The sequence below is a fragment of the Kitasatospora sp. MAP5-34 genome (assembly GCF_029894335.1).
GTDB lineage: Bacteria > Actinomycetota > Actinomycetes > Streptomycetales > Streptomycetaceae > Kitasatospora.
In genome coordinates this window covers 1-57671 of the sequence record NZ_JARXZC010000008.1, presented here as the reverse complement: position 1 = coordinate 57671, position 57671 = coordinate 1, and the positions used below count along the sequence as shown (strand labels likewise).

Genomic DNA, 57671 nt, shown 5'->3' with positions numbered 1-57671 from the left:
ACGACGATGTCCTCCTCCGCGATCAGGTCCTCGACGGACATGTCGCCGTCGAAGGGGATCAGCGTGGAGCGCCGCTCGTCGCCGTACTTCTCGACGATCGCGGTCAACTCCTCGGAGATGATCTCGCGCTGGCGCGGCGGCGAGGCCAGGATCGCGGTGTACTCGTTGATCTTGGACTGCAGCTCGTCGTGCTCGCTCTGGATCCGTGCGCTCTCCAGCGCGGCCAGCCGACGCAGCTGCATCTCGAGGATCGCGTTGGCCTGGATCTCGTCGATCCGGAGCAGGTTCATCAGGCCGCTGCGGGCCGCGTCCGCGCTCTCCGAGGCCCGGATCAGCGCGATCACCGCGTCGATCTGGTCCAGCGCCTTGAGCAGCGCGCGCAGGATGTGCGCCCGCTCCTCGGCCTTGCGCAGCCGGAAGGTCGTCCGGCGGACGATGACCTCGACCTGGTGGGCCACCCAGTGCCGGATGAACGCGTCGAGCGACAGCGTGCGCGGCACGCCGTCCACCAGCGCCAGCATGTTGGCACCGAAGTTGGTCTGCAGGTCGGTGTGCTTGTACAGGTTGTTCAGCACGACCTTGGCGACGGCGTCGCGCTTGAGCACCACGACCAGGCGCTGACCCGTCCGGGACGAGGACTCGTCGCGGACGTCGGCGATGCCGGCGACCTTGCCGTCCTTGACCAGGTCGGCGATCTTCAGCGCCAGGTTGTCCGGGTTGACCTGGTACGGCAGCTCGGTGATCACCAGGCACTGCCGGCCCTGGATCTCCTCGACCTCCACCACGGCCCGCATGGTGATCGAGCCACGGCCCGTGCGGTACGCGTCCTCGATGCCACGGCGGCCGACGATCAGCGCACCGGTCGGGAAGTCCGGCGCCTTGATCCGCTCGATCAGGGCCTCGAGCAGCTCCTCGTTGGACGCCTCCGGGTGCTCCAGCGCCCAGAGCGCGCCCGACGCGACCTCGCGCAGGTTGTGCGGCGGGATGTTGGTCGCCATGCCGACCGCGATACCGGTGGCACCGTTGATCAACAGGTTGGGGATCCGGGCCGGGAGGACGGTCGGCTCCTGCGAGCGGCCGTCGTAGTTGGCGGCGAAGTCGACGGTCTCCTCGTCGATGTCCCGCATCATCTCCATGGCGAGCGGCATCATCTTGCACTCGGTGTACCGCATGGCGGCGGCCGGGTCGTTGCCCGGGGAACCGAAGTTGCCGTTGCCGTCCACCAGCGGCATCCGCAGCGACCACGGCTGCGCCAGGCGCACCACGGTGTCGTAGATCGAGGTGTCACCGTGCGGGTGGTAGTTGCCCATCACGTCGCCCACGACGCGGGCGCACTTGTAGTAGCCCTTCTCGGGCCGGTAGCCGCCGTCGTACATCGCGTACAGCACGCGGCGGTGGACGGGCTTCAGGCCGTCGCGGACCTCGGGCAGCGCTCGGCTGACGATCACGCTCATCGCGTAGTCGAGGTAGGAGCGCTGCATCTCGGTCTCGAGCTCGATCGGCTCGACCCGGGACACGAATACGTCGGTGGCGGTACTGTCCGGCTGCTCGCCGTCGGGACGGTTCTCGTCGACCACTGGTGGTCAGTTTCCTTTCACGCGTGACTGGTTACGTTTGAGCGGGACGGGCCCGGTCACACGTCCAGGAAGCGGACGTCCTTGGCGTTGCGCTGGATGAAGGAGCGGCGGGCCTCGACGTCCTCGCCCATCAGCACGGAGAACAGGTCGTCCGCACGGGCCGCGTCCTCCAGGGTGATCTGCTGGAGCAGGCGGTGCGCCTGGTCCATGGTGGTGATCCGGAGCTCCTCGGCGTTCATCTCGCCGAGACCCTTGAAGCGCTGGATCGCGTCGTCCTTGGGCAGCCGGCGACCGGCCGCCGCACCGGCGGCGATCACGGAGTCCTTCTCGCGGTCCGAGTAGACGTAGTCGAACTCGTCCCGGCCCCACTTGATCTTGTACAGCGGCGGCATCGCCAGGTACACGTACCCGGACTCGACCAGCGGGCGCATGAAGCGGAACAGCAGGGTGAGCAGCAGGGTACGGATGTGCTGCCCGTCGACGTCGGCGTCCGCCATCAGAACGATCTTGTGATAGCGGAGCTTGGACTCGTCGTAGTCCTCCTGGATACCGCAGCCGAAGGCCGAGATCAGCGCCTGGACCTCGGTGTTCTGCAGCACCTTGTCGATCCGGGCCTTCTCGACGTTCAGGATCTTGCCGCGGATCGGGAGGATCGCCTGGGTGCGCGGGTCCCGGCCCTGCTTGGCCGAGCCACCGGCGGAGTCACCCTCGACGATGAAGATCTCGCACTCGGCCGGGTCCTTGGACTGGCAGTCGCTCAGCTTGCCGGGCAGCGAGGCGCTCTCCAGCAGGCCCTTACGGCGCGTCAGGTCACGGGCCTTGCGGGCCGCCATCCGGGCGCTGGCCGAGTTGATCGACTTGCGGATGATGTCGGAAGCCTCGTTGGGGTTCCGGTCCAGCCAGTCGTTCAGGTGCTCGTGGACGACCTTCTGGACGAAGGTCTTCGCCTCGGTGTTGCCGAGCTTGTCCTTGGTCTGGCCCTCGAACTGCGGCTCGCCCAGCTTGAGCGAGATGATCGCGGTCAGACCCTCGCGGATGTCCTCGCCGGAGAGGTTCTCGTCCTTCTCGCGGAGCAGCTTCTTCTCGCGCGCGTAGCGGTTGACCAGGCCGGTCAGCGCCGCGCGGAAGCCCTCCTCGTGGGTGCCGCCACCGTGCGTGTGGATGGTGTTGGCGAAGCTGTAGACCCCCTCGGTGTACGAGGAGTTCCACTGCATGGCGATCTCCACCGAGATCGCCTTGGTCTTGTCCTCGGCCTCGAAGTCGATCACCGTGGGGTGGATCATCTCGCCCTTGCGGGAGTTGAGGTGAGCCACGAAGTCGGCGATGCCGCCGTCGTACTTGTACGTGACGGTGAGCGGCTTGCCCTCGTCGTCGACGTGCTCCTCGCGCTCGTCCGTCAGCGAGATGGTCAGGCCCTTGTTCAGGAACGCCATCTCCTGGAAGCGCCGCGAGAGCGTCTCGAAGGAGTAGACCGTGGTCTCGAAGATCTCCGGGTCGGCCCAGAAGGTGACGCTGGTGCCGTTCAGGCCGGTCGCCTCGTGCTGCGCCAGCGGGGCGGTCGGGGCGCCCTGCTTGTACTCCTGGCTCCAGCGGAAGCCGTCCGTGTGGATCTCCACCGCAAGCCGGGTGGACAGCGCGTTCACGACCGAGACACCGACGCCGTGCAGGCCGCCGGAGACGGAGTAGCCGCCGCCGCCGAACTTGCCGCCGGCGTGCAGGACCGTCAGCACGACCTCGACGGCCGGCTTGCCCTGGCTCTCGATCATGCCCACCGGGATACCGCGGCCGTTGTCGACCACCCGCACCGCGCCGTCGGCCAGGATCGTCACGGCGATGGAGTCGGCGTGCCCCGCGAGCGCCTCGTCGACGGAGTTGTCCACGACCTCGTACACCAGGTGGTGCAGGCCGCGCTCGCCCGTCGAACCGATGTACATGCCGGGGCGCTTGCGGACGGCGTCGAGGCCCTCCAGCACCTGGATCGCGCTGGCGTCGTAAGCCTGGCCCGTCGCCGGGTCGGTCGGGACAACGGTGTCGGACATGTCTGGGTTCTGGCTGGAGTTGCCGGAATCGGCCACGAAGCGCCCTCTCTGGCACAGCGCGCGGCCGCACTCCCACCCGCCGGACGGGGGGCCTGCGACCACGGCGTTTCGACTCGGTTGCTGCAAGCAACTGTGTTTGGCTCTTAGTCTACCGGTAGGACTGACAGAGATGGGCGTTTGGCAGCCCCTGAGGGCAGATGTGCCGCCCTGAATCCCCTCTGCACATGTCCCGATACTCGCCAGGGGGGCTTAGCGGCCGCAAAAGGGCCGTCAGGGGTTCCGGAGCTTCCCCCTCCACTAGCCCCAGGTGTCGCCGGGCCCCTTGCTTCCCGGCGCGCGCAGCCGGCCGTAGCTCCGGGCCGGTGCGTCCGGCCCCTGCACCTTGATCACCCGGACCGTGCCGTGGCCCAGCTCGTGATTCAGGCGGGCCACCAACTGGCGTGCCAAAAGCCGGAGTTGGGTCGCCCAGGCGGTGGAGTCGCACTGCACGGTGAGCACCGCCTCGGCCTCGGCGAAGTGCTTCGGCTCACAGTGCGCCGCGATGTCCGGACCGACGATCTGCGACCAACGCCCCATCACCCCGCCCACCGCCGCCGGCGCCTCCCAGCCCCGCTCGGTGATCAACCGGTTCAGCGCCGCCCCCAACGGCACCGGATCACGGCCGTCCGCCCGCGCTCCGCTGCGCAGCCCGTGCCGCTTCGCCTCACGCTTCTCCCGCACCTGCTCGCCCCGCTGCCGCGCCTGCTCCTTCGCCGCACGCAGCGCCACCCTGGCCAGATCCACACCCGACAGCTCCGGGGTCCGCGCATCCGGATCGCTCACGGCGATCTCCTTTCCCCAGGCTGTGGACAGTCCAGTTTACGGCTCGGGGCGGGCACTTCAGGGGCGCGGGACTCTGTTTGATCAACTGCGTGCGCGCGCAACCGTGCACCTTCGTAGAGCCCTCGTCGCACACGCGGTTCATCAAGCAGGGCCCCGCGCCCCCGAGGGCCGTCAAACGAGCCGCGTCACGTCCCCGTCCGCGACCGCGAACCGCGCGCCCGCCAGGGCCTTCGGCACGTCCTCCGGCACCGCCGCCGTCACCAGGACCTGCTCCGCCCCCGCGACCAGCTCCGCCAGCCGGTCCCGCCGCCGGGCGTCGAGCTCGGCGAAGACGTCGTCCAGGATCAGCACCGGCTCACCGCCGTCGGAGCGCAGCAGCTCGTACGAGGCCAGCCGCAGCGCCAGCGCGTACGACCAGGACTCACCGTGGCTCGCGTACCCCTTCGCGGGCAGCGGGCCGAGCCGCAGCCCCAGCTCGTCGCGGTGCGGGCCGACCAGCGTCAGGCCACGGGCGATCTCCTGGGCCCGGACGTCCTCCAGGGCCGCCAGCAGCTGCTGCTCGGCCTCCTCGCGGCTGCCCGGCCGCTCACCCTCGAAGGAGCTGCGGTACTCCAGCACCGTCTCCCCGCCGCCCGGGGCCAGCTGCTCGTACGCCTGCGCCACCAGCGGCTGGAGCGCGGCCACCAGCTGCAGCCGGAAGGCCGTCAGTTCGGCGCCGGCCCGGGCGAGATGGCCGTCCCAGACCTCCAGCGTGGAGAGGTCGGCGCCGCGGCCGCCACCCGCCCGGCGCGCGGCGGCCGCGGTCTTCAGCAGGGCGTTGCGCTGCTTCAGCACCCGCTCGTAGTCCTGCCGGACACCGGCCAGCCGGGGGGTGCGGGCGGTGAGCAGCTCGTCCAGGAAGCGGCGGCGCTCACCCGGGTCGCCCTTGACCAGGCTGAGGTCCTCGGGGGCGAAGAGCACCGTCCGCAGCAGCCCGAGGACATCGCGCGGCCGGACGTTGTCCGAGCGGTTGATCCGGGCCCGGTTGGCCTTGCCGGGGGTGATCTCCAGCTCGACCAGGGTGGTGCGTGCGTCACCGGACGAGCTGGTACGCAGGATGCTGGTGCGGACCACCGCGCGCTCGGCACCGAGCCGGATCAGCGGGGCGTCGGTGGCCACCCGGTGGCTGCCCAGGGTGGCGACGTAGCCGATCGCCTCGACCAGGTTGGTCTTCCCCTGCCCGTTGGGGCCGACGAAGGCCGTCACGCCCGGGTCGAGGGGCACCTCGGCCCGGGCGTAGGAGCGGAAGTCGGCGAGCGACAGATGCGCGACGTGCATGGCTGTGGACTGCGCTCGCCTTCTCCGGTGTGACTACTTCTGTGACTACTTCGACTCGACCGCGTGGCCGCCGAACTGGTTGCGCAGCGCGGCGATCATCTTCATCTGCGGGGAGTCGTCCTGGCGGGACGCGAACCGCGCGAACAGCGAGGCGGTGATGGCCGGCAGCGGGACGGCGTGGTCGATGGCGGCCTCGACCGTCCAGCGGCCCTCGCCGGAGTCGGCGGCCCAGCCCTTGAGCTTGGCGAGGTGCTCGTCGTCGTCCAGGGCGTTGACGGCCAGGTCGAGCAGCCAGGAGCGGATGACCGTGCCCTCCTGCCAGCTGCGGAAGACCTCGCGCACGTCGGTGACCTCGGGGGCCGCCTCCAGCAGCTCCCAGCCCTCGGCGAAGGCCTGCATCATGGCGTACTCGATGCCGTTGTGGACCATCTTCGCGAAGTGGCCGGCGCCGACCGCACCCGCGTGGACGGAACCGAAGGCACCCTCGGGCTTCAGCGCCTCGAAGATCGGCTGGACCAGCGCGACGTGCTCGGCGTCGCCGCCGTACATCAGCGCGTAGCCGTTCTCCAGGCCCCAGACCCCGCCCGAGACACCGCAGTCGACGAAGCCGATGCCCTTGGCGGCGAGCGTCTCGGCGTGCTTGATGTCGTCCGTCCAGCGCGAGTTCCCGCCGTCCACCACCACGTCGCCGGGGGCGAGCAGCTCGGCGAGCTGGTCCACGGTGTCCTGGGTCGGGCCGCCGGCCGGGACCATCACCCAGAGCACGCGGGGGGCCTGCAGCTTGCTGACGAGCTCCTCGAGGCTGTCGGCGTCGGCGAGGTCCGGGTTGCGGTCGTAGCCGATGACGGTGTGACCTGCGCGGCGGATGCGCTCGCGCATGTTGCCGCCCATCTTGCCGAGACCGATGAGGCCGAGCTCCATGACAAGTCCTTCACTGTGGTGACGTTGCCTGACTGCGGCGCCGTTGCCGCGCAGCCCTGAGCCTACGCCGGGGGCGTCACCACTCGGAGCAGCCACAGCCGGGGTGCGGGACCCCGGCTGTGGCTGCCACAAGCCGTCGGGCCTCAGCCGGAGAGGCGGACCGGCATGATCAGGTACTGGTACGCCTCGTCCGCCTCGGCGTCCACCGAGGGCTTGCCGCTGAGCAGGGCGGGCTTGGTCGAGGTGGTGAAGCTGAGCTGGGCGTAGGCCGCGTCGATGGCCTTGAGGCCCTCTTCGAGGTAGCCCGGGTTGAAGGCGATCGAGATGTCGTCACCCTCCAGGTCCGCGTCGATCCGCTCGACGGCCTGGGCGTCGTCGCCCGAACCGGCCTCCAGCGTGAGCACGCCCTGCTCGAAGCTGAGCCGCACCGGGGTGTTCCGCTCGGCGACCAGCGAGACGCGCTTGAGCGCCTCCAGGAAGGGCTGGGTCTGGATCGCCGCGACCGCGTTGAACTCGGTCGGGAAGAGACTGCGGAACTTCGGGAACTCGCCCTCCAGCAGCCGGGTGGTGGTCCGGCGGCCGGCGCCCTCGAAGCCGATCAGGCCCTCACCCGCGCCGCCCGAGGCAAGCGCGATGGAGACCGTGTCGCCGCTGCCCAGGGACTTGGCGATGTCCTGCAGGGTCTTCGCGGGGACCAGCGCGACGGCGGAGATGTCCGACTGCTCGGGCTTCCACATCAGGTCGCGGACGGCGAAGCGGTACCGGTCGGTGGCGGCCAGGGTGATCCGGTCGCCCTCGATCTCGACCCGCACACCGGTGAGCACCGGCAGGGTGTCGTCCCGGCCGGCCGCGACGGCGGCCTGGCTGACGGCGGCGGCGAAGACCTCGCCGGAGACCGTGCCGGTCGCGGTCGGCATCTGCGGGAGGGCCGGGTACTCGTCCACAGGCAGCGTGGGGAGTGTGAATCGCGAACTGCCGCAGACCACGCTGACCCGCATGCCGTCGGTGGAGATCTCCACAGGCCTGTTGGGAAGGTTCCGCGAAATGTCGTTCAGCAGCCGTCCGGGGACCAGGACCGTGCCGGCCTCCTCGACGTCCGCATCCAGCTCGACCCGGGCCGAGACCTCGTAGTCGAACCCGGAGAGGGCCAGGCTGCCCTCCTGCGCCGTCAGCAGCAGGCCGGCCAGCACCGGCACCGGCGGCCGCGCCGGGAGGCTGCGGGCAGCCCAGGCCACCGCCTCCGCGAGGACGTCACGCTCCACCCGGAACTTCACCGGTAACCGCCTCCTGCATCCTGCTGTCGCATCGCTCTTGATCATCTAGTGGTTCGTGGTGGTCTCCCACCGGCACCTGACCGCCGGGCTGTCGCCAGCCTGCTTCCAGTTGCCGAAGGACAGTCTGACCTACTCCACCGACAGACGGGGCAGACGGGCGGTAGCAACCCGAACAGTTGTCGGGATCCGGTTGTCCACAGTTTTCGGCCCACCCCGCTGTTAACCGAGTCCAAGTGTCTATAGGTGTAGTGGTAGTAGTAGGGCCTGTGGATACCGTGGATAACCCCGTTTCCGCAGGTCAGACGCCCTTTTTTGTCCACAGCTCCTGTGGACGGCGGATGTGGACAAGTAGGGCCTACTGTGGACAACTCTGAGTTACCCACAGGGCACTCTGAGTATCCACAGGTTATCCCCAGCTCCGTCCCCAGATCATGGACCGGTTATCCACCGGCCGTCGTCAACGACACGTGACGCCTTTCACACCGGAGGATGAACACTCTCCCAATGTTGTCGAACTGTGGACGCAGCTGTGGAGAACCTGGGGATAACCACCGCTTTCCTGGGGACAAGCGGTGGATAACCCGTTTGGCGGTCTGACGGCCCATCGACTGTCCACAGCCTGTGGATAACGGTTGTGCACAAGTCCACAGGCACCTGACCTGCGTCGGAGAGCGTAGCGGCGGCGGGCCTGTGGAGGAATTCTGGATAACTTGGGGCTCCCCAAGCTGTGGACGGGGAAAAACCACCCGATCCTGTGGATTACTGCCCTGCGGCCCTGACCTGTTCGAATTGGTGGTCAGATGTTCGGCGCGGCAGTCGGCTTGGTGGAGCACCGACTCTGTCGATATGCCCGCCGTCGGCGGCCGCTACACCTCCTTTCTCCGCCCTGCACCCGGCCGGAGGCGGCTGCCGGACGCACCCGGGTCGCTCCGGGTGCAGGACGAGGCGCCGGCGCGGCAGGGGGGCCGACACGGCCCCACGGGGAGGCCCGGGGAGGGCGACGTCCGGGTACGCCGAAGGGGAGCCAGGTGCCCTGACTCCCCTTCAGTACCGCCCGGCCGACGCCCGTCCGGGCACCGGCGTCGGGGCTCAGCTCTTGATGCGGTTGGTCAGCTCGGTGACCTGGTTGTAGATGGACCGACGCTCGGCCATCAGCGAGCGGATCTTGCGGTCCGCGTGCATCACCGTCGTGTGGTCCCGCCCGCCGAACTGGGCGCCGATCTTCGGCAGCGAGAGGTCGGTCAGCTCCCGGCACAGGTACATTGCGATCTGACGAGCCGTCACAAGTACCCGGCTGCGCGAGGATCCGCAGAGATCGTCCACACCAAGCCCGAAGTACGCCGCCGTCTGCTGCATGATGACCTGCGCGGTGATCTCCGGACCGGCGTCCTCGTCGCCGCCCGGGATCAGGTCCTTGAGGACGATCCCGGCCAACTCCAGGTCCACCGGCGCCCGGTTGAGGTTGGCGAAGGCGGTGACCCGGATCAGGGCGCCCTCCAACTCCCGGATGTTGCGGGTGATCCGGGACGCGATGAACTCCAACACGTCGGCAGGAGCGTTGAGTTGCTCCTGGATCGCCTTCTTCCGCAGGATCGCGATCCGGGTTTCCAGCTCCGGCGGGGTGACGTCGGTGATCAGCCCCCACTCGAAGCGGTTGCGGAGCCGGTCCTCCAGCGTGATCAGCTGCTTGGGCGGCCGGTCCGAGGAGAGCACGATCTGCTTGTTGGCGTTGTGCAGGGTGTTGAAGGTGTGGAAGAACTCCTCCTGCGTCGACTCCTTGCTCGCCAGGAACTGGATGTCGTCCACGAGCAGGATGTCCATGTCCCGGTAGCGCTTGCGGAACGCGTCCGCCTTGCCGTCCCGGATCGAGTTGATGAACTCGTTGGTGAACTCCTCCGAGCTCACGTACCGCACCCGGGTACCCGGGTACAGGCTGCGCGAGTAGTGCCCGATGGCGTGCAGCAGGTGGGTCTTGCCGAGCCCGGACTCGCCGTAGATGAAGAGCGGGTTGTACGCCTTGGCCGGTGCCTCGGCGACGGCCACCGCCGCCGCGTGCGCGAATCGGTTGCTCGCGCCGATGACGAAGGTGTCGAACAGGTACTTGGGGTTGAGCCGGGCGGCCGGCTCGTCCTTGCGGGAGCCGCCGGCCGGCGGAGCGCCGGGCGGCGCGGGCACCCCCGGGCTCGGGCTGCGCTCCGGCAGGCCGCCGCCGGTGCGGGCGGGCGGACCGGACTGCGGACGGGTGTCGGGCAGCAGCGAGCCGGGCCCGGACTGACCCGACTGCGGTCGCGGCCCGCCGGCCGGCGGCCGACGGCCGGGACCGGGGCGCGGGCGGTCCGCCGGCGCCCCGTACGCGCCGCCGAACAGCTCGCCCTGCCCGCCGTCCTCCCGGCCGGTGGCCTCGCCTCGGTGCTCGGACTCGGCGCGGCGGTAATCCGGGGAGCGCTGTTCCCAGCTGCGGCCCTGCTCGGCGCCCTGGTCGCTGTCCTGGCCGGACCAGCTGCTGGGCTGTGCGGCACCGTACGGATCGGGCCGCTGGTCGTAGCCGGCCGCGTCGTACCGGCCGCGCTCGTAGCCCTGCTCGGTCGCCTGCTCGGCCGGCTGCTCGTAGGAGCGGCCGTAGTCCCGGGCCGGGTAGTCCTCGGGGGTGGGCCAGCGGCCGGGCTCGGCCGGGCGGACGCCGTAGTCCGGCTCCTCGCGGTACGGCTGCTGGGACCACTCCTCGGCCTGCGGCGCCTCGGCCACCGGCTGCTCGGCCGGGGCCGGCGCGGCGGCGGGCGGTACCGCGTTGGCGTCCACCATCACGGCGATCCGGACCGGGCGGCCGAACTCACGGCTGAGCGTCTCGCTCAGCTGCGGCATCAGCCGGCCCTCCAGGACCTGCTTGGCGAACTCGTTGGGCGCCGCCAACAGCGCCGTGTCGTGCATCATCCACATCGGCTGGGTGCGCCGCACCCACGCCTTGTCCTTGTCACCGACGCTCGTGTCGTTGACCAGCCGCTCGACGACCCGCGCCCAGACGACGACGAGATCGCTGTTGACATCAGCCACTGGTGCACGCTTTCTCGTTCCCCGGAAGGGGGGTGTCAAAGGACTTCGGGTACCGACCCGGATGAGCCTGGTGGACGAGCCGGTTGGACGGCCCGCGTGAGGAACCTGCTGGACGAACCTGAGGGGACCTGCTGGACGGGACCCGCAGGATGAACAAACCCGACAAGTCCTGCAACGGTAGTCAGGGCGCTGGGCTGATTCAAGTTGTTGTCCACAGGCTGTGGGTGAACAGCTCCAAGGCCAGGGTACGGGTGTTCGCACCGGGTGCGGGCCTTGCGGGGACTGGCCTCTATCATGATCGGGAGGGCTCCCGGGCGGCATCGGTGGACTCCCGGCCGTTTGCCGGTTTGACCCCTCGCCCCCGTCCCGCGTACCGTAACCAGGTCGAGTTGTCGATGGCCGCTGCCGCATGTCCGCGGGTCCACCCGCTTCCATAAGGCGCGCAGCACGGGCGCCGTGGATTGTCTCAAACCCCAGCCGACCTGGGGTGTTGGGGCCGGCCGCCTCTCACTGGGAAGCCAGCGGGAGGGGATCACGCGGACGCACGGTGACGGCCAAGCGATTTCCCGTCATCCTTCGATTCACCCCAGGAGCCCCCGAGTGAGCAAGCGCACTTTCCAGCCGAACAACCGTCGTCGCGCGAAGACCCACGGCTTCCGGCTGCGGATGCGTACCCGCGCCGGCCGCGCCATCCTGGCGACTCGCCGTGCCAAGGGCCGCGTCAACATCTCCGCCTGATCCGCGTCAAGGGTCTGCAGTGCTGCCCTCCGAGAATCGGCTGCGGCGGCGCCAGGACTTTGCGACCGCGGTGAAACGCGGTCGCCGAGCCGGTCGGCCCCTTCTGGTCGTCCATCTCAACAGAGATGGCGAGGCCAAGGGGCAGACCGACCGGAAGAGCGACTCCAGCCCGCACGTCGCCGAGGGGCTTCCTTCGGCGCGTGCGGGTTTCGTCGTGAGCAAGGCCGTCGGTCCGGCGGTCGTGCGCAACCTGGTGAAGCGTCGTCTGCGTCACCTGGTCCGAGAGCTTCTGCCCAGGTTGCCCGCAGGTAGCCTGATAGTGGTACGCGCGCTGCCTCCGGCAGGAACGGCCTCGTACCTTGAACTGGAGCACGACCTGGACGCGGCGCTACGGCGGCTGCTCCGGGCTGAGCCGACCGGCAGTGCGCCGACGGGAGCAGGGCGATGAAGTACCTGCTGATGGGGCTGATCAAGCTCTACCAGTGGACCATCAGTCCACTGCTCGGCCCGGTGTGCCGCTACTACCCCTCGTGTTCGCACTACGGGTACGACGCGGTGCGAGTGCACGGCGCGGTTAAGGGCTCCGGCCTGACCGCGTGGCGCATTCTGCGTTGCAACCCGTGGTCACCCGGTGGGGTCGATCATGTTCCGCCGCGCAAGCATCCGGTCTGGCACCGTCGGCTGCGCGATCTGCTGAGCCCGAAGAGCGGGATCGCCGGGCCTGAGCCGGTGTCCAAGCCCGATGTCCAAGGAGTCTGACCGGTGATCATCGGTTTTCTGAGTCCCCTCTACACTGCGGTGTCCTGGATCATTGTCCAGTTCCACTCGCTGTACAGCCACGTCTTCGACCCGAACGGCGGTTGGGCCTGGGGCCTCGCGATCGCCTCCATGGTGGTCGTCATCCGAATCTGCCTGATCCCGCTCTTCGTGAAGCAGATCAAGTCGACCCGGGCCATGCAGGCTATCCAGCCGAAGATGAAGGCCATCCAGGAGCGCTACAAGAACGACAAGCAGCGCCAGTCCGAAGAGATGATGAAGCTCTACAAGGAGGCGGGTACCAACCCCTTCTCGAGCTGCCTTCCGATCCTGGTGCAGATGCCGTTCTTCACGGCTCTCTACGGCGTGCTCTCCTCGGTCGCCAAGGGCCACCCGATCGGCGTGATCAAGGGCGACCTGCTGCACAGCGCCGGTCTGGCGCACATCTTCGGTGCCCCGCTGTCGGCGACGTTCGTGAGCAGCACGCAGACCAACGTGAAGATCGTCACCGCAGTGATGATCATCATGATGTCGGCCTCGCAGTTCATCACCCAGCGCCAGCTGATGACGAAGAACATGGACCTCACGGTCAAGACGCCGTTCATGCAGCAGCAGAAGATGCTGATGTACGTCTTCCCCGTCATGTTCGCCGTCATGGGCATCAACTTCCCGGTCGGTGTGCTCGTCTACTGGCTGACCACCAACATCTGGTCCATGGGCCAGCAGCTGATCGTGATCCACAACAACCCGACGCCCGGCAGTCACGCGTTCCAGGAGCGGCAGGCCCGCCTCAAGAAGGCAGGGCGGCTCAACCCGGACGGTTCCGAGATCAAGATCGGGCTGCTCGCGAAGATCTCCGGCGGTGGCGGCGGCAAGAGCGCCACGGCCACGGCGGCGGAGACGGTCGAGGGGGCCGTTCAGGTCCGTCGTCAGCAGCCGCGCAAGCAGACCAAGGCGCAGCGTCAGCAGGCCGCCGTCCACCCGCACGGCGGTGCCGGCCAGACCAGTCTGACCAAGGCACCGGAGTCGGAGTCGGAGCCGGAGACCGAGTCGGTACCCAAGGACACGGTGCCGAAGAGCGCGCAGCCCAAGGAGCCGGTGGCCAAGGGCACGGCGTCGGCCAAGCCGGGCACGCGGCAGCAGCCGAAGCGTGGCGGGCAGCAGGGCGGCCAGCGGCCGAAGAAGAAGTCCTGACCCGGCTTCTCCTGATCTTCGTTCTCGGCCCCACCCACGGGCCTATCCCTGAAGGAGTCCAGCAGTGACGGAAGGCACCACCTCCGCTCTCGAGGCCGAGCCCGAGACCGTGGCCGGCCCGGGCGCCGATGACAGTCTCGTCTCCCGCCTGGAGCAGGAGGGTGACATCGCGGCCGACTACCTGGAGGGTCTGCTCGACATCGCCGACCTCGACGGTGACATCGACATGGATGTGGAGGGCGACCGCGCTCTGGTCTCCATCGTCAGTGATGGCAACGACCGGTCCCTGCAGCGTCTGGTCGGCCAGGACGGCGAGGTGCTGGAGGCGCTCCAGGAGCTGACCCGGCTGGCCGTGCACCGGGAGACCGGTGAGCGCAGCCGCCTGATGCTGGACATCGCGGGCTTCCGGGCGCGCAAGCGGTCCGAGCTGGCGGAGCTGGGCAGCAAGGCGGCCGAGCAGGCGAAGAGCTCGGGGGAGCAGGTCAAGCTGCGCCCGATGACGCCGTTCGAGCGCAAGGTCGTTCATGACGCGGTGGCGGCGGCCGGTCTGCGCAGTGAGTCGGAGGGCGAGGAGCCCCAGCGCTGCGTGGTCGTACTGCCGGTCTGACACCGGAGGCGGTTCTTTCGGCCGACCCCGTCCGCTTCGCGCGGGCGGGGTCGGCTTTTCATGTCCCGCGTTTCACGTCCCGCGTTTGCGTCGGACAGTCTGTGCCTCACACTCCGTGCCTGATGTGCTGGTGTCACGTGCGGTGTGTCACGGGCTGAGTTTCACGTGCTGTGTTTCACGTGAAACCGGCGCACGTGAAACAGTGGTCGAGTGCGGTGGGCGGAGACGGTGAGCGGAGAAGCTGAGATGGACACGGACGGCGTGGCGACCGAGGGCACCCCGGGAGAGGACGCGGAGGCCGACCGGCCCGGTCTGCCCGAAGCGCCGGCCGTGGCGCGGGAGATCTTCGGGGAGCGCTTCCCGATGGCTCTGCGCTACACGGAGCTGCTGGCGACGGCAGGTGTGCAGCGCGGGTTGATCGGTCCGCGTGAGGTGCCCCGGCTCTGGGGCCGGCACGTGCTCAACTGCGCGGTGCTGGCGGAGCTGCTCCCGGCCAACGCCTCGCTCTGCGACGTCGGCTCGGGAGCCGGGCTGCCCGGCATCCCGGTGGCGATGGCCCGGCCGGACGTCTCCGTGACACTGCTGGAGCCGCTGCTGCGACGGACCACCTTCCTGGAGGAGGTCGTCCGCGAACTCGGGCTCGACAACGTGACCGTGGTCCGCGGGCGGGCGGAGGAGATGATCGGCAAGCTCGCGGTGGACGTCGTGACCGCCCGGGCGGTGGCGCCGATGGAGCGGCTGGCCGGTTGGGGGCTGCCGCTGCTGCGCCCGTACGGGCAGATGCTCGCGCTCAAGGGGGACACCGCCGAGCAGGAGCTGGCCGAGTCGCGCTCCGCGCTGACCAAGCTGGGAGCGGTGAAGTGGTCCGTGATCTCGGTCGGCGAGGGCACCCTGGAGACCTCGACCCGGGTGGTCCGGGTGGAGGCGGGGGAGAGCCCGGGCGGCGTCAAGGCGGCGACCCGGCGGGCCAAGGCCGCTCGCGCGGGCCGGGCGGCCAGGAGCGGTGAGACCGGACGCGTCGCGGGGCGCCGGAGGCGCTGACCCTTGGAGCGTCCGCCAGTAGGGGGCTGGCGTCGGTGGCTGTCGGAGTCCTACCGGCCTTGATCCGGCGGGCCGCGATGGTCGGAGTGTCGCACCGTCAGATTTCCGACATTGCGGGCATGGTGTTTCTTGTGAAACGTCGCTCCCTGCTTTCTGGAAGTTTTGACCAGCGGCTTCGCCGCGGGCTCGGCCGCATCCGGGCGGTGACTGTTGCCGCTCCGGTTTCACGTGAAACACTGACCCCCATGCAGGACTCGGAGACCGTCGACCAGATCGATGACACCCCCATGGAGCGCGCTGCGCAGGCTGCGGTGCGGGCTGTTGGGGTGGCCGGTGAGGCACTGCCCCGGCCGGCCGCAACGCGGGTGATCGTGGTGGCCAACCAGAAGGGCGGGGTGGGGAAGACCACCACCACCGTCAACATGGCGGCCGCGTTGGCCATGCACGGGCTGCGCGTCCTGGTGGTGGACCTCGATCCGCAGGGCAACGCCTCCACCGCCCTCGGCATCGACCACCACGCGGAGGTGCCGTCGATCTACGACGTGCTGGTGGAGGGCAAGCCCCTCGCCGACGTGGTGCAGCCGGTGGTGGACGTCGAGGGGTTGTTCTGCGTCCCCGCGACGATCGACCTGGCGGGCGCCGAGATCGAGTTGGTCTCCATGGTGGCCAGGGAGACCCGGTTGCAGCGGGCGATCACCGCGTACGAGCAGCCCCTCGACTACATCCTGATCGACTGCCCGCCCTCGCTCGGGCTGCTGACGGTCAACGCGCTCGTCGCGGGCCAGGAGGTGTTGATCCCGATCCAGTGCGAGTACTACGCGCTGGAGGGGCTCGGCCAGCTGCTGCGCAACGTCGAGCTGGTCCGGGCGCACCTCAACCAGACGCTGCACGTCTCCACCATCCTGCTCACCATGTTCGACGCCCGTACCCGGTTGGCGGCTCAGGTGGCGGACGAGGTCAGGACGCACTTCTCGGAGGAGGTGCTCGCGACGGCGATCCCGCGTTCGGTGCGGATCTCCGAGGCACCGAGCTACGGGCAGACGGTGCTCACCTACGACCCGGGTTCCACCGGAGCACTCTCCTACCTGGAGGCCGCGCGTGAGCTGGCTCTCCGGGCGGTGGTGGCTCCGGACGCGGCAGTGGGCCACGGCTCGGTGGGGCAGCAGCGGAGCGCGACCGGCGCACCGGATGCCCCGATGGCACAGCACGGCACGATGGAGGACAACCGGTGAGTGGTGGGCGCAGAGGTCTGGGACGCGGGCTGGGAGCACTGATCCCGGCGGCTCCGTCCGCCGCTCCGAGCGGGGCTCCGGGTGGGGCCGTCGTGGCACCGGCCCGGTCGGGCGGGGCACCCGCCGTGGTGGGCGTCGGCGCGGTGTCGCCCGCTGCGTTGCCGCTGCTGCCGACCGACCGTGGCACGGTGGCGGCCAAGGCCGCAGCCGAGAGCGCGCGGGAGCAGTCCGTGCTGCCGGAGCGGAGTGTGCTGGAGGCGGCACTCAGCCCGGTCGAGGGTGCCCGCTTCGCCGAACTGCCGCTGGACTCGATCACGCCGAACCCGCGCCAGCCGCGCGAGGTATTCGACGAGGACAAGCTCGCCGAGCTGGTCGCCTCCATCAAGGAGGTGGGTCTGCTCCAGCCGGTGGTGGTCCGTCAGGTCGGTGCGGACCGTTTCGAGCTGATCATGGGCGAGCGGCGCTGGCGGGCCTCCCGGGAGGCGGGTCTGGAGCTGATCCCCGCCATCGTCCGGGCCACCGACGACGACAAGCTGCTGCTGGACGCGCTGCTGGAGAACCTCCACCGGGCGGAGCTCAATCCGCTCGAGGAGGCGGCCGCGTACGACCAGCTGCTGCGCGACTTCTCCTGCACGCACGACGAGCTGGCCGACCGGATCGGGCGGTCGCGGTCGCACGTCTCCAACACGCTCCGGCTGCTGAGGCTCTCCCCGGCCGTGCAGCGCCGGGTGGCGGCCGGCGTACTGACGGCCGGGCACGCCCGCGCCCTGCTGGGGGTGCCGGACAGCGAGCGGCAGGACCAGCTGGCCCGGCGGATCATCGCGGAAGGGCTCTCGGTGCGGACCACCGAGGAGATCGTCGCGGTGCTGGACCAGGACGACAAGCCGCAGCGCGGGGCCGGCCCGAAGGCGGGCAAGCTGCTCTCGCCGGCCTTCAACGATCTGGCCGGGCGGCTTTCCGACCGCTTCGACACCCGGGTCAAGGTCGAGGTGTCGCAGCGGAACGGGCGGCTCGGCAAGGGCAAGGTGGTCCTGGAGTTCGCCTCGGTCGAGGATCTCAACCGGATTCTGGACAGCCTGGCTCCGGGCGAAGAGGGTCTGCGTCTCTCGCAGAGTTGAGCGGCTCGGCCGAGTGGCTCAGCTGAGCGGTAGCGCTGAGCGGTCGGGGTTGTAGGTGGGTGCATGTCTCACGTGGGTTCCGTTTCACGTGAAACGTGCACCCACTCTGTTTTGGGAGGAAGCTCGGTGGTGTGACGGCCCGTCGGGCTGAGGAGGAGGTGTGGGTGTGGGACGCAGGATCGCTCCGCTGACGTTGGACAACCTGGCGGATCTCCCGACGACCTGCCGGTCCTGTGTGTTCTGGGAGCTCGATCCGGTCAGGGCGAAGACGGCGGTCGAGTCGGGAAAGTCGGAGCTGGAGAAGGAGAGCTGGATCTCGGCGGTGCTGCTGGAGTGGGGTTCCTGCGGCCGGGTCGCCTACGTCGACGAGATCCCGGCTGGCTACGTGCTGTACGCGCCGCCCGCGTACGTGCCGAGGTCCCAGGCGTTCCCGACCAGTCCGGTCTCCTCGGACGCGGTCCAGCTGATGGTCAGCCGGGTGCTGCCCGGGTATCAACGGCAGGGGTTGGGACGGGTGCTGGTCCAGACGGTGGTCAAGGACGTGGTCAGCCGGGGGTTCAAGGCGATCGAGGCCTTCGGCGCGGTCGGGCGGGAGATTCCCAGTTGCGTGCTGCCCGCCGACCACCTGCTGGCGGTGGGCTTCAAGACCGTGCGGCCGCACCACCGGTATCCGAGGCTGAGGCTGGAGGCGCGGACCGCGCTGTCCTGGAAGGGCGACGTGGAGGTCGCGCTCGAGCGTCTGCTCGGCGGGGCGCGCAAGGAGCCGGCGCTCCGGCCGTTCTGAGCCGGCTGTTCCGAGCGGGCCGTCCTGGGCGGGCCGTCCTGAGCGCATCCGAGCCGGGCGTGTCCGAGCTGACGGGATCTGCGCCCGAGACGACGGAGGCGGGCCCCTGGATCACCCAGGGGCCCGCCTCCGTGGCAGTTCTCGTTCCGAACGGTGTGCTCGGCCCGACCCGTGCGCTCAGCTGAGGTCGGCTCAGATGAAGTCGGCGAGCTCGCGCAGCAGCGCGGCCTTCGGACGGGCGCCGGTGATGGTCTTCACCAGCTGGCCGCCCTGGTACACGTTCAGCGTCGGGATGGAGATCACGTTGTACGCGGCAGCGGTCGCCTGGTTGTTGTCGACGTCCAGCTTGGCGATCGTGAGCTTGTCGCCGTGCTCACCGGCGATCTCCTCCAGGATCGGAGCGACCTGGCGGCACGGGCCGCACCAGGTGGCCCAGAAGTCGACCAGGACGGGCTTCTCGCTCTTGAGAACCTCTGCGTCGAAGGTCGCGTCGGTCACGGTGATGGTCGCGGTGTCGCCGGCCACGGGAACTCCTAAAGGTTGCGAACAAGATGGTGCTCGGGCATTGGACTCTCCGTGCTGCACCTGTAGCTGAACAACAACGGAGGCGGGTGTTCTGTTTCGGCCCGGCGCCGCTCTTTCGAGTGCTGTCGCACACAGGTGCTGTGTTTCACGTGAAACACAGCACCTGTGTGCGAGGTGGTGCTGGGCCGGGGGAGTGCTAGGTCAGACGGCGACGGTGACGGCCGCGGCCTGGGCCTCGAGGTCGGCCAGCGAGGCGAGGTAGCGCTCGGCGTCCAGGGCGGCCGAGCAGCCGGTGCCCGAAGCCGTGATCGCCTGGCGGTAGGTGTGGTCGACGACATCGCCGGCACCGAAGACGCCGGGGATGTTGGTCCGGGTGGAGGGGGCCTCGACCTTGAGGTAGCCCTCGGCGTCCAGGTCCAGCTGGCCGGCGAACAGGTCAGTGCGCGGGTCGTGGCCGATCGCGATGAAGAGGCCGGTGACCGCCAGCTCGCGCTTCTCACCGGTGGTGGTGTCGCGCAGGGTGAGACCGGTCAGCTTCGGGTCGCCGTGGATCTCCTCGACCGCACTGTCCCAGGCGAAGCTGATCTTCGGGTCGGCGAAGGCACGCTCCTGCATGGCCTTGGAGGCGCGCAGGCTGTCACGGCGGTGGATGACGGTGACGCTGCGGGCGAAGCGGGAGAGGAAGGTCGCCTCCTCCAGCGCGGTGTCGCCGCCGCCGACCACGGCGATGTCCTGGTCGCGGAAGAAGAAGCCGTCGCAGGTCGCGCACCAGGAGACCCCCCGGCCCGAGAGCACGTCCTCACGCGGCAGGCCGAGCTTGCGGTGCTGGGAGCCGGTGGTGACGATCACGGCGTGGGCCCGGTGCACGGTGCCCTCGGAGTCGGTGACGGTCTTGATGTCGCCCGTCAGGTCGACCGAGACGATGTCGTCCGGGATCAGCTCGGCGCCGAAGCGCTCGGCCTGGGCCCGCATGTTGTCCATCAGCTCGGGGCCCATGATGCCGTCCCGGAAGCCCGGGAAGTTCTCGACCTCGGTGGTGTTCATCAGGGCACCACCGGCGGTGACGGCACCCTCGAACACCAGCGGCTTGAGGGAGGCTCGAGCCGTGTAGAGCGCGGCGGTGTAGCCGGCAGGGCCGGAACCGATGATGATCACGTTACGGACGTCGCTCACTGCATCTCCTGGTTCGCATCGCGACCCGCGCTTCAGCGGGGAGGGCGGTCATGCTCCGCCGCCCGGGACAACGGCTCACCAGTGTCGCTCATTCCCGGGGCCCGGTGCAGCATCGCGCGGGGTATGGGCGGAGCAACAGCACCGGATCACGTCCAGGCTCCCGGGCCGGTCGGTCTCAGCCGCTCGGCACGGTGCGGTGGAGGACGACCGTGGCTCCCGGACAGGCCGAGGTGACCAGATAGACGTCCAGCCGGCCCGGTTGGCCGGGGAGTGGGTAGACCAGCGCGGTCACCTCGGCCGGGCCGTAGCGTCCGTGCCCGACGGCGAGTGGTTGTTCGGAGTCGTGGCCGGTGACGGCCGGGAGACAGCTCGGCAGGGCGCCCGAGTCGGCGCCGGCGCCGGCGCCGGCGGCGGCGCCGGCGGCGGGTGCCGTGGGTTCGCCGTTCCGTGGCTGGCTGTTGAAGGACTCCGACTTCGGTGTACCGGACTTCGGCGGGCCGGCAGCGGCGAGCAGCTGTTGGATCTGTGCGGTCAGGAGGTCGTCGCGGTAGACCGGGCCGGCGGGAGTCAGGGCGGGCTGTCGGCCCGGGGTTGCGCCTGCGGCGGCAGGCCCGGCGGGGGCGGAGGCGCTGAGGCCCTCGTTGGCCGGAACGAGCTGCTGTACCAGCAGGAGGGCCAGCCCGAAGGCGGCGAGCAGCGCGCCGACCCCGACCTCAACGCGGGCACGCCGCAGCCGCCGCCGGCCCGGCCCGGTGGCTTCGCTCCGGCGGTTCGGCGGCGCCGAGGGCGCTCCGGTCGGTGCGGCCGATCCGGTCGGCCCGGTCGGGCCCGGCGGCGACGTACCGGTGCGGGTGGCTTCAGCGGCGAGGGCGGCGGCGATCCGCTCGGCGACGTCGGCGGGCATCGGCGGAGTCTCGACGGCGCCGAGCAGGTCCCGTACCTCGGTCAGTGCGGCGTAGGTCTCGGAGCAGTCCTGGCAGCGGCCGAGGTGCTGCCGGAGGGCCGGAAGCTGCTCGGGGTCGGTGAGCTCCTCGGCCAGGTCGGCCAAGAGGTCGATGTCGGGATGCGTGACCGAGCCGTCGTCGGCGGACCAGGAAGGGGTGTGGGACGTCATCGTTGGGTCACATCTCCTTCCAGGACCTGGTCGGGGAGCGCGGGGGTCTCTCCTTGGACGGGGCCGGCCCCGGATGGGTTCCCTGGCGGAGCGAGCGAAAGTGGAGCGGGCGGTGGCAGAGCAGGCGGTGTTTCACGTGAAACATCGCCCGGCGCGGCCGGTCCCGCCGTGCGGGCCGACGGTGTTTCACGTGAAACCGGCGCGCCGCCCGCTCGCAGATGCCGTACGAGTGGCAGCAGTCTGGCCCGGCCTCGCGCGCAGCGGCTCTTGATGGTGCCGACCGCGACCCCGAGTACCTCGGCGGCCTCGGCGACGGCGTACCCCTGCATGTCGACCAGGACCAGGGCGGCACGCTGCTCGACCGGCAGGGCGGCCAGGGCGGCCGTGACCTCCCGGCGCAGCTCCGCCCGTACGACGAGCGTGTCGGTCGGCTCGGCGCTGCCGAGCAGGGCATCGAGGCGCTGGGGGTCCTCGTCCAGCGAACCGGTCCGCCGGGTGGCGGTGCGGCGGGCGCGATCGAGGCAGGCGTTGACCACGATGCGGTGCAGCCAGGTGGTGACGGCGGACCGGCCCTCGAAGGTGTGGGCGGCGCGGAAGGCGGACACCAGGGCGTCCTGCAGCGCGTCGGCGGCCTCCTCACGGTCGCCCAGGGTGCGCAGCGCGACGGCCCAGAGGCGGTCCCGGTGGCGGTGGACGAGGGTGCCGAAGGCGTTGGGGTCGCCGGCCGTGTGGCGGGCCAGCAGCTCGGCGTCGGAGGGCTCCGTCGTCACGCAACCCTCCTCGCCCGGTCCGGTCAGCCCGTGACCTTGATCTCGGCCACCCGGCCCTGGAACTTGTTGTCCTCATCCTTGGGGATGTCGGTCAGCCAGATCAAGAGGTAGCGGGTGTTCAGTGCGTGGTCGGGCTTGAGATCGAACTCCGTGCCGGTGCCCTTGGCGACTGCGGCTCCCAGTGAGTCCAGGCCCGCCTTACTCGCCGCAGGTGCTCCCTCGGCCGTACCGGGGGCGGCACGGAGTTCTACGGTGGTGTTCCCGATGCACTGGATGTGGACCGAGCTGACCTGCTGGGTGGAGCCGAGGTCGAGGAGCAGACCGGTGCCTTGCTTCCAGGCGCCGAACGGGGCGTCGTAGGAGGAGGTCTGCCAGAAGGTGGCCGGGTTGCCGTCGATGGCGTTGCCGACCGCCTCGGAGTGTTCCGGCTGGTCGCCCAGCGCGTTGAAGGACTGCACGCTCTGGATCTTGAGCGGGTGGCTGGCCGGCACGACCGGTCGGGGCGTGGCGGAGGCGGTCTGTACGCTGCCGCTGCTGCCGGGGTCGGGGGCGGTGCCCGTCTTCGTACCGTTCAGGTTGCTGACCAACTGCCAGGAGCCGAGGCCGATGGCCGCCAACGCCACAGCGGAGGCGGTCCACCTGGCCAGAGTGCGGAGCCTCCGCCGACGGCCCGACCGGGCCGGGCGCGGCCGGCCCGGCCCGGCAGCCGCCTCGCCCCCACCGAGGCCCCCGCCGTGGCCCTGGGCGGGGGAGTGGGCAGGTGCGTGGCCCTGGCCGGGGGAGTGCGGCGGCTGGGCCTGTGCCGGACGGCTGGAGGGGTACCGGGGCGGGGTGTAGGCGGGCAGTGCCGGGGGCTCGGGCTGACGGATCTTCGGCAGCAGCGCGATCGCCTTGGCCAGCTCCTCAGGGCTGGTGATGGGCTCCTGGTGGTGCGGCGGGTGCTCACAGACGGTTCGCGCGGCCAGCTCCGAAAGGCCCTTGTGGACACCGGCCTTCACCTGGTCCGGCGGCACGCAGCCGAGGTCCCTGGGGAGGCCCCGCAGGTCGTACCGGTCCTCGGGATAGGGCCAGCGGTGGGTCAGCGCGGCGTACAGCAGAGCGCCGATCGCGCGGGTGTCGGTGAGTTCGGCGTCCTCGGTGGGGAGGCCGCGCAGGGCTGCCTCGACGGCGACGCCGTTGATCCGGTACTGGCCGGATTCGGTACGCAGCACGCACCTCGGTGTCAGCCGGAGGTGGGCCTGGCCGCGCCGGTGCGCGGTGGCGATGGCGTCGGTGACCTGACGGACCATATGGTACGCGTCGTACGGCTCCATCGGCCCGTCGCCCAGAAGTTGGGCGAGGTCGGTGGCGCCGGGGAGCCACTCCCGGACGACGTAGACCAGCTCGCCTTCCCGTACGGCGTCGAGGACCTGTACGAAGCGCGGATCGCCGAGCAGCGCGGCGGACTTGGCGGCGGCGAGTACGGCCTTGGCCCGTTGGTGCCCGGCGGCGAGCAGATGGACGCCCACCGCCCGGCGGAGCTTCTCGTCGACGGCGCGCCAGCTGCTGAACACCTCCGACTGGGTGATGCACTCCTCCAGCCGGTAGCGCCCGCCGATCTTGTCGCCGCTGTGCCGCAGTGGGGCCGGGAGCACGAGCGGAAGAGCGCCGGTGTCGACCTCGGTGTCCGCCTCCTCACCGGCACCCTTGCTGGTGTCAGCGGCAGTTGCGGCGGTGGCAGGAGCGGCAGCGGAGGCAGGGGCGGCAGGGGCGGCGGCAGACCGGGAGGCCGCTCGGCCGGCCAGTTCGGCGGCGATCTCGGCGGCCGACAGCGCGGCGGTGGCCTCGACGGAGTCCTCCGGTGTGGGGTCACCGTCCGGTGCGGTGCCGACCGGCTCGACGGCGGTGTCCCCGGAGGTGTCCCCGGGTGTGGCATCGGGTGCGTCAGCCGTGTCACTGGCCGTGTCCCCGGCCGTGTCTCCAGCGGTGTCCTCGGGAGTGTCGTCCGGGATGTCCCCGATTGCCGTGGCCGGCGCCGCCTCATCCGCTTCGGACTTGTCGACGACTGCCTTGGTGCCATCAGCCACCGTGGTCCTGCCTCCCCTTGTATCGCCCCGGTCCGAGAATTTCGGCAGCCGCCCGGCCCGTCGGGGCAGAGCTGCGCCAGGACAATTGTGCCCACTCTTCTCCCCCTGCTACGACCGCTGGGGCGTCCGGGAGGTTGCCCGAGGGTGTCCAGCAGGGTCGTTCAGCTGCGAACGAACCGAATTCGACGAATATCGCCGAGTCCGGTCCGCTGTCGGCCACCTGAGGGAGTGAAGGATCGGTGGAGGATCGGGCCGGGTTTCGAGGTTGACGTCAGGTCAGGTGTGGCCGGGGTGTCAGTCCCGCGCGGGGTCGGCAGGCGTGGTTCAGCGGCCCAGTCGGCTGCGCACCATGCCGACCATCGCGTTCAGCTCCTCGATCCGCATCCGCTTGGCGATGACCGCGAAGACCAGCAGCTGCAGCCCGCCCGCGACGGCCAGCGTGACCACGCTGCCCAGCCAACCGTGCAGTACCCCGTCGACCAGCAGGCTGACCCCGAGTCCGACGGCGGCGGCGGGCAGCGAGGCGATGGCGAGCCGCACGTAGGTCTTGGCGATCCGGCCGGTGTCCAGCCCGCCGATCTTGGCCTTGAGCTTGGGCACGGCCACGGCGACCCCGACCGCGTACGAGGCGCCGTAGCCGAGCGCCATGCCGGTCACGGCCCACTGCGCGGGCAGTACCAGGTAGCAGCCGACCGCCGTGACCGCCTGGCAGGCCGCCACCCACACGGTGTTGGAGAACGGGGTGCGGGTGTCCTCGTACGCGTAGAAGCCGCGCAGCAGGACGTACTGGACGGAGTACGGGATCAGGCCGAGGGCGAAGGCGGAGAGCATGAAGCCGACCGCCGTGGTGCCGTGCGCCACCGCGCCGCCGTTGCCGAGACCGTAGATCGAGCTGCCGATCACCGGGCCGAGCGCCAGGAAGAGGAAGGCGGCGGGCACGATCGCCACGGCCGAGGTGCGCAGCCCGTAGGAGAGGTCGTCGCGCACCGCGCCGGGGTCGCCGTCGGCGGCGGAGCGGGAGAGCCGGGGCAGGACGGCGCTCATCACCGAGACGGTGATCACCGCCATCGGCAGCTGCCAGATCAGCAGGGCGTTCGAGTACGCGGCCAGGCCGACGCCCAGGTACCCGTTGTTCTCGGCCTGCCGGCCGGCGGCGGTGGCGAGCTGGGTGACGACCAGGTAGCCGGCCTGGTTGGCGAGGACGAAGAGGAAGGTCCACTTGGCCAGCCGGGCGGCCTTGCCGAGGCCGTGCCCGCGCCAGTCGAAGCGGAGCCGGAAGTGGAAGTCGGCGGCGCGCAGGTACGGGATCATCGCCAGCGCCTGCACGGCCAGGCCGAGCATGGTGCCGACGCCGAGCAGCCGGATGCCCTCGGGGGAGATGGTGGCCGGGGTGACCTCGCTGTGCTGGAAGGTCCCGAACACCCAGATGTACATACCGAAGGTGAAGATCACCACGATGTTGTTGAGGACCGGGGTCCACATCATCGCGCCGAACCGCCCACGGGCGTTGAGGATCTGGCCCATCACCACATGGACGCCCATGAAGAAGATGGTCGGCAGGCAGTACCGGGCGAGCGCCACCGTGGTGTCGGCGCTGGCCGCGTCCTTCATCAGCGAGTGCGAGATCAGCTGGACGAGCAGTGGCGCGCCGACCACCGCCACGAAGGCGACCCCGGCCAGTCCGGTGATCACCAGGGTGAGCAGCCGGTTGGCGTAGGCGGTGCCGCCGTCCTCGTCGTGCTTCATGCTGCGGACCAGCTGGGGCACGAAGACGGCGTTCAGCGCGCCGCCGCCGATCAGGATGTAGAGCAGGGTGGGAAGCGTGTTGGCGGCGTTGTACGAGTCGCCCATGGTGCCGACGCCGACGGCGGCGGCGATCACCATGGTGCGGAGGAAGCCGGTGCCCCGGGAGACCAGGGTGCCTGCGGCCATGATCGCGCTGGAGTTGAGCAGACTGGCGACCTTGCCGGGACCGGCGGTGCCGCCGTCGCCGCCGTCGCCGTCAGGAGCGGGCTGGTCGGACGGGTGGTCGTCGGGCAGCGGGAGGGCCGGCGGGATCTGGACGGCCGCGACCTGGAGGTTGGCCTCCTCCTCGGAGAGCGGCGGGTCGAACTCGATGGGCGGGACGAACGGAGCCCGCCCGGACGGCTTGTCCGCCGCCCGGGTGTTCAGCAGGTCGTCCACCCCGACGTACTCGGTGGTCTCGGTGTCCCACGCGGAGCCCGTGCGCTCCGACTCCGGGGCCGACCGGTCGGCGGCGGTCGGAGCGGCGTCCGTCCAGTGGCTGGCCGGAGCGGTCAGGCAGGTCTCCGGCTGGGCGCTCTCCGGGTGGCCGTTCTGCTGGGGCGGGAGCGGGGGAAGCGGGGGTACCGGCGGCGCGGGCTCGGCGGTGCGCAGCCCGTACGGGTCCTGCTCGGCGGAGCCGCCGTACGGGTCCGCCGCGTACGGGTCCTGCGCGTAGGTGTCGGCCAGGTACCAGTCGGCGGTGGCGGACTCGGGGGCCTGCGGGGCACCCGCCGGAGCGGTTCCCGAGGCGCGGGACGCCGCCTGGTCACGCCCTCGGCCCTGCGCTCGCTCCTCGCTCCGCTCGCTCATGCCACCTCTTCGCTGCTCCGGGTGGGCTGCCCCGGTGGGGCGTCCTCAGTGACCCACCTTCTCATCACCGGAGACCGGATCACCGGCATCTGCGGCCGACCCAGGGTCCGAGTCGGGGCCCGAAGCGTGCTCGGCTCCGGCGGTGGCGTCCGGGTCCGACCCGGGCTCGTCGGCGGCGTCGGCGGCCGGTTCGTCGACCGGGTCGGTGGAGCGCTTCTTCCGCTGCAGGTAGAACCGCACTGCGGCGAGCAGGATCAGCACGACGCCGCAGCCGATCACGTACAGAACGCCCTGCGTCACCGAGGTGACCTCGACGGTGAACGTCACCGGGGCGCCGTACGGCTGCGCGTCCGGACCGGTGGTGTACAGCTGGGCGGTCAGTTGGACCGAGCCGTTCACCTGGGCCTTGGCGGGGAAGCGCAGCGTGCGGCTGGTGGTGGCGTCGAGGACGATGCTCTCGGGCGGGCCGACGTTGAGGCGGTTCAGCTGGCCGGAGGTGAGCCGCAGCTCCAGGTTGCCGACCGCCTGGTTGAGGTCGTTCTTGACGCTCACCAGCAGCGTCCCGCTGTCACCTGGGAGAGTGATCACGCTCTTGGCCGGTACCTTGACCGCCGAGACGAGGTTGTTCAGGTAGTCCTGCACCCCGGTCCGGTACGCGCTGCCGGCGTCCGGCTTGTCACGCCACTGGGTGGACATCGAGCGCAGCATGGCCGCGCTGAAGGGGCTGCGTACCCGCTGCGGCTGGGTCAGGATCCGCATCAACTGGTCCAGGCCGCTCTGCACGTTCATCACATCGGCGAGGGCGGAGGCCGACAGCTCCGAGCCGCGCAGCCCGTCCGGGTAGTCGGTCGGGCCGGGCACCGAGGTGTTCGCCCCGGGGGTCGGCGTCGCGGCTGCCACCGTGTCCAGCTTGGCCAGCGACAGCCAACCGTCCTTCTGGGCTTCCTTGATCGCCGCCGCCAGGGTGTTCGCGGCGTCGACGGTGAGGGTGCGCGGCGGCATGATCAGCAGGTTGCGCTGGTCGGCGGGCTGCTCCTGGGTGATCACCAGCGTCTCGGCGAGGAACCGCTGGGTGGCCGCGGTCTTCGCCTGCTGGGAGCTCAGGTTCTGCTGGAACAGCTCCGAGATGGTCTGGTCCGAGACCAGGGCGTTCTGGCCGCCGCCGAGCTGGCGCACCGCGTTCGGGGTGTACGAGAGCTTCTTGGCGTCCTCGGGCAGGCTCGCGCCGTTGACCAGCACCAGGTCGTCACCGGCCGCCCGGGTGGTGGCCGCGATCTGCTGGTCCAGGTAGCCCTGGTAGGGCCAGGCGACGCCCGAACGGACATCGACCGACAGCCGTCCCTCGGCGGTGAGCCGGCCCGCCGTACCCGCCTTGTGCAGTGCGGTGTCCGTACCGGCGAGGCCGGCGCCGTTGTGGGCGATCGAGGCGAAGTCGGGGTCGGCGTACGGGAGGGCCACGACCTCGTTCCCGCCGGTGGCGACCGCCGTGCGGAGCTCCTTGAGCCAGGCGTCGGCGGCGGCCTTGCCGGTGCCGGCGACGGTGTTGTCGTTCTGCGCGGACTCGCCCGTCGTGCCCGGCTTCTGCACCCGGTACGGCTTGGTCATCGCGTACACGGCGTCCAGCAGGTCGGGGTCGACCACCCAGGTCAGGCCCGGGAGCCCCTCGCCGGTCTTCACCAGTTGGAACAGACGGCCGTTCGGTGCCAGGTCGGTGGCCAGGCTCTCGTCGCGCAGCACCGGGGTCTGCTCGTTGTCGGGCATGGTCTGGGCGACCAGCTCGGGGGTGTGGGTGAGCGGCCAGAGGGTGGCGATCCGGGTGGGCTGCGAGGCCGGCTGGGGGTTGTAGGGCAGGAAGGTGCGGGCGATGCCCAGCGGGCGCGGCTTCTCGTTGTCGTCGGTGCCGCCCCAGATGTCCACGGCGAGTTCGTAGACACCTGTGCCGTCGAACCCGAGCTGGCCGGGGGTGACCGTGACGCTGAACGGTCGGCTCTGGCCGGCGCCGAGGTTCCCGAGCTGCTGGTTGCTGCCGGGGTTCTGGTCGGTGCCGTCCAGGCCGGCGGGGGTGTTCCGGGAGGCGATCAGACCGAGATCGCTCCGGGTCTGGACGGGCTTGTTCTCGTACGGGTTGCGGACCGCGACGTGGGTGGATTTCAGCTCGGAGCCGCTGGTGTTGGTGACCTGGCCGGTGATCGTGACGGCGTCACCGCTCTGGGAGGCGACGATCGGCTTCACCGTGTCGATCACCATCGCGGCCGGGTAGTCGGCCGAGCCGCTGGTCAGGGCGCCGGTCAGGGCACTGGTCAGGACGCTCCGGGCGGGGACGGCAGCCAGCGCCGGTGCGGCGGCGGACAGTAGGACGGCGCTGCTCGCCAGCAGTGCGGCGAGCCGCTTGGCCACCCGTCCGGTGGTTCGCCCGCTCCGCTCGCCCACGTGCTTCGCCCTCGCCGTTCTTGATCGTTCTCGACCGGTTCGTGAAATAGGTACAGCCGCTCCGGCGAACTCGGCAGCTCTGCTCAGGCCGGCGCTCCGGTCCGGCCCGCCCGCTCAGCCAGGACTGTCCCACCGGCATGGTAACGACGCGGCGAGGCCCGCAGTGTTGCGGGCCGGGAGCTGAGCGGACGGGCGGCTCCGGAGGCCGGGGAGAAACGGGGGCCGGGGGAAATGGACGGCCGGGAAGAAACGCACGGGCGCTGGGGGAGCCCGGGCACGTACCCTTGTGAGCCGTGTCCACTGTCAATGAGCCCAGCACCGATCTTTCCAGCTCCGTCACCCCCGCCACTGTCCCGGGATTGAGCGAGGCGCAGGCCCTGGGTCTCCAGGAACTGCTGCGTGTCTCCCCGGTCGCCGACGAGGTCGCCCGCCGCTTCCAGGCGGCCGGCCACCGGTTGGCCCTGGTCGGGGGTTCGGTCCGCGACGCCCTGCTGGGTCGGCTGGGCAACGACCTGGACTTCACCACCGACGCCCGGCCGGAGCAGGTGCTGAAGCTGGTCAAGGGCTGGGCGGACGCGGTCTGGGACGTCGGCATCGCCTTCGGCACCGTGGGCGCCCGTAAGGACACCGCCGACGGCAGCTTCCTGATCGAGATCACCACCTACCGTTCCGAGGCGTACGACCGGACCTCCCGCAAGCCCGAGGTCACGTACGGCGACACCATCGAGCAGGACCTCGTCCGCCGCGACTTCACCGTCAACGCGATGGCCGTCGACCTGCCCGGCCGGGGCTTCGTCGACCCGCACCACGGTCTGGACGACCTGGAGGCCCGGGTGCTGCGGACGCCCGCGACGCCCGAGGAGTCCTTCTCCGACGACCCGCTGCGGATGATGCGGGCCGCCCGCTTCGCCGCCCAGCTGGACTTCACCCCGGCACCCGAGGTGGTCGCCGCGATGACGGCGATGGCCGAGCGGATCACCATCGTGTCCGCCGAGCGGGTGCAGGCCGAGCTGAACAAGCTGCTGCTGGCCGACCACCCGGTCAAGGGCCTGCGTCTGCTGGCCGACACCGGGCTGGCCGCGTACGTCCTGCCGGAGCTGCCCGCGCTGCAACTGGAGGCGGACGAGCACCACCGCCACAAGGACGTCTACGAGCACTCCCTGACCGTGCTCGAGCAGGCCATCGACCTGGAGCAGGACGGCCCGGACCTGGTCCTGCGGCTGGCCGCGCTGCTGCACGACATCGGCAAGCCGAGGACCCGTCGCTTCGAGTCGGACGGCCGGGTCTCCTTCCACCACCACGAGGTGGTCGGCGCGAAGATGACCCGCAAGCGGATGCGCGACCTCAAGTACTCGAACGAGCTGATCGACGAGGTCTCGCGCCTGGTCGAACTGCACCTTCGCTTCCACGGCTACGGCGGCGGCGAGTGGACCGACTCCGCCGTCCGGCGCTACGTCACCGACGCCGGCCCGCTGCTGGAGCGGCTGCACAAGCTGACCCGCTCGGACTGCACCACCCGCAACCGCAAGAAGGCCGCCGCCCTCTCTCGCACCTACGACTCGCTGGAGACGCGGATCGCGGAGCTCAGGGAGCAGGAGGAGCTGGACGCCGTCCGCCCGGCGCTGGACGGCAACCAGATCATGGAGCTGCTCGGCCTGAAGCCCGGTCCGGCGGTCGGCAAGGCGTACAAGCACATGCTGGAGCTTCGCCTGGAGCACGGTCCGCTCGAACACGAGTCCGCAGTGACGGCGTTGAAGGAGTGGTGGGCGGGGCAGCAGTGACGGGTGGGGCGTTAGTCGCTTTAGCGATTCCGCTCGAATGTGTACACCCTGCTACACGGTGTGACTGGCTTATCAACGGCCGCGTTGCTCCTTCCGAGGGACGGGGATGGACCCCTCCCGGAAGGAGAACGCGGCCATGGCCATCGAAGCGGTGCTGTTGGAGTCCCCCACCATGCGAGCGACCGTTGCGGACCGGGTGGAGGTGTTGGACCGGGTGCAGGCGCTGGCGCTGCTCCCGGACGGGGTGCACGTGACGACCGAGGGCGTCGCGGCGTACTTCGGGGTCGGGGAGAAGGCCATCTACTCCCTGGTCCTCGACAACCGGGCCGAGTTGGTCTCCAACGGCTACACCGTGGTGACCGGCGGACGACTGACCTCCTTCAAGGAGGTCTGTCAGGTTCAGTCGCGCGCCAAGTCCATCGCGCTGTTCAACCGGCGCACCGTGCTGAACGTCGCGATGCTGCTGCGCGACAGCGAAACCGCACGTCAGGTGCGGTGCTACCTGCTGGACGCCGAGGAGGCCGGGCGACGCCGGCCTGTGGATAACCCGGTGACGGAGGTTGTGGACAACCCGCCGCCGCCGGAGAGCAGCCTCGACGCGGCGGTCGCGCGGATCGCCGAGAACGTCATCCGGAGCGTGATCTCGATGGCGGTGACCCCGCTGCTGAACTCGCTCGTGACGGAGGTCGGCAACAACAGCCGGAAGATCGACGCGATGACCGACCGCGTCGACCGCCTGGAGCGGATCGTGCTGGACGACGAGGAGAAGGCGCTCGCCCGGCGGCGGCTCCGGCTGCTCCGGGCCCTGGACGAAGGTGTCGAGGAGTCCGTGGACGAGCTGCTGGTGTGACGCGCAGGACTGAATCTCACTGAGCTCCTTGAGGGAGGTCAGTGAGATTCAGTCCGACAGACTTTCCTTTGAGGAGGTCTGTCGGGCGGTCGAGTCCACAGAGCGCCTCGAAGGCGCTCTGTGGACTTCACAGCGTTGCTTGAAGCAACTCAGTGGCCCGCCACCCCCGGCGCCCTCCGCGCTGCCCGCCCGTACAGGACGGCGGTGAGTGCGTAGACCACCGCGACGCCGAGCACCACCCCCACCGACCGGCCGTTCAGCGGCAGGACCAGCGCGGCGACTCCGGCGGCCGCGACGAAGGCGATGTTGAAGAGCACGTCGTAGATGGCGAAGACCCGGCCCCGGAACTCGTCCTCCACCGACTCCTGGACGAGGGTGTCAGCGCAGATCTTGGTGCCCTGGGTGACCACGCCGAGCAGCAGAGCGGTGAGCATGCTCGGGCCCACCGCGAAGAGCAGCCCCAGCGCGGGTACGAAGACGGCGGCCAGCGCCGAACAGGCCGTCAGCCAGCCGGACACTCCCAGCCGTCGGGTGCACCAGGGGCTGATGAGGGCGGCCAGGAAGAATCCGATGGCCGAGACGCCGACGGCCTTGCCGAGGGTGGCCATCCCGGCGGCGCTGTCCGCCGGATCGTTGAAGCTGTACCGGGAGAGCATCAGCAGCACCACGACCAGTACGCCGTAGCAGAACCGGGAGACCGTGACGGCGGCCAGCGCGTGCACGGCCGGACGGCAGTCGCGGACCAGGTGCCGTACGCCGTCGGTGAGTTCGTGGGCCGCCGCGCCGATGGCGCGGTGCAGCGGTGGCCGGTCGGTGCGGAGGGTGGGGCCGAGCAGCCCGGGGGCCATCCGGTGGGCAGCCAGTGCCGCGCACAGGTAGAGCAGTGCGGCCAGGGTCACCAGGGTGGCGTCGGCCTTGACGCCTGGTGGCAGGACGAGGTGGACCAGGAAGCCGAGGCCGCCGCCGCAGGCCGCCGCCACCGTGCCGAGGGTGGGGGAGACGGAGTTGGCGGTGACCAGCTGGTCCTGGCCGACGACCCGGGGGAGAGCGGCGGACAGTCCGGCCAGGATGAACCGGTTGAGGGCCGTGACCAGCAGCGCTGCGCCGAAGAACAGCCACTCGGGGGCTCCGGCGAGCAACAGGCCGGCGGTGATCAGGCCCAGTCCGAAGCGGGCCAGGTTGCCCAGGTAGAGGACCTGTCGGCGGCGCCAGCGGTCCAGCAGCACTCCGGCGAAGGGGCCGATCGCCGAGAACGGCAGCAGCAGCACCGCCAGCATTGAGGCGATGTCGGCGGGGGTCGCCTGGCGCTCGGGGGAGAAGATCACGTAGGAGGCCAGCGAGACCTGGAAGACGCCGTCGGAGAGCTGGGAGAGCACCCGGGCGGTCAGCAGCCGGCGAAAGTCCCGGCCGCGCAGCAGTCCACCCAGGGTGGCGCGTGGGGAGGTCCGGGTGCTGCGGGGCGAGGTGCTGTCGTTCTCCGTGAGAGCCACCCGCTCAGGGTGCCACGTCGGGCGCCGTTGTTTCACGTGAGGCGTTGTTTCACGTGAAACAACGCTCACCCGAATCAAGGCCTCACGTGACCGCGTGGAACCTCGGGACCGCGTGGGCCCTGCGGCCGGAACGCCCGAAGGGCCCCGGCACGAGACCGGGACCCTTCGGAACTGCGGAGCTCAGCCGTTGGCGGAGCTCAAGGTCAGCGCTCGACCTCGCCGCGGATGAACTTCTCGACGTTCTCGCGGGCCTCGTCGTCGAAGTACTGAACCGGCGGGGACTTCATGAAGTACGAGGACGCCGACAGGATCGGGCCGCCGATGCCACGGTCCATCGCGATCTTCGCGGCGCGGACGGCGTCGATGATGACACCGGCCGAGTTCGGGGAGTCCCAGACCTCGAGCTTGTACTCGAGGTTCAGCGGGACGTTGCCGAAGGCGCGACCCTCGAGGCGGACGTACGCCCACTTGCGGTCGTCGAGCCACGCGACGTAGTCGGACGGGCCGATGTGGACGTTCTTCGCACCCAGGTCGCGGTCGCGGACCTGGGAGGTGACGGCCTGGGTCTTCGAGATCTTCTTGGACTCGAGGCGGTCACGCTCGAGCATGTTCTTGAAGTCCATGTTGCCGCCGACGTTCAGCTGCATGGTGCGCTCGAGCAGGACACCGCGGTCCTCGAAGAGCTTCGCCATCACGCGGTGCGTGATGGTGGCGCCCACCTGGGACTTGATGTCGTCACCGACGATCGGCACACCGGCCTCGGTGAACTTGTCCGCCCACTCCTTGGTGCCGGCGATGAAGACCGGGAGGGCGTTGACGAAGCCGACCTTGGCGTCGAGGGCGCACTGCGCGTAGAACTTCGCAGCGTCCTCGGACCCGACGGGCAGGTAGCAGACGAGGACGTCGACCTGGCGGTCCTTCAGGACCTGGACGACGTCGACCGGCTCCTCGGTGGACTGCTCGATGGTCTCGAGGTAGTACTTGCCGAGGCCGTCGAGGGTGTGACCGCGCTGGACGGTGACGCCGGTCGGCGGCACGTCGCAGATCTTGATGGTGTTGTTCTCACTGGCGCCGATGGCGTCGGCGAGGTCGAAGCCGACCTTCTTGGCATCGACGTCGAACGCCGCGACGAACTCGACGTCCTTGACGTGGTAGTCGCCGAACTGGACGTGCATCAGGCCGGGGACCTTACCGGCCGGGTCGGCGTCCTTGTAGAACTCGACACCCTGCACCAGCGACGCGGCGCAGTTGCCGACGCCCACGATGGCTACGCGAACCGAACCCATTCCGGTTGCTCCCTGTATCTCATGAGGCCCGCCTGACTCGGCGGTTCTCGCTCAACTTCTGTTCTGACCGTTCCGCTCTGTCCGAGCGGAACAGCCCGGACAATCTGGACTGTCTGACGGGCGCGATGCGCCCGCTCCTGCCGCGCGCGCTCGGCGACGGCGGTGTCAGCGCTCCTGTGCGGAGCGCCCCGGGCGGTCGTGCGGTGGCCTCGGCGGGTCCGAGGACCCGGCCTCCTGGCCACGGCCGTCCGAAGTATTGGTTTCAGCGGCCGGGGTGCCGGCTCCGGTGCGACCGGTGCGGTTGGCCCGCTCGGTCTCGATCAGCTCGCCGAGCCAGCGGACCTCGCGCTCCACCGACTCCAGACCGTGCCGCTGCAGTTCGAGGGTGTAGTCGTCGAAGCGCTCGCGGGTGCGGGCGATCGAGCTTCGCATCCGCTCCAGCCGCTCCTCCAGCCGGCTCCGGCGTCCCTCCAGGACGCGCATCCGCACGGCCCGGTCGGTCTGGCCGAAGAAGGCGAAGTGCACACCGAAGTGCTCGTCCTCCCAGGCGTCCGGGCCGGAGTCGGCAAGCAGCTCCTCGAAGCGCTGCTTCCCCTCGGCGGAGAGCCGGTAGACGATCTTCGATCGCTTGCCGTTCAGTGCGGTGGCCGGGACGTACGCCGTGTCGGGGTTGTCCTCGACCAGCGAGCCCTGGGCCACCAGGCCCTTCAGGCAGGGGTACAGCGTGCCGTACGAGAACGCCCGGAACGACCCGAGCAGGACGTTGAGCCGCTTGCGGAGCTCGTAGCCGTGCATCGGAGCGTCGTGGAGCAGGCCGAGGACGGCGAACTCCAGTACTCCTGAGCGCCTGCTCATGCCGTTCCGTCCTCCCCTGCTCTCGCCTGGCTGTCACGAAGATCTCGCGCTGGATCCGGCACCGGATCTGGCGCCAGAGGTCGTGCCGGATGTCGCGATGGCTCTCGCTATGCCGTGCCGATGTATCGACTCGATATATCGAGAACAGTAAACCGGGGTCACGAAACGGGCAAGGGGGACGCGGGTGAATGTGATCACAGGATTCCGACGACCCTTCAGGGGCCCGCGTCAAGCACCGGGTGGTCCCAGTTGGCAACGGGCATGTAATGATCTGGCGGTGCTTTGCGCTGATTTGCACCTGATGCCTGTTTAGTACCGATTTACAGGTGCGTACGCTGTCGCGTGTGCACGAGAACCACCTCCGGGGACAAGGCGGTTGCGGGCATCGGACGTGAACCCTGCCTTCAGGCCCGAAGTGGTCTGGCCGAGGAGTTGCTGGAAGATGAGCGAACACCGGCGGAGGTCGCCCAACCCGGGCGGCGGTGAGCAGCCCCCGGGCCGTGGGCCCGGTGACGGCCGCCCGTACGCCTATGGCACCCCTCCCCAAGGGGCGCCCTCGTACGAGCGTCAGCCGACGGGTGTGCGGGAGACCGCGCAGCAGCCCCGGCTGACGCGCGCCGAGATGCGCAAGCAGGCCGGGAAGTCGGGCGGCAAGCCGGCCGACAGGCCGAGCGGGCGGCAGGGCGGCCGGGGTGCCGGGCCGGGTGGCCCTGGTGGTCCTGGGGGCCCTGGCGGCCCTGGTGGATCGAGGGGCGGCGGGAACGGCGGGCGTGGTGGTGGTAGACCGCCCAAGAAGCGGTTCATCGACTACCCCCGGTACGGCAAGCACGGCCTGCGTCGCTGGCTGCCGTCCTGGAAGCAGATGCTGACCACCTTCCTGATCTTCTTCGGAAGCGGGGTGGCCACGGTCGGCATCGCCTACGCGACCACCAAGGTGCCCAAGCTCAAGGACATGGTGCACGGCCAGAGCATCTACTACTGGCAGGACGGGTCGGAGATGACCCGCGCGGGCGACACCAACCGCCAGATCGTCGAGCTCGCCGACATAAGCCCGAACGCCCAGAAGGCCGTCATCGCGGCCGAGAACGAGACGTTCTGGACCGACAGCGGCATCGACCCCAAGGGCATCGCCCGGGCCGTGTACAACATGGCGACCGGTGGGCAGACCCAGGGTGGCTCGACCATCACCCAGCAGTACGTCAAGAACGCCTACCTCAGCCAGCAGCAGACCCTGACTCGTAAGCTCGACGAGTTCTTCATCACGCTGAAGATAAATCAGGAGCCGGGCGGCAAGCCCGAGATCCTCAAGGGGTACCTGAACACCAGCTGGTTCGGCCGGAACAGCATCGGCATCCAGGCCGCCGCGCAGGCGTACTACGGCGTGGACGCCAAGAACCTCGACATCTGCCAGAGCGCGATGTTGGCCGGTCTGCTCAAGGGCGCGGCCCTTGAGGACCCCTCGCTCAGCCCCGCCAACCACGATCGGATGGCCGGCCGCTGGACCTACGTCCTCAACCGGATGGTGATCAACAAGATGATCACCCCGGAGGAGCGGGCGAAGTGCGGCCCGTCCTTCCCCGAGCCGATCGCGAAGAAGCCCCCGGCCAACATGAACGGCGAGATCAGCTACCTGGTCGACACCGCCAACACGTACCTGATGGGCAAGGACAAGACGATCACTCAGGCCGCCCTGGACACCGGTGGCTTCAAGATCTACACGACCTTCGACAAGACCAAGGTCGACGAGCTGAAGAAGGCCGTCGACGACGTGAAGTCGGAGACCCTCGACACCCAGAAGCGCCCGACCACGGACAGCTACGTCCAGGTCGGTGCCGCCTCGGTGGTGCCGGGTGACGGCGCGATCGTGGCCCTCTACGGCGGGGACGGTGTGGAGAACAAGCACTACACCAACAACGCCGACACCGCGGGCATCCCGGTCGGTTCGACGTTCAAGCCCTTCGTGCTCGCCACCGCCATGCAGAACGGCGTGCTCACGAAGATGGGCCCCGACGGCAAGCCGACCAAGATCAACCCCGACAGCCTCTATCTGGCCGACGACCTGAGCCAGATCTACAAGCCCGACGGCTCACCGGCGATAGGCGATGACGGCAAGCCGTACCACCAGAAGAACGACGAGCCGGGCAAGCAGGGCTACGTCACGCTGAAGACCGCGATGCAGCACTCGTTCAACGTGCCGTACGTCCAGCTCGGCCAGGACGTCGGGGGCAGCAACATCGAGAACATGGTGCTGCAGCTGGGTCTGAAGAAGGCCAGCCTCGCGCCGTCCACCACGCTCACCTACCCGCTGGGTACCTCGACGCCGAGCGCGATCCGGATGGCCTCGGCGTACTCGGTCTTCGCGGCCCGGGGGCAGCAGGTCGAGCCGTACTCGGTGCTCAAGGTGACCGAGGACGGTGTCGAGCGGGCCGGCTTCACGAAGCCGGCCGCCAAGTCGGTGCTGGAGCAGGCGGTCGCGGACAACATCACCGACGTGCTGGAGAACGTGGCGAAGAACGGTACGGGTACCAAGACCAACGCCCTGGGACGTCCGGTGGCCGGTAAGACCGGTACCACTGACGCCGGTACCTCGGCCTGGTGGGTCGGCTACACCCCGCAGCTGGCCACCTCGGTCGGCATGTGGCGCGAGGAGCCGGGCAAGCCCGGTCTGCTCTCCCTGAACGGCACGGCCGGACACGCCTCCGTCCACGGTGGTGACTTCCCGACCGACATCTTCACCCGCTACATGCAGGCCGCGCTGGCGGGCCAGCCGACGGTGGACTTCCCGCCCGCCGAGCCGATCAACCAGGCGGTCAACTCCTCGGGTGCCCCCTCCAGCGCCTCGGCCTCGCCGTCGCTGTCGGCCAGCAGCTCCAGCGCCCCGCCGGCGAGTAATTCGCCCACCGCGCCGCAGCAGTCGTCGCAGGCGCCCGCCCCCTCCACCAGCAAGACGCAGGACCCGTCCGTCCCGCCGAGCACCAGCCCCAGCTGCTTCCTGGGTATCTGCTCCTCGCCCACGCACGGGCACTCGAAGAGCCCGACCCCGCCGCCGCCGACCGACTCGGGCAGCCCGCCCGGGCCGACCGGCGCGGCGACCGGGAACGGCAACTCACCGGGCTGAGCCCGGGCTGAGTCCTGGCTCTGACAGGCGGTACTGACAGCGGTACCCGGTGGCGGCTCTCCTCGGAGGGCCGCCACCGGCATGTCCGGCGCGGGCGGATTCGCCGTGGCAGCCTCGTCCGGTCAGGACGTGTGCGGCATCATGTCCGCCATGACGTCGAGCGAGCGTGACGAATCGGCCGGGTCCGTCCCCGCCCTGTCGGCTGCCGGGCCGCTGCCCAACACCGTGGTCGTCCCGGCGGACGAGGACCCGGTCGCGGAGGCCGGCAGCGAGGTGTTCGGCGGGCCGCCCGGACGGCGGGCGCTGCTCGGCGTCTCGTGGTGGGTCCCGGCCCGGTTCCTGGCGCTCGCGGTCATCGTCACGTACGTGCTCGGCCTGGCACAGAAGCTGCCCTGCTACGACGGCGGCTGGTTCCACGGCGCCACCGCCCAGTACACCCACGCCTGTTACAGCGACATCCCGCACCTGTTCACCGGGCGCGGCTTCTCGGTCGGGTTGCATCCGTACCTGGACAAGCTGCCGATGCCCTCGTCCGACATGCAGTACCTGGAGTACCCGGTGCTGACCGGGCTCTTCATGCAGATCGCGGCCTGGCTGACCCCGCTCGGCGGCGGCGACCAGAGCCGCGAGCAGTGGTTCTGGCTGATCAACTCCGGGATGCTGCTGATCTGCGCGGTGGTCGTGGTGGTGGCGCTCGTCCGCACCCACCGCCGACGTCCCTGGGACGCCCTGCTCTTCGCCCTGGCCCCATGCCTCGCCCTGGACGCCACCGTCAACTGGGACCTGCTGGCGATCGCCCTCACCGCCGTCGCGATGGCGTACTGGTCGGGCAGCCGCCCGGTCTGGGCCGGTGTGTTCATCGGGTTGGCGGCCGCCGCCAAGCTCTACCCCGTGCTGCTGCTCGTGCCGCTGCTGGTGCTCTGCCTGCGGGCGGGCCGGCTGCGGGCGTTCTGGCAGGCGGCCGCTGCCACCGCCGGGGCCTGGCTGCTGGTCGACCTGCCGATCATGCTGGCGAACTGGCAGGGCTGGGCGACCTTCTACACCTTCAGCCAGTCCCGCAAGGAGGACTACGGCTCGTTCTGGCTGATCCTGATGCAGGACCGGAACGCCCAGCTGGACACCCTCAATACCTGGATCGCCGGGCTGCTCGTCCTCTGCTGCCTGGGCATCGGCTGGCTGGCCCTCACCGCCCCGCGCCGGCCGCGCTTCGCCCAGCTGGCGTTCCTGGTGGTGGCGGCCTTCGTCCTGACCAACAAGGTGTACTCGCCGCAGTACGTGCTCTGGCTGATCCCGCTCGCCGCGCTGGCCCGCCCGCGCTGGCGGGACTTCCTGATCTGGCAGGCCTGCGAGGTGCTCTACTTCTTCGGGGTCTGGTCCTACCTGGCCTACACCGGGGACGCCAAGCAGCACGGCATCGGGCAGGACTGGTACCACTTCGCCATCATCCTGCACCTGCTCGGCACGCTGTTCCTGTGCGTGATGGTGATCCGCGACATCCTGCTGCCCGAGCGCGACCCCGTCCGCTGGGACGGCAGTGACGACCCGTCGGGCGGCGTGCTGGACTTCGCCCCGGACGTCTTCGTCCTCGGCACCGCCCGCCGGCTGCGCGAGGAGGAGACGTACGAGCAGTTCGCCCTGCCGGGCGAGGCGGAGTGGCTTGCGGCCGCAGAACCTGCGGACGCGGAACGGAACTGAACGAGCCGCCGGACCGGGCCTAGCGGTCCACCACCCGGTCGAAGTGGGTCGTGGTGTGGCGGACGTTCAGCCGCAGCTCGTCCCCGGCGATCGGCGGCTTGCTCTCGGAGGGCAGGAACAGGATGCTGACCTGCATGTGCGGCGGCTCTGCGAACCAGAGCTGACGGCCCTCCCAGGAGTACGGCGAGAGCGTCCGGTTGACGGTGGCGAGCCCGGCCCGGGCCAGGCCCTTGGCACGCGGCACCATGCCGTGCACGTACTTCGGCGCCTCCAGCCCGACTCCGTGCGCCGTGCCGCCGGTGACCACCAGCAGGTGGCCGTCCGAGGGCGCCTTGTGCTGGCGGTAGCCGTACCGGTCCCCCTTGGCGACCGGGGTGACGTCCAGGACGGTCGCCCGCGCCTCCAGCGCGCCGATGTCGCCCAGCCAGAGCCGGGTGCCGATCCGGGAGCGGAAGACGGTGTCCGGGAACTGCTCGGAGAGCCGGGCCAGATCGGCCGAGCCCAGGTGGCTCAGGAAGACGGTGGCCGTCGGCCGCCCGGCGGCGGAGATCGCGTTCACCCACTGCGCGACCTCGGCCACCGGGTCGGAACCGTCCGGCCGGTCCAGCGGCAGGTGCAGCGCGTACCCCTCGATCGTTGCCGGGGCATGGAAGACCACCTCGTCCATCGGCAGGCTGTGCAGGTCGGCCGGGCTGATCCCGTGCCGCCGCATGCTGGTCATGCACTCCACCACGACCCGGGAGCCGGAGGGCAGCGCCCGCAGCGCGTCCACGTGCGCGACCGTCCGCAGCACCCGGGCGGGCAGCGCGGGCGACTCCTCGCCGGCCCGGTACGGGGTCAGCACCAGCAGGTCGCCCGGGTACTCGTCCAGCGCTTCGGCGGCCTCGGCGGCCGTGCCCACCGCCAGCAGTCCGGTGCCGAGCAGCCCGGCCTCCGCCGCGAGCCGGTCGTTGCCCAGCCCGTACCCGTTGCCCTTGGCCACCGGCACCAGACCGGGGAACTCGGCCAGTACGGCTTGCTGGTGGGCCCGCCAGCGGGCGGTGTCCACGTACAGCGACAGGGTCATCGGTTCTCTCCCCGGAGATCTGGAACGGTGGTTCGGCACCGGGACGCGCCGTGTCGGTGTGCGTCCCACGGGTACCCGGAGCGGTCCGGAACGGTTCAGACCGACCGGTCTCAGCGACGTGACATGTAGATGTCCAGCGCCTTGTGCAGCAGCTTGTTGAGCGGGAAGTCCCACTCCCCGAGGTACTCGGCGGCCTGGCCTCCGGTGCCCAGCTTGAACTGGATCAACCCGAAGAGGTGATCGTCCTCGTCGAGGGTGTCGCTGATCCCGCGCAGGTCGTAGAGGCTCGCGCCGAGCGCGTACGCGTCGCGGATCATCCGCCACTGGATCGCGTTCGACGGCTTGACCTCGCGCTTGTGGTTGGCGGAGGCGCCGTAGGAGTACCAGACGTGCTCACCGACCGTCAGCATCGTGGTGGCGGCCAGCGGTTCGCCCTCGTGGTACGCGATGTAGAGGCGCATCCGGTCCGGGCCCTCGGCGGCGAGCGCCTTCCACATCCGCTCGAAGTACGCCAGCGGGCGCGGGGTGAAGTGGTCGCGCTGGGCGGTGACGACGTACAGCTGGTGGAAGACCGGGAGGTCCTCGTAGCCGCCCTGGACGACCTCGACGCCGCTCTTCTCGGCCTTCTTGATGTTGCGGCGCCAGAGCTGGTTGAACCCGCGCTGGATGTCGTCGAGCGAGCGGTTGGCCAGCGGCACCTGGAAGACGTACCGGGGCTGGACGTCGCCGAACCCGGCGCCGCCGTCCTCGCCCTGCAGCCAGCCGGCCTTGCGGAGCCGGTCGGCGACCTCGAAGGCACGCGGCTCGTACCAGTCGGGCTCGATGTCACGCAGCCGCTTGGCCTGCTTGCCGGCGATGGCCTCCTTGATGGTGGGCGCGTCCCAGCGGCGGATCACCACCGGCGGGCCCATCTTCACCGAGAACGCGCCCTGCGACTTGAGGTGCGCCAGCATCGGCTCCAGCCACTGGTTCAGCTCCCGGTCGAACCAGTCGATGACCGGTCCCTCGGGGAGGTAGGCCAGGTAGCGCTTGAGCTTGGGGAGCTGCCGGTAGAGCACCAGCCCGGCGCCGACCTGCTCGCCCGAGTCGTCGAACCACCCGATGCTCTCGGTCCGCCACTCGGCCTTCACCTCACCCCAGGACGGCACCTGCATGTGGCTGGCCGACGGGCGCTTACTGATGAAAGCCAGGTGTTCGTCTCGGGTGATCGTCCTCAGGCGCAAGCTCATGCTCGGGTCTTCCTCCTCGGTCGGCCGGTTCAGGGGTGACCCTATCGCCCGAATGGTCCGTTTCGGGTGGACTGCGAGCCGACGTGGTGGCGCCCTTCTCGCGGACCTGTCTACAGGTAGTTACGCGAGGAGGGCGCCGGAGGTAACGCCGTCAGGACGGCATGTTCGACCTGATCAGAGTGCGTGCGTCACTACACGCCCCCGAACATCCCGCCGTGCGCGAGGCCGATGCCGAGGCCGAAGGCGGCCGCGACACCTGCGACGACGAGCACGATCCGTTCCGCCGTGGTGACCGAGATGAACTGGCCCCAGAGGCCCGTGACGACTCCGGCCAGGCCGGTCCACGAGCTCATGATGTGGAGGTTGTGGAAGAAGGAGCTGACGAAGGCCAGCAGCCCGAACGCGACGGTCAGTCCGACGAGGGTGTTCTCGCGGGGATGTGCGTGGCCGTCGGTGTTGAGCGTCAGCGACGGGAAACGACGGGCGGTCTGTGCCATGAAAACCCACCTCCTGGTGGATGACGAGATGCCGTTCTGTACAGATTGCGGCGGTTGGGGGCGGATCACAACCCCTATGCGTTTTGTTCGGCCGTACGGGTGCGGGTAGGCTGTGCGGTCTGCACTGGTGTAGTTGTGCCCCTCATCTGCCTCCGGCGGGATTTCCGCGATCTGGAGGCTTGGTCGGGCGCGACTGTCGGACCTGCTCACTACGGTGGCAGGTACGTCGTCACTACGCCGGTGCCGACGCTGCACAACCCTCCTGCCACGGAGAGACCGTGGCCGCTAAGTCCAAAGGAGGTGGGTTTCTCATGCGTCACTACGAGGTGATGGTCATCCTCGACCCCTCGGTCGAGGAGCGCGCTGTCTCCCCCCTGATCGAGAACTTCCTCAACGTCGTCCGCAATGGCGGCGGCAACGTGGAGAAGGTCGACACCTGGGGTCGCCGCCGTCTGGCTTACGAGATCAACAAGCAGTCCGAGGGCATCTACTCGGTCATCGACCTCAAGGCCACGCCTGAGGTCGTCAAGGAGCTCGACCGCCAGTTCGGACTGAGCGAGTCGGTTCTGCGGACCAAGGTCCTGCGCCCGGACACCCACTGAGCCACCCCTTGACGTCCTAGTCCTGGGCGTCGGGTTGGTTCACGTCCGGTGTTTCACGTGAAACACCGCGACGAGCACCGCAGAACTCCTTTCCGAGAGGTCATCACCACCATGGCAGGCGAGACCGTCATTACCCTCGTCGGCAATCTCGTCGACGACCCCGAGCTGCGCTTCACCCCTTCGGGTGCCGCGGTCGCCAAGTTCCGCATCGCTTCGACGCCGCGGACCTTCGACCGTCAGACCAACGAGTGGAAGGACGGCGAGAGCCTCTTCCTCACGTGCAACGTCTGGCGTCAGCCTGCGGAGAACGTCGCCGAATCGCTGCAGCGCGGCATGCGCGTCATCGTGCAGGGCCGACTGCGCCAGCGGTCTTACGAGACCAAGGAAGGCGAGAAGCGGACGGTCTACGAGCTCGAGGTCGATGAGGTCGGCCCGAGCCTGCGTTCGGCGACCGCCAAGGTCACCCGGGCCAACCGGTCCGGTGGACAGGGCGGCCCCGGCGGCGGTGGCGGCTTCGGTGGTGGCAACGGCGGCGGGTACTCCGGCGGCGGCCAGCAGAGTGGCGGCGGTTGGGGAGGCCCGAACGCGGGCGCTCCCAGCGGCGGTCAGTCCGCTCCCTCCGACGACCCGTGGGCTTCCAGCGCTCCCGCCCCTGGTGGAAACCAGAGTGGTGGCGGCGGTTGGGGTGCCCCTCCGGCCGGTGGCGGCTACTCGGAAGAGCCTCCGTTCTAAAGAGCCTCGGCTCTAGCGGTGCGCGCCGAGCCTTCGGTCCCTTCACGGGGGCCGGGCTCAGGCATGCTGAGAGATTTCGTGCGATCCGTCGGGTGCCTGGCACCTCTCGGTTCGTGAACCCCAAATGGAGCAACTAATGGCGAAGCCGCCTGCTCGCAAGCCGAAGAAGAAGGTTTGCGTCTTCTGCAAGGACAAGGTCAACTACGTTGACTACAAGGACACGAACTTGCTCCGCAAGTTCATCTCCGACCGCGGGAAGATCCGCGCTCGCCGGGTGACCGGCAACTGCACCCAGCACCAGCGTGACGTCGCGACGGCCGTGAAGAACAGCCGTGAGATGGCGCTGCTGCCCTACACCTCCACCACGCGCTAAGAGAGGGTGACCGAAACATGAAGATCATCCTCACGCACGAGGTTCCCGGTCTCGGCTCGGCCGGCGAGGTCGTCGAGGTCAAGGACGGGTACGCCCGTAACTTCCTGATCCCGCGTCGCTTCGCGATCCGCTGGACCAAGGGTGGCCAGAAGGACGTCGACGACATCCGTCGCGCCCGGAAGATCCACCAGATCCAGACCCTTGAGGCTGCCACCGAGATCAAGGGCAAGCTCGAGGGCCTGCAGGTCAAGCTGGCCGTTCGCTCCGGCGACGCCGGCCGCCTGTTCGGTTCGGTGACCCAGGCTGACGTCGTCGAGGCCATCAAGGCCGCCGACGGCCCGGTCGTGGACAAGCGCGCCGTCGCGATCGCCTCGCCGATCAAGACCGTGGGCACCCACCGCGTCTCGGTCAAGCTGCACGCCGATGTCCAGGCCAACCTCGACGTCGCCGTCGTCGCTGCCTGAGCTGAGCGTTAGCTGCGGCTGAGTCCAGCCGCACCTGAGGGCCGGTCTCCTTCCGGGGAGCCCGGCTCTCAGGTTTTCCGCTCTACTTCGCGATACCGGTTCTCGGAGCCGCACCGCGAGGCCGCTTCACGCCCGGACGGCTCCGGTGACCAGCCAGGCTCCGGTCCGGAAGCGGTGCCACAGGAACCCACCCCGGACCAGCATGAACAGGTTCATCGCCCACCACAGCGCCGCCAGCCCGCCGCCCAGCGCGGGCAGTGCGATCGCCACCGGGGCGAAGACGGCCAGCGTGCCGAGCATCGCCCAGGCGAGGTAGGTGCCGTCGCCGGCGCCCATCAGCACCCCGTCCAGGACGAAGACCAGTCCGCCGACGGGCTGGGTCAGCGCGGCCAGCAGCAGGACGGTCGACAGCTGGTGCCGCACCGCCGGGTCGGCGGAGAACAGCGGTACGTAGAGCGGCCTGGTCAGCACCATCAGCACCCCGAGCGCCACCCCGGAGCCGATGCCCCACTGGACCATCCGGCGGGCGGCGGCGCGGGTGCCCGGCACGTCCGAGGCGCCCAGGTACCGGCCGACGATGGCCTGGCCGGCGATCGCGATCGCGTCCAGCGCGAAGGCCAGGAAGCCCCACAGGGTCATGGCGATCTGGTGGGCGGCGATCTGGACGTCCCCGAGCCCGGCGGCCACGGCGGTGGCGATCATCAGTACCGCCCGCAGGCTGAGCGTGCGGACCATCAGCGGCCCGCCGGCCCGGGCGCAGGCCCGGATCCCGGGCAGGTCCGGGCGCAGGCTCGCCCGCTCCCGGCGGGCGCCCCGGATCACCACGACGAGGTACGCGGCCGCCATCGTGGTCTGGGCGATGACCGTCCCCCAGGCGGAGCCGGCCACACCGAGGCCGGCTCCGTAGACCAGGCCGAGGTTGAGGAGGATGTTGGCGGCGAATCCGCCGATCGCCACCAGCAGCGGGGTCCGGGTGTCCTGGAAGCCGCGCAGTACTCCGGTCGCGGCCATCACCATCAGCATCGCGGGGATGCCGAGTGCGCTGATCCGCAGGTAGGTGACGGCGTACGGCGCGGCGGTCGGGGACGCGCCGAGTGCCGAGGCCGCCTGGGGAGCCAGCAGCAGCATGAGCGCCACCACGGCGACCGAGAGCAGCAGGGCGAGCCAGATGCCGTCGATGCCCTGCCGGACGGCGGCGCGCCGGTCACCGGCGCCGATCCGCCGGGCGACGGCGGCGGTGGTGGCGTACGCGAGGAAGACGAACACGCCGGTCGCGGTGGAGAGCACGGCGGCGGCGACCCCGAGCCCGGCCAGCTGGGGGGTGCCGAGGTGGCCGACGATCGCGGAGTCGGCCATCAGGAAGAGCGGCTCGGCGACCAGCGCCCCGAAGGCCGGGATCGCCAGGGTGAGGATCTCCCGGTCGTGCCGGCGGCCTTGCAGACGGTCTTGGCGGCCTGACGGGTCCTGCCGGCTTGCTGGGGCGGTTGTCATCGGGCCAGCGTACTCATCCACAGGTAATAGGCACAAGGCAAAATAGGCACTTACCTTGCAGCTTGCCGGAGGGCAGGGGGCGGCTGGCCGTGGGCAAGGGGGCCTGAGTGTGTGAACTATTTCTCATGCACAGCCATTCGGGGAAGTAATTGCAGGTCAGGGCGTTGACGCCGAGTAGATGGTGTGGTTATCCACAGTGATGTCCACAGAGTTGTGCACAGGTTCGAGGCAGTTACCCACAGGCAAGGGCCCTTCGTCCACATGCCCTGTGGATAACCATCTTGGCCGATCGGCTCCCGGCCCCTTAGCGTGGACGCTTGTCCGCCGTAGCCGTCCGCGCGACACCGCCCGCCCGGTGCCGGGTTTGTCCGTGCGGTGGCGTATGAAAGAAGGTGCGCCATCGGCAAGGCCCGCTCCAACTCGCACCAACCGCTGATCGGGGAACACGCGTGACCGGCCCCCAGTACGACGACCACGACGTACCTCCCCCGCCGGAGGACGACTGGCAGCCGTCCGACGACGCTTTCCCCACCGGACCGTTCCCGGACGCCCAGTTTCCGGACGGGCCCGGCGACCGGCTGCCCGTGTCACGCAAGGGCGACGGCGGTGGCGGCGGCAAGGGCGGGTCGTTCCAGCGCGGCGGGTCCGGCGGGTCCGGTGGGTCCGGTGCTTCGGGCGGATCCAGCGGCGGTTCGGGTGGTTCGGGAGGCTTCGCCGGTAAGCGGAAGCGGGACGACGACTCCGGTGAAGGCCGGCAGCCCGCCGACGGCTTCGAGCGGGTACCGCCGCAGGACCTGGCGGCCGAGCAGTCCGTCCTCGGTGGCATGCTGCTCTCCAAGGACGCCATCGCCGACGTGGTCGAGGTGCTCAAGCCGCTCGACTACTACCGTCCGGCCCACGAGCTGATCCACAGCGCGATCCTCGACCTCTACGCCCGTGGCGAGCCGGCCGACCCCATCACTGTCGCCAGTGAGCTCACCAAGCGCGGCGAGCTCACCCGGGTCGGCGGCCCGGGATACCTGCACACCCTGGTCAACTCCGTCCCCACCGCCGCCAACGCCGAGTACTACGCCGAGATCGTCCACGAGCGCGCCGTCCTGCGCCGTCTGGTCGAGGCCGGCACCCGGATCGCCGGCATGGGCTACGCCGCCGAGGGCGACGTGGACGAGATCGTCAACGCGGCCCAGGCCGAGATCTACGCCGTCACCGAGCAGCGCACCAGCGAGGACTACGCCCCGCTCGCCGACATCATGGAGGGCGCCCTCGACGAGATCGAGGCCATCGGCTCCCGCAACGGTCAGATGTCCGGTGTCCCCACCGGCTTCGCCGACCTCGACGCCCTCACCAACGGGCTGCACCCGGGCCAGATGATCGTCATCGCGGCTCGACCGGCGATGGGCAAGGCGCTCGCCCTCGACACGCTGCTCCCCACCCCCACCGGGTGGACCACCATGGGCGAGGTCCAGCCCGGTGACTACCTGCTCGACGCAACGGGGAAGCCGACCCGTGTGGTGGCCGCCACCGATGTGATGACGGGGCGACCGTGCTACGAGATGTCGTTCGACGACGGCACCACCGTCATCGCCGATGCGGATCACCAGTGGCTCACTGACACCCGGGCCTCGCGCAAGTCGGCCCAGGCTGCCACAGCCGGGTACAACCGCAGTCGCAACCAGCGCACCTTCGCCTCGGTCAGGACGACCAAGGAGATCGCCGGGACGCTGCACTGTGACACGGCCGATCAGCGCAAGAACCACAGCGTGCAGAACGCGGCCCCGCTCGATCTCCCGCACCGGGAGCTGCCCGTTCCGCCTTACACGCTCGGAGCGTGGCTGGGTGACGGCCACAGCGATGCCGCGCGCATCACCTCGGCGGACCCGGAGATCGTGCAGCGCGTCGCGGAGGAGGGTTTCGAGATCCGCCGGGTAGGTGCGTCGATCAGCTACGCCATCAGATTCGATGTCGAAGAGCCGGAGCTGCTCGAACGGTCCTGCGTAGTGTGCGGGAAGACCTTCGTGCCCAAGCTCGCCCACGTGCGAAGCTGTGGGCAGTCGTGTGGTGGCGGGGCACGGTCCATCTCTGCTCCGGTCCCTCACGCGACGTGCGTGGACTGCGGCGAGACGTGTTTCTCGCCCTTCGCGCAGCCCCGCTGCGCGACCTGTACCAAGAGGCACGGCAGCCTTCTGGTGGTGCTGCGGGACATCGGTGTCCTGGGGAACAAACACATCCCTCAGGTGTATCTGCGCAGTTCCATCGCCCAGCGGAGAGAACTGCTCGCCGGGCTCCTGGACACCGACGGAACGGTCACCAATACCGGATCGGTCCAGTTCGCTGTCACTGATCGGGCGCTGGCCGAGGGATTCCGTGAGCTGGTCCTGAGCCTGGGCTATCGCTGTGGCATGACCACCAAGCGGGTCGAAGGGCGCTCCGAGGAGTCGTCCACTGCGTACCTCGTCACGTTCACGCCGACTGACAACGTGTTCCGGCTGGAGCGCAAGCAGGGTGTGCACAGCGAGCGCAGGCGCCCTGGCACCCCGAGGCTGACGCAGCGATTTGTCACCGACGCCCGGGAGATCGAGAGCGTCCCGGTCCGCTGTGTCCAGGTGGACAACCCGGATCATATGTACCTGGCCACCCGGTCGATGGTTCCCACCCACAACTCGACCCTTGCGCTTGACTTTTCCCGGGCCTGCTCGATCACCAACGGCCTGCCGAGTGTGATCTTCTCGCTCGAGATGGGCCGGAACGAGATCGCCATGCGACTGCTCTCGGCCGAGGCCCGGGTCGCGCTGCACCACATGCGTTCCGGGAACATGACGGACGACGACTGGACGCGCGTCGCCCGCCGGATGCCGGACGTCACGGCCGCACCGCTCTACATCGACGACTCGCCGAACCTGTCGATGATGGAGATCCGCGCCAAGTGCCGCCGCCTGAAGCAGCGCCAGGACCTCAAACTGGTGGTGATCGACTACCTCCAGCTGATGCAGTCCGGTGGCTCCCGCCGGGCCGAGAGCCGCCAGCAGGAGGTCTCGGACATGTCGCGAAACCTGAAGCTGCTGGCCAAGGAACTGGAAGTCCCGGTCATCGCGCTCTCCCAGCTGAACCGTGGCCCGGAGCAGCGTACGGACAAGAAGCCGATGGTCTCCGACCTCCGCGAATCCGGCTCGATCGAGCAGGACGCCGACATGGTCATCCTGCTGCACCGCGAGGACGCCTACGAGAAGGAGTCCCCCCGCGCGGGCGAGGCCGACCTGATCGTCGCCAAGCACCGTAACGGCCCGACCGCCACCATCACAGTCGCCTTCCAGGGCCACTACTCCCGCTTCGTCGACATGACCCGCGACCTGACATGAGCTACGGGCGCTGCGCGGCGGCCGCTGGTGCGGGCCTCTGCTGCTCGGTCAGCCGAGGAAGTCGACGCGGTCGATCAGGCCTTCGCGCACCCGGTAGGCCACCAGGACGCGGATCGGTTCGTCGGCCACGCCGTGGGCGAGTTCGTGGTCGACCACCCAGTCGCCTTCGGTGAGCCGTCCCAGGATCTCCGCCCGGCAGCGGCCTTCGGCGAATTGTCCGGCGTACGTGTCACGCAGCGCCTGACGGCCCTGCAGTGGGTTGCCGTGGCGCCGGTTGACCAGGACGTCCTCGGCGTAGGTGGCGGCGAAGGCGTCGAGGTCGTGGCTGTTGTAGGCGGCGAGCTGCTGCTCGACCACCTCGCGGGGATCGGTCATGCGCGTGATCATTGCGTTCTCTCTGTTCTTGGCGGCCTGTTCATGGCGCCCTGTTCATGGCGGGCCTGACGTACGGTTCAGGCCGCCAGACGGCGGTCGGCGAGTTCGGCGTAGAGCGCGGCGCCGTCGTCGAACTCCGCGTAGGGCGAGTGGTTGGGCGGCAGGTTCTCGGGGTCGGTGCCCTTCGGGGCGGCGCCGAGAAACGCGAACGAGCCCGGAACGGCGTCGAGTACCCGGGAGAAGTCCTCCGCCCCGGTTATCGGGTTGGGCATCGGCTGGTAGCGCTGCTCGCCGAAGACGTTTCGGACGGTGTCCGCCAGGAAGTCGGTCTCGGCCGCGTCCGTCTCGGTCACCGGGTACCCGGGAATGAACTCGACCTCCGCCCGCAGGCCGTGGGCGGCCGCGATGGCCCTGACCAGCTCCACCGTGGTGTCGGCGACCCGAGACTGCGCCTCGGCGGAGAAGGTGCGCACGGTCGCCTCGAATCGGGCGGTCTCGGGGATCACGTTGCGCTGGGTGCCGGCCTGGAGGAGCCCGACGGTGATCACCACGGGATCGAACACGTCGAAGCGGCGGGTCACCATGGTCTGCAGGGCGTTGACCATCTCGCAGGCCGCCGGGATGGGGTCCTTGGCCCGGTGCGGTGCCGAGCCGTGGCCGCCCGAGCCGTGGACGGTGACGTTCAACGCGGCGGAGGCGGCGAGGATCGGTCCGCGCCGGGAGCTGAACTCCCCGTGCGGCATGGCCGACGACACGTGCAGGGCGTATGCGGCGACCGGGCGCCGGCCTGCCGCGTCCAGCACGCCCTCGGCCAGCATGGCGCCCGCTCCGTCCCAGCCCTCCTCGCCGGGCTGGAACATGAAGACCACGTCGTCGTGGAGCTGCTCCCGCCGTGCGGCCAGCAGGTGTGCGGCGCCCGCGAGCATCGTGGTGTGCAGGTCGTGACCGCAGGCGTGCATGGCACCGTTGTCGGCGGCGAAGGGCAGCGGGGCCTTTTCGGCGACCGGCAGAGCGTCCATGTCGCCGCGCAGCAGCACCACCGGCCCCGGCCGGCCGCCGCGCAGCACCGCTGTGACCGAACTCAGTGCGGAGCCCTGGCTCACCTCGAGCGGCAGTCCGTCGAGGGCCTGCAGCACCCGCTCCTGGGTGCGCGGCAGCGCGAGGCCCAGCTCGGGGAACCGGTGAAGGTCGTGGCGCAGCCGGACCAGGTCCGGGGCCAGAGCGAGAGCGTCGTCGTGCAGGGACACAGGTACCTCCAGTGAACCCGCGTGCGGCGGGATCTTGTGCGGTGCGATCTTGTGGGTCCGATCTTGTTCGGCGATTCTGAATCTCTCGGCAGGAGTTTCAGGCGATTTCGTAGGATCACGTCATGGAGAGGCCCTCTGATGAACGAATCCACCGGCAGTCGATGGTGACCGGCCCCGAGGCGGCGGTGGATGAGCTGGACCTCGCCCTGGTGAACGCGCTGCAGCTGCAGCCCCGGGCACCCTGGTCGCTGCTCGGCCAGACCCTCGGGATCAGCCCGGTCACCGCCGCCCGCCGCTGGCGCCGGCTCTCGGAAGCCGGGATCGCCTGGGTGACCGCCGACGGACGTGCGGTCCGCGCCGTCCCGATGGACATCTGGCGAGACCCGACCCCGGCCTCCTGACGGCTGTTCAGGCCGAACGTGGCTCAGGTGGTGCTGTCGATGGTGTTTCGGGTTTGGTGTGGAGGACTTCGCGGGCCTGCTCGGCGGCGCGGGCCATGCTCTCGGAGACGAAGTCGACGAAGCGGGCGATGTTCTCCAGGCGGGTGGCGGCCGGGGTGCCGGGGCCGAGCACGCCGACGCCCTGTCGGGCGGTTTCGACGAGGCGGGCGGTGGCGCGGGCGCTGGCCATCATGGACTGGTACCAGACGTCGTCGTCGACGACGTAGCGCTCGCGGCGGCGTTCGTCGCGTTCCCGGCGGACGAGGCCCTGGCTCTCCAGGAACGCGATCGCTTTGGAGATGGACGCCGGGCTGACCTGGAGGCGCTGGACGAGTTCGGACGCGGTGAGGCTGCCCGCGTCGGTGAGGGTGAGGCAGGCCAGCACCCGGGCCATCATCCTGGGCGCGCCCGAAGCCATCAGGACGGTGGTGTAGATCTCCTCGTACTCGCGCACCGCCTCGGCGTCGCGTCCGTGGGCCTGCGGGGGCGCCTTCGGGTCCCGGGGCGTGGCGGGCCTGCGGTGGTGGACGCGCTGCTGGGTGGCGCGGTGAGCGAGGTCGGCGCGGTAGGTGGTGGGGCCTCCGTTGCGCAGCACCTCGCGCGTGATCGTCGAGGTCGGACGCCCCAGGCGTCTGGCGATCTCCGCGTAGGCGAGGCCGTCGGCCAGTCCCAGCGCGATCTGCCGGCGTTCCTGCTGGGTGAGTCTGCCTCCCGGCATCGCGGTCTCCTTCGTGGCCTGTGGTGGGCCCCAGCATAGCGTTCACTCCCAATCCATTGCAACGAACAAGGGGGTGGCTGTTGCATTACGCTCCAGGGCGATGCAACTATTTACGGGCTTTTACCTGCAGTGATGGTAATTCTGAGCAGCGACTCTGTTGTCGGATCATCAAACGCAACGTAGCGTTTCTCTCATCAGAAACAGCGGGCCGACGGATCGCCCGCCGCCGAAGAAGGAGAACACCGTGCAGAAGTTCGACACCCCCGCCCCGGTCTCCGCCCACCTCGACATCCCCGCCGGGCGCATCCGCTTCATCGCCGCCGACCGGACCGACACCGTCGTCGAGGTCCTGCCCGAGAACGCCTCCAAGAGCTGTGACGTGAAGGCGGCGCAGCAGGTCGAGGTCGCCTACGCCGACGGCGTCCTGCGGATCCAGGCCCCGGCCGCGAAGAACCGGATCCTCGGCCACTCCGGATCCATCGAGGTGACCGTCCAGCTGCCCGTCGGCTCCCGCATCGAGGCGAAGGCGGCCGGCGCCGAGTTCCGGGGCGTCGGACGACTCGGCGACGTCGCCTTCGAGGGCGCGCAGGCCTCGGTCAAGATCGACGAGGCCGCGAGTGTCCGCCTTACGCTCCTCGCCGGCGACATCTCGGTCGGCCGCCTGGGCGGTCCTGCCCGGATCAGCACCCGGAACGGCGACGTCCACATCGCCGAGGCCGTGCGCGGCACGGTCGTGCTGCGCACCGAGTCCGGCGAGGTGTCGGTCTGCGCCGCCGCCGGAGTCTCCGCCTCCCTGGACACCGGCACCACTTACGGCCGGATCCACAACACGCTCAGGAACACCGACGGCGCCGCCGCCGGCCTGAACATCCACGCCACCACCGCCTACGGGAACATCACCGCCCGCAGCCTCTGAGTTGCACCATCACGACCTGCTCGGGCGGCAGCACCAGCCACCGCTCCTGATCAACTTCCGACCCTGGAAAGAGACACACCGTGACCATCAACCACTCCGCCGCCTGGACCGGCATGGTGTCGGTCGACGACACCGCCCTCGCCGTCACCGACACCGGTGGGACCGGCACCCCCGTGGTCTACCTCAACGGCTCCTACGCCTCCCAGAAGAACTGGCGGCGCGTCATCGCCGAGCTCGGCGACGGCTACCGGCACATCACCTACGACGAGCGCGCCCGCGGCAAGTCGGAGCTCTCGGCGGACACTTCGTTCGAGGCGACCGTCCGCGACCTCGACGCCGTCCTCGAAGCGCGGGGCGTGGACCGCCCGATCCTGGTGGGCTGGTCCTACGGCGCGATGATCGCGATCCACTGGGCCGCCCGGAACCCGGACCGCATCCTGGGGGCCGTGTCGGTGGACGGCGCGATGCCGCACGAGTGGCTCGACGACGCCGCCCGGGAACAGATCCGCAAGCTGTTCCGCCGACTGAGTCCGCTGTTCCCGATCTGCCGCCCGCTCGGCCTGGCCGCGCGGATGAGCGCCGCGCAACACGCCGAGATCAACATCGAGCTCAACGAACTCTGCGCGCCCGCCGCCCTCGACCCGGTCTTCGACCGCGTGACCGTACCCACCCGGTACGTGGTCGCCACGGGTGGCAACCTGGGCGCCGACGCGAAGTTGATCGAGGAGATCCGTGCCAACCTCGACCCGGTGATGGCCCGCAACCCGAACATCCGGATCAGCGCGAAGGTCGCCAGCAACCACTCCAAGATCCTGAGCAAGGACTCCCGAGCCGTCGCCGACGCGGTACGCGAGCTCGCCGCCACCCGCGACCCCGGAAAGGTCGGCTGAGCCACGACGGCCGGCGGGGCCGTGGTGTGATGGCGTCGTGAGCCGTGCTGCAGAAGAGACGAACCGCCGCATGCTGCGGGCCCGGGACGCGATGGACCGGGCCTACGCGCAGCCGCTGGACGTCCCGGCGCTGGCCCGGATCGCCCATGTGTCCCAGGCGCACTTCACGCGTACCTTCCGGGCCACGTTCGGCGAGACGCCGCACCGCTACCTGCAGCGTCGCCGGGTCGAGCGGGCGATGTTCCTGCTGCGGGAGAGCGAGCGGAGCGTGACGGAGATCTGCTTCGAAGTCGGCTTCGGCAGCCTGGGAACCTTCAGCCGCACGTTCCACGACATCGTCGGCCGGTCGCCGAGGACGTACCGCAAGGAAGCGGTGGCCGCCGGCGTACCGACGTGCTTCACGATGGCGTGGATGCGGCCGAGTGCCTGACCGGTCGTCAGGCCGGTGCCGCTGAGCAGTTTCGGATAAGTTTTCGGGCGGCGTGCCCAGTAGCGTTGGGCACATGTTCAACGCCATCACGCAATCGCAGATTTACGTTCTCGACCAGGACGAGGCCCTCGACTTCTATGTCGGCAAGCTCGGGCTGGAGGTCACCGCCGATGTCGACCTGGGCTTCATGCGCTGGCTGACCGTCAGTGTCCCCGGCCGCCCGGAGCGGCAGATCCTGCTGGAGAGGCCGGGTGCTCCGGCGATGTCCGAGGAGACGGCGCAGCAGGTCCGCGAGTTGGTGACCAAGGGCGCGATGGGTGGCTGGCTCATCTTCAACACGGACGACTGCCGCAAGACGTACGAGACGCTGTTGAGCCGGGGCGTCGAGTTCACCGAGGAACCCACCGAGCGCCCCTACGGCACTGACTGCGGCCTCCGTGACCCCTTCGGCAACCGCATCCGCTTCACCCAGCCGAAGACCTGAGGACGGTCCGACGGTTTACGACCGGGGCCGGGGCCGGGAAGGACCCGGCCCTGTCGGTTCCTCCCCGATGACCCTGCACTCGCCGCAGGTGCACGGCTTCTTCTCGGTGCCGGTCGACCACCTGCACGCGCTGCGCGAACTGGCCGAGCACTTCCGGGGTTACGACCTGTCCAACACCACCGTCGTCTCGCCCGACCTGGGCAACGCCAAGGAGGCCGCGGCCTTCGCCCGGCTGCTGGGCGTCCAGGTGGCGGCGGGAGCCAAGCAGCGCTTCGCCGACGACCGGGTCAGCATCAGCTCGGTGATCGGGGACGTTGCCGGCCGCGATGTCATCGTGCTGGACGACGAGATCGCCAAGGGCAGTACCGTACTCGAACTCCTGGACCGGCTGCGTGAGTTGGGTGCCCGGTCGATCCGGGTCGCCTGCACGCACGGGCTGTTCACGGCGGGTGCGCTGAAGCGGCTCTCCGACCAGCCGGACGTGCTGGAGATCGTCTGCACCAACACCGTACCGATCGCCACCGAGGACCGCACCGACAAGCTCACCGTCCTCTCGATCGCCCCGGCCCTGGCGGAGGCGATCCGCCGCATCCACAACGGCGAGTCCGTGAGCGCTCTGTTCGACGCGCACTGACGACCGCCGACCGTCGGGGTCGTCGTGCGGGCGGACGATCCGGACCGGACAGCGGTAGCGGGGGAGTGGCTCAGAGGGTGACGGTGGCGCGGAAGACCGTCGCGTCCGGGCCGGTCAGGTCGGTCCAGGTGCCGGCGCCGGTGGCGGGGAGGAAGGCGGACTCGCCGCGCGCGAGGGTCAGGGTGCTGCCGTCGGTGGTGGTGAGCCGGGCCGTGCCCTCGGTGCAGAGCAGGATCTGCGGGGCGCGGCCGTCCACCCGGCGGGGCTCGGGCCCGAGCAGGTAGCGGGAGAGCCGGAACTCGTCGATCGGCACCGGGTAGAGCTGCTCGCCGGTGGCGTCGGTGACCGGGCGCAGCACGTCGGGCGTACTGCCCTGGAAGGTCAGCACCCGCAGCAGCTCGGGCACGTCCACGTGCTTGGGGGTCAGGCCGCCGCGCAGCACGTTGTCGGAGTTGGCCAGGATCTCGACGCCGAGGCCGCGCAGGTAGGCGTGCGGCAGGCCGGCGCCCAGGTAGAGGGCCTCGCCGGGCTGCAGCCGGAAGTGGTTCAGCAGCAGTGCGGCGAGCAGGCCGGTGTCGCCGGGGTACTCGCGGGCCGCGAAGGCGTACCCGGCGAACTGGCCGTGGGGGTCGGCCTCCGCCGCCCGCTCGACGGCGGCCCGGACCTCGGCGACCGTCGCGGCGGCGGTGTCGCCGGTCATCGACAGGATGGTGGCGAGCGCCTGGCTGAGCGCCTCGGCCTCGGGCTTGTCGCGCAGCAGCTCGATCAGCGGGGTGAGCGTGGGCGCATCCAGGGACTCCAGCAGCGCGGCCGCGTCGGCGGGGTGGCGGAAGCCGCACAAGCCCTCGAACTCGTCGAGCGCGCAGATGAGTTCGGGCTTGTGGTTGGCGTCCTTGTAGTTGCGGTGCGGGGCGTCGATCGGGACGCCCTGGGCCTCTTCGGCAGCGAAACCGGCGCGGGCCTGCGCAAGGTCGGGGTGGGCCTGGATCGAGAGCGGCGCACCGGCCGCGAGCACCTTGAGCAGGAACGGCAGCGACGGGCCGAACTTGTCCACCGCGTCGGTGCCCAGCTCGCGCTGCGGGTCCTCGGCGATCAGCTCGGCGAGCGAGCGCTCGCCACTGCCCCGGTCGACGTGCGACGGCGAGCCCGGGTGCGCGCCCATCCAGAGTTCGGCCTGCGGCTCGCCGGTCGCCTCCCGGCCCAGCAGCTCGGGGATGGCGGTGGCCGATCCCCAGGCGTACGGGCGGACGGTGTTGACGAGCCTGTCCATGAACGTGGTCCTTCGAGTCTCTGGAGTACTGGCTTCCGTGCCCTCAGGGGCGACGGACGAACCGACCCTAGCCGACATTTCGAACGGGGAGGTGAACTGCCCGGCAGGTGCCGTCCGGACGGGGACGGCACCTGCCGGGCAGCGGGTCAGGCGCGGACGAGGGTGAGGACGGTGTCGCGGAGTTCGGTCATCTTCGCGGGGTCCTTGGCCTCGACGTTGAGGCGTAGCAGGGGTTCGG

At 69.9% G+C, this 57671-nt stretch carries 47 protein-coding genes and 2 pseudogenes (1 of these 49 running past the window's edge); 24 read left to right on the top strand and 25 right to left on the bottom strand.

Going from position 1 to position 57671, the window contains the following annotated elements; translation table 11 throughout:
- From gyrA to dnaA, 7 genes are all read right to left on the bottom strand, one after another.
- Positions 1–1517, bottom strand: the 5' portion of a protein-coding gene (gene gyrA / locus P3T29_RS10075) for a DNA gyrase subunit A (RefSeq protein ID WP_280716073.1). The gene continues 1090 nt to the left of window position 1, outside the view; only the first 1517 of its 2607 coding nucleotides appear in the window; its start codon is at positions 1515–1517; the stop codon falls past the left edge of the window.
- 116 nt (positions 1518–1633) lie between these two features.
- The gene (gyrB, locus tag P3T29_RS10070; RefSeq protein WP_280715971.1) at positions 1634–3616 is read right to left on the bottom strand and encodes a DNA topoisomerase (ATP-hydrolyzing) subunit B; all 1983 of its coding nucleotides are present in this window, start codon (positions 3614–3616) and stop codon (positions 1634–1636) included.
- Positions 3617–3913: 297 nt separating this feature from the next.
- Positions 3914–4444: a DciA family protein gene (locus tag P3T29_RS10065; RefSeq protein ID WP_280716072.1), complete on the bottom strand. Its 531-nt coding sequence runs from the start codon at positions 4442–4444 to the stop codon at positions 3914–3916.
- A 165-nt stretch (positions 4445–4609) separates the two neighbouring features.
- Positions 4610–5755 carry a DNA replication/repair protein RecF gene (gene recF / locus P3T29_RS10060; RefSeq protein WP_280715970.1) on the bottom strand — a complete coding sequence of 382 codons (1146 nt, stop codon included), beginning with the start codon at positions 5753–5755 and terminating at the stop codon, positions 4610–4612.
- 45 nt (positions 5756–5800) lie between these two features.
- Complete coding sequence (gene gnd, locus P3T29_RS10055; RefSeq protein ID WP_280715969.1) at positions 5801–6676, bottom strand: phosphogluconate dehydrogenase (NAD(+)-dependent, decarboxylating); 876 nt, start codon at positions 6674–6676, stop codon at positions 5801–5803.
- A gap of 143 nt (positions 6677–6819) precedes the next feature.
- The gene (gene dnaN, locus P3T29_RS10050) at positions 6820–7950 is read right to left on the bottom strand and encodes a DNA polymerase III subunit beta (protein ID WP_280715968.1); all 1131 of its coding nucleotides are present in this window, start codon (positions 7948–7950) and stop codon (positions 6820–6822) included.
- A 1089-nt stretch (positions 7951–9039) separates the two neighbouring features.
- Positions 9040–11001 carry a chromosomal replication initiator protein DnaA gene (gene dnaA, locus P3T29_RS10045; protein ID WP_280715967.1) on the bottom strand — a complete coding sequence of 654 codons (1962 nt, stop codon included), beginning with the start codon at positions 10999–11001 and terminating at the stop codon, positions 9040–9042.
- 600 nt (positions 11002–11601) lie between these two features.
- On the opposite strand from dnaA, the gene rpmH reads away from it, so the two are divergent.
- The 9 genes from rpmH (at position 11602) to P3T29_RS10000 (ending at position 18471) form a co-directional block, all read left to right on the top strand.
- Positions 11602–11739 (top strand): 50S ribosomal protein L34, encoded by a 138-nt coding sequence (gene rpmH / locus P3T29_RS10040; RefSeq protein ID WP_280715966.1) that lies wholly within the window; start codon positions 11602–11604, stop codon positions 11737–11739.
- A 19-nt stretch (positions 11740–11758) separates the two neighbouring features.
- Complete coding sequence (gene rnpA / locus P3T29_RS10035; protein WP_280715965.1) at positions 11759–12187, top strand: ribonuclease P protein component; 429 nt, start codon at positions 11759–11761, stop codon at positions 12185–12187.
- The gene (gene yidD, locus P3T29_RS10030) at positions 12184–12498 is read left to right on the top strand and encodes a membrane protein insertion efficiency factor YidD (protein ID WP_280715964.1); all 315 of its coding nucleotides are present in this window, start codon (positions 12184–12186) and stop codon (positions 12496–12498) included. The genes rnpA and yidD overlap by 4 nt, the downstream gene beginning before the upstream one ends.
- 6 nt (positions 12499–12504) lie before the next feature.
- Positions 12505–13689: a membrane protein insertase YidC gene (yidC, locus tag P3T29_RS10025; RefSeq protein ID WP_280716071.1), complete on the top strand. Its 1185-nt coding sequence runs from the start codon at positions 12505–12507 to the stop codon at positions 13687–13689.
- Between the two features lie 109 nt (positions 13690–13798).
- The gene (locus tag P3T29_RS10020; RefSeq protein ID WP_280716070.1) at positions 13799–14296 is read left to right on the top strand and encodes a R3H domain-containing nucleic acid-binding protein; all 498 of its coding nucleotides are present in this window, start codon (positions 13799–13801) and stop codon (positions 14294–14296) included.
- 246 nt (positions 14297–14542) lie between these two features.
- A complete protein-coding gene (gene rsmG / locus P3T29_RS10015) occupies positions 14543–15337 on the top strand; it encodes a 16S rRNA (guanine(527)-N(7))-methyltransferase RsmG (RefSeq protein WP_280715963.1) in 795 nt (264 codons plus the stop codon).
- 245 nt (positions 15338–15582) lie between these two features.
- The gene (locus tag P3T29_RS10010; RefSeq protein WP_280715962.1) at positions 15583–16569 is read left to right on the top strand and encodes a ParA family protein; all 987 of its coding nucleotides are present in this window, start codon (positions 15583–15585) and stop codon (positions 16567–16569) included.
- Positions 16566–17687, top strand: coding sequence for a ParB/RepB/Spo0J family partition protein (locus P3T29_RS10005; protein WP_280715961.1), 1122 nt, complete (start codon positions 16566–16568; stop codon positions 17685–17687). The genes P3T29_RS10010 and P3T29_RS10005 overlap by 4 nt, the downstream gene beginning before the upstream one ends.
- Positions 17688–17853: 166 nt before the next feature.
- Positions 17854–18471, top strand: a complete 618-nt coding sequence (locus tag P3T29_RS10000; protein ID WP_280715960.1) for a GNAT family N-acetyltransferase — start codon at positions 17854–17856, stop codon at positions 18469–18471.
- Between the two features lie 192 nt (positions 18472–18663).
- Here the strand turns inward: P3T29_RS10000 and trxA are convergent, their stop codons facing one another.
- The 7 genes from trxA to P3T29_RS09965 all read right to left on the bottom strand — a co-directional run bounded on the left by trxA (position 18664) and on the right by P3T29_RS09965 (position 29144).
- A complete protein-coding gene (trxA, locus tag P3T29_RS09995; RefSeq protein ID WP_280715959.1) occupies positions 18664–18996 on the bottom strand; it encodes a thioredoxin in 333 nt (110 codons plus the stop codon).
- Between the two features lie 201 nt (positions 18997–19197).
- Positions 19198–20169, bottom strand: coding sequence for a thioredoxin-disulfide reductase (gene trxB, locus P3T29_RS09990; RefSeq protein ID WP_280715958.1), 972 nt, complete (start codon positions 20167–20169; stop codon positions 19198–19200).
- A gap of 175 nt (positions 20170–20344) precedes the next feature.
- Complete coding sequence (locus tag P3T29_RS09985) at positions 20345–21283, bottom strand: hypothetical protein (protein WP_280715957.1); 939 nt, start codon at positions 21281–21283, stop codon at positions 20345–20347.
- On the bottom strand, positions 21280–22053 hold the full coding sequence (gene sigM, locus P3T29_RS09980; protein WP_280715956.1) for an RNA polymerase sigma factor SigM: 774 nt from the start codon (positions 22051–22053) through the stop codon (positions 21280–21282). The genes P3T29_RS09985 and sigM overlap by 4 nt, the downstream gene beginning before the upstream one ends.
- A 23-nt stretch (positions 22054–22076) precedes the next feature.
- Positions 22077–24119: a protein kinase family protein gene (locus P3T29_RS09975; RefSeq protein WP_280715955.1), complete on the bottom strand. Its 2043-nt coding sequence runs from the start codon at positions 24117–24119 to the stop codon at positions 22077–22079.
- A gap of 324 nt (positions 24120–24443) precedes the next feature.
- A complete protein-coding gene (murJ, locus tag P3T29_RS09970) occupies positions 24444–26714 on the bottom strand; it encodes a murein biosynthesis integral membrane protein MurJ (RefSeq protein WP_280715954.1) in 2271 nt (756 codons plus the stop codon).
- 45 nt (positions 26715–26759) lie between these two features.
- Positions 26760–29144 (bottom strand): DUF6049 family protein, encoded by a 2385-nt coding sequence (locus tag P3T29_RS09965; protein ID WP_280715953.1) that lies wholly within the window; start codon positions 29142–29144, stop codon positions 26760–26762.
- A 359-nt stretch (positions 29145–29503) separates the two neighbouring features.
- Between P3T29_RS09965 and P3T29_RS09960 the strand changes: the two genes are divergently transcribed.
- Both P3T29_RS09960 and P3T29_RS09955 read left to right on the top strand, forming a co-directional pair.
- The gene (locus tag P3T29_RS09960) at positions 29504–30925 is read left to right on the top strand and encodes a CCA tRNA nucleotidyltransferase (protein ID WP_280716069.1); all 1422 of its coding nucleotides are present in this window, start codon (positions 29504–29506) and stop codon (positions 30923–30925) included.
- A gap of 136 nt (positions 30926–31061) precedes the next feature.
- Positions 31062–31775 carry a restriction endonuclease gene (locus tag P3T29_RS09955; protein WP_280715952.1) on the top strand — a complete coding sequence of 238 codons (714 nt, stop codon included), beginning with the start codon at positions 31062–31064 and terminating at the stop codon, positions 31773–31775.
- 149 nt (positions 31776–31924) lie between these two features.
- Here P3T29_RS09955 and P3T29_RS09950 read toward each other — a convergent pair whose 3' ends face one another.
- The 3 genes from P3T29_RS09950 to P3T29_RS09940 form a co-directional block, all read right to left on the bottom strand.
- Complete coding sequence (locus tag P3T29_RS09950; protein ID WP_280716068.1) at positions 31925–33202, bottom strand: MFS transporter; 1278 nt, start codon at positions 33200–33202, stop codon at positions 31925–31927.
- Between the two features lie 266 nt (positions 33203–33468).
- The gene (locus tag P3T29_RS09945) at positions 33469–34551 is read right to left on the bottom strand and encodes an inositol-3-phosphate synthase (protein WP_280715951.1); all 1083 of its coding nucleotides are present in this window, start codon (positions 34549–34551) and stop codon (positions 33469–33471) included.
- Positions 34552–34716: 165 nt separating this feature from the next.
- Entirely contained in the window at positions 34717–35406 is a 690-nt protein-coding gene (locus P3T29_RS09940) for a PadR family transcriptional regulator (RefSeq protein ID WP_280715950.1), read from the bottom strand.
- Positions 35407–35848: 442 nt separating this feature from the next.
- Between P3T29_RS09940 and P3T29_RS09935 the strand changes: the two genes are divergently transcribed.
- Both P3T29_RS09935 and P3T29_RS09930 read left to right on the top strand, forming a co-directional pair.
- On the top strand, positions 35849–38524 hold the full coding sequence (locus P3T29_RS09935) for a transglycosylase domain-containing protein (RefSeq protein WP_280715949.1): 2676 nt from the start codon (positions 35849–35851) through the stop codon (positions 38522–38524).
- Between the two features lie 150 nt (positions 38525–38674).
- Complete coding sequence (locus P3T29_RS09930) at positions 38675–40219, top strand: glycosyltransferase 87 family protein (RefSeq protein WP_280715948.1); 1545 nt, start codon at positions 38675–38677, stop codon at positions 40217–40219.
- A 19-nt stretch (positions 40220–40238) separates the two neighbouring features.
- Here P3T29_RS09930 and P3T29_RS09925 read toward each other — a convergent pair whose 3' ends face one another.
- The 3 genes from P3T29_RS09925 to P3T29_RS09915 form a co-directional block, all read right to left on the bottom strand.
- Entirely contained in the window at positions 40239–41285 is a 1047-nt protein-coding gene (locus tag P3T29_RS09925; RefSeq protein WP_280715947.1) for an alanine racemase, read from the bottom strand.
- A gap of 110 nt (positions 41286–41395) precedes the next feature.
- Positions 41396–42514, bottom strand: coding sequence for a peptidoglycan bridge formation glycyltransferase FemA/FemB family protein (locus tag P3T29_RS09920; RefSeq protein ID WP_280715946.1), 1119 nt, complete (start codon positions 42512–42514; stop codon positions 41396–41398).
- A 191-nt stretch (positions 42515–42705) separates the two neighbouring features.
- Positions 42706–43011, bottom strand: coding sequence for a hypothetical protein (locus P3T29_RS09915; protein ID WP_280715945.1), 306 nt, complete (start codon positions 43009–43011; stop codon positions 42706–42708).
- A gap of 311 nt (positions 43012–43322) precedes the next feature.
- Here P3T29_RS09915 and rpsF point away from each other — a divergent pair, with 311 nt between their 5' ends.
- From rpsF to rplI, 4 genes are all read left to right on the top strand, one after another.
- On the top strand, positions 43323–43613 hold the full coding sequence (gene rpsF, locus P3T29_RS09910; protein WP_280715944.1) for a 30S ribosomal protein S6: 291 nt from the start codon (positions 43323–43325) through the stop codon (positions 43611–43613).
- Between the two features lie 111 nt (positions 43614–43724).
- Entirely contained in the window at positions 43725–44345 is a 621-nt protein-coding gene (locus P3T29_RS09905) for a single-stranded DNA-binding protein (protein WP_280715943.1), read from the top strand.
- Between the two features lie 136 nt (positions 44346–44481).
- Positions 44482–44718, top strand: a complete 237-nt coding sequence (gene rpsR, locus P3T29_RS09900; RefSeq protein WP_030270170.1) for a 30S ribosomal protein S18 — start codon at positions 44482–44484, stop codon at positions 44716–44718.
- Between the two features lie 17 nt (positions 44719–44735).
- Positions 44736–45182, top strand: a complete 447-nt coding sequence (rplI, locus tag P3T29_RS09895; protein WP_280715942.1) for a 50S ribosomal protein L9 — start codon at positions 44736–44738, stop codon at positions 45180–45182.
- Between the two features lie 126 nt (positions 45183–45308).
- Here rplI and P3T29_RS09890 read toward each other — a convergent pair whose 3' ends face one another.
- A complete protein-coding gene (locus tag P3T29_RS09890) occupies positions 45309–46673 on the bottom strand; it encodes an MATE family efflux transporter (protein ID WP_280715941.1) in 1365 nt (454 codons plus the stop codon).
- A 584-nt stretch (positions 46674–47257) separates the two neighbouring features.
- Here P3T29_RS09890 and dnaB point away from each other — a divergent pair.
- Positions 47258–50029 (top strand): replicative DNA helicase, encoded by a 2772-nt coding sequence (dnaB, locus tag P3T29_RS09885; RefSeq protein ID WP_348532810.1) that lies wholly within the window; start codon positions 47258–47260, stop codon positions 50027–50029.
- Between the two features lie 48 nt (positions 50030–50077).
- Here the strand turns inward: dnaB and P3T29_RS09880 are convergent, their stop codons facing one another.
- Positions 50078–50404 carry a nuclear transport factor 2 family protein gene (locus tag P3T29_RS09880; RefSeq protein ID WP_280715940.1) on the bottom strand — a complete coding sequence of 109 codons (327 nt, stop codon included), beginning with the start codon at positions 50402–50404 and terminating at the stop codon, positions 50078–50080.
- 77 nt (positions 50405–50481) lie between these two features.
- On the bottom strand, positions 50482–51651 hold the full coding sequence (locus P3T29_RS09875; protein ID WP_280715939.1) for a M20 family metallopeptidase: 1170 nt from the start codon (positions 51649–51651) through the stop codon (positions 50482–50484).
- A 161-nt stretch (positions 51652–51812) separates the two neighbouring features.
- On the opposite strand from P3T29_RS09875, the pseudogene P3T29_RS09870 reads away from it, so the two are divergent.
- Positions 51813–51995: pseudogene (locus tag P3T29_RS09870) on the top strand (AsnC family protein); the annotation flags it as partial.
- A gap of 64 nt (positions 51996–52059) precedes the next feature.
- Here P3T29_RS09870 and P3T29_RS09865 read toward each other — a convergent pair.
- On the bottom strand, positions 52060–52809 hold the full coding sequence (locus P3T29_RS09865; RefSeq protein ID WP_280715938.1) for a helix-turn-helix domain-containing protein: 750 nt from the start codon (positions 52807–52809) through the stop codon (positions 52060–52062).
- Positions 52810–53053: 244 nt separating this feature from the next.
- Here P3T29_RS09865 and P3T29_RS09860 point away from each other — a divergent pair, with 244 nt between their 5' ends.
- The 5 genes and pseudogenes from P3T29_RS09860 to prs all read left to right on the top strand — a co-directional run.
- Positions 53054–53725: a DUF4097 family beta strand repeat-containing protein gene (locus P3T29_RS09860; protein WP_280715937.1), complete on the top strand. Its 672-nt coding sequence runs from the start codon at positions 53054–53056 to the stop codon at positions 53723–53725.
- An 80-nt stretch (positions 53726–53805) separates the two neighbouring features.
- A complete protein-coding gene (locus P3T29_RS09855) occupies positions 53806–54615 on the top strand; it encodes an alpha/beta hydrolase (protein WP_280715936.1) in 810 nt (269 codons plus the stop codon).
- A 37-nt stretch (positions 54616–54652) separates the two neighbouring features.
- Positions 54653–55045 carry an AraC family transcriptional regulator gene (locus P3T29_RS09850; RefSeq protein WP_280715934.1) on the top strand — a complete coding sequence of 131 codons (393 nt, stop codon included), beginning with the start codon at positions 54653–54655 and terminating at the stop codon, positions 55043–55045.
- Positions 55046–55118: 73 nt separating this feature from the next.
- Positions 55119–55529 (top strand): VOC family protein, encoded by a 411-nt coding sequence (locus tag P3T29_RS09845; RefSeq protein ID WP_280715933.1) that lies wholly within the window; start codon positions 55119–55121, stop codon positions 55527–55529.
- 67 nt (positions 55530–55596) lie between these two features.
- Positions 55597–56163: pseudogene (prs, locus tag P3T29_RS09840) on the top strand (ribose-phosphate diphosphokinase); the annotation flags it as partial.
- Positions 56164–56233: 70 nt separating this feature from the next.
- Here prs and manA read toward each other — a convergent pair.
- The gene (gene manA, locus P3T29_RS09835; RefSeq protein ID WP_280715932.1) at positions 56234–57433 is read right to left on the bottom strand and encodes a mannose-6-phosphate isomerase, class I; all 1200 of its coding nucleotides are present in this window, start codon (positions 57431–57433) and stop codon (positions 56234–56236) included.
- Positions 57434–57671: the final 238 nt, after the last annotated feature.

What these genes read in the sequence shown, in the direction of transcription:
- P3T29_RS09940 (WP_280715950.1), bottom strand. Translation starts at nt 35,406, where the DNA reads ATGAGCAGGCGCTCAGGAGTACTGGAGTTCGCCGTCCTCGGCCTGCTC.
- P3T29_RS09935 (WP_280715949.1), top strand. Translation starts at nt 35,849, where the DNA reads ATGAGCGAACACCGGCGGAGGTCGCCCAACCCGGGCGGCGGTGAGCAG.
- P3T29_RS09915 (WP_280715945.1), bottom strand. Translation starts at nt 43,011, where the DNA reads ATGGCACAGACCGCCCGTCGTTTCCCGTCGCTGACGCTCAACACCGAC.
- rplI (WP_280715942.1), top strand. Translation starts at nt 44,736, where the DNA reads ATGAAGATCATCCTCACGCACGAGGTTCCCGGTCTCGGCTCGGCCGGC.
- P3T29_RS09985 (WP_280715957.1), bottom strand. Translation starts at nt 21,283, where the DNA reads ATGACGTCCCACACCCCTTCCTGGTCCGCCGACGACGGCTCGGTCACG.
- rpsR (WP_030270170.1), top strand. Translation starts at nt 44,482, where the DNA reads ATGGCGAAGCCGCCTGCTCGCAAGCCGAAGAAGAAGGTTTGCGTCTTC.
- gnd (WP_280715969.1), bottom strand. Translation starts at nt 6,676, where the DNA reads ATGGAGCTCGGCCTCATCGGTCTCGGCAAGATGGGCGGCAACATGCGC.
- P3T29_RS09865 (WP_280715938.1), bottom strand. Translation starts at nt 52,809, where the DNA reads ATGCCGGGAGGCAGACTCACCCAGCAGGAACGCCGGCAGATCGCGCTG.
- rpsF (WP_280715944.1), top strand. Translation starts at nt 43,323, where the DNA reads ATGCGTCACTACGAGGTGATGGTCATCCTCGACCCCTCGGTCGAGGAG.
- manA (WP_280715932.1), bottom strand. Translation starts at nt 57,433, where the DNA reads ATGGACAGGCTCGTCAACACCGTCCGCCCGTACGCCTGGGGATCGGCC.
- rsmG (WP_280715963.1), top strand. Translation starts at nt 14,543, where the DNA reads ATGGACACGGACGGCGTGGCGACCGAGGGCACCCCGGGAGAGGACGCG.
- P3T29_RS09925 (WP_280715947.1), bottom strand. Translation starts at nt 41,285, where the DNA reads ATGACCCTGTCGCTGTACGTGGACACCGCCCGCTGGCGGGCCCACCAG.
- P3T29_RS09945 (WP_280715951.1), bottom strand. Translation starts at nt 34,551, where the DNA reads ATGGGTTCGGTTCGCGTAGCCATCGTGGGCGTCGGCAACTGCGCCGCG.
- P3T29_RS09880 (WP_280715940.1), bottom strand. Translation starts at nt 50,404, where the DNA reads ATGACCGATCCCCGCGAGGTGGTCGAGCAGCAGCTCGCCGCCTACAAC.
- recF (WP_280715970.1), bottom strand. Translation starts at nt 5,755, where the DNA reads ATGCACGTCGCGCATCTGTCGCTCGCCGACTTCCGCTCCTACGCCCGG.
- P3T29_RS09920 (WP_280715946.1), bottom strand. Translation starts at nt 42,514, where the DNA reads ATGAGCTTGCGCCTGAGGACGATCACCCGAGACGAACACCTGGCTTTC.
- P3T29_RS09890 (WP_280715941.1), bottom strand. Translation starts at nt 46,673, where the DNA reads ATGACAACCGCCCCAGCAAGCCGGCAGGACCCGTCAGGCCGCCAAGAC.
- P3T29_RS09845 (WP_280715933.1), top strand. Translation starts at nt 55,119, where the DNA reads ATGTTCAACGCCATCACGCAATCGCAGATTTACGTTCTCGACCAGGAC.
- P3T29_RS10010 (WP_280715962.1), top strand. Translation starts at nt 15,583, where the DNA reads ATGCAGGACTCGGAGACCGTCGACCAGATCGATGACACCCCCATGGAG.
- P3T29_RS09955 (WP_280715952.1), top strand. Translation starts at nt 31,062, where the DNA reads ATGGCCATCGAAGCGGTGCTGTTGGAGTCCCCCACCATGCGAGCGACC.
- P3T29_RS09905 (WP_280715943.1), top strand. Translation starts at nt 43,725, where the DNA reads ATGGCAGGCGAGACCGTCATTACCCTCGTCGGCAATCTCGTCGACGAC.
- P3T29_RS09930 (WP_280715948.1), top strand. Translation starts at nt 38,675, where the DNA reads ATGACGTCGAGCGAGCGTGACGAATCGGCCGGGTCCGTCCCCGCCCTG.
- murJ (WP_280715954.1), bottom strand. Translation starts at nt 26,714, where the DNA reads ATGAGCGAGCGGAGCGAGGAGCGAGCGCAGGGCCGAGGGCGTGACCAG.
- gyrB (WP_280715971.1), bottom strand. Translation starts at nt 3,616, where the DNA reads ATGTCCGACACCGTTGTCCCGACCGACCCGGCGACGGGCCAGGCTTAC.
- yidD (WP_280715964.1), top strand. Translation starts at nt 12,184, where the DNA reads ATGAAGTACCTGCTGATGGGGCTGATCAAGCTCTACCAGTGGACCATC.